We start from the raw sequence: 55,643 nt of genomic DNA, 5'->3' as shown, positions 1-55,643 counted from the left end.
TGCTCGACGGATTTGTCAGGACAAGAATGGCAGCGCTGGGCCCGGTGTGTCATCGTGCCGCGCCCGCCCCGTGCCGGCACGTCCCGCGACGGCGGGCCCGGGACGGCGTGTCCCGTCCGGCGCCGCGCCGTGCGGCGTACCCGGGGACGATCGGCGGGCCGCCGCACGACCGGGGGACGGCCGGACCGCGCAACGGCCCGGCCGCCACAACGGCCCGCGGCGCGTACGCGGGCGGGCGGAATCGTCCGGCCGGAGGAGATCACCGCCCGCGTCCTCGCCGTGCGGCCGGACCGGGACGGCCCGGCCGCCGGCCGGGTGATGGACTGGGGCGGGCGTGTCCCGGCGGTCCCGGTGCGACGCCCCTGGAGAACCGTCCGCACCCGCGCGTCCAAGGAGCAGCATGCGTATCGGAATCCTCGGCCTCGGCCGGATCGGCGCCTTCCACGCCGCCACCCTCGCCAGGCTCGAAGCCGTCGAGTCGCTCGTCGTCACGGACCCGCTCACCGACGCGGCCAGGGCCGCGGGCGAGCGCTTCGGTGCCGAGGTCGTGGACACGCCCGGGGCCCTGCTGGCGTCCGGTGTGGACGGCATCGTCGTGGCCGCGGCGACCGATGCGCACCCGGCGCTGATCCGGGCGGGCGTCGACGCGGGCGTGCCCGTGTTCTGCGAGAAGCCCGTGGCCCGCACCATGGCCGGGGGCGCGGAGCTGCTGAAGGCCGTCCAGGATCGCGGGGTGGCGGTCCAGATCGGCTACAACCGCCGCTTCGACGCCGGGTTCCGCGCCGCCCGCGCCGCCGTGCGCGCCGGTGAACTGGGCACGCTGCACACCGTGCGGTCCACGACGCTCGATCCGGCGCCACCGCCCGCGGCGTACATCGCCGCGTCCGGCGGGATCTTCCGCGACTGCGCTGTGCACGACTTCGACAGCATCCGCTGGGTGACCGGGCGCGAGGTCGCCGAGGTGTACGCCGTCGGCGGCAACCGGGGCGCCGGCTACATCGCCGAGGCGGGCGACGCCGACACCACCGGCGCGCTCCTCACCCTGGACGACGGCACCCTCGCGGTGGTGTCCAACTCGCGGCACAACGGGCGTGGTTACGACGTCCGCTTGGAGCTGCACGGGTTCGCCGACTCCCTCGCCGTCGGCCTCGACGACGGGCTGCCGCTGCGCTCGGCCGAAGCGGGTACCTCGTTCCCGGCCGGCCCGCCGCACGCGTACTTCCTGGACCGCTTCGCCGCCGCCTACCGTGCCGAACTCGCCGTCTTCACCGAGGTCGTCGCCGGCACCCGCCCCTCCCCGTGCACCGTGGAGGACGCCCTGGAGGCGGGCTGGATCGCCGAGGCCTGCACGCGGTCGCTGCACGAGCACCGGCCGGTGACACCGGCGGAGGTGCGGTCGCGCTGACTACCGCGCGGGGGCGGTGCGGGCGTGCAGGTGGCCGTCGAGGGGGTGGGCGGGCGGCACGGCGGGCAGCACCGTGACGAGGTCGTACCCGCAGGCGCGGGCGACCCGGCAGGAGGCCGCGTTGTCCACCTGGTGCACCAGTTCCAGGCGGGCCGGCCCCTCGGCGCCGAAGGCGTCGAAGGCCCACACGGTGAGCGCCCGCAGCGCCCGGGAGGCGACGTGCCGGCCGCGTGCGGGGGCGGCCGTCCAGTAGCCGACCTCGGCGACGGGCAGACCGGGGGTGCCGTACTTGAGGACGACGTGCCCGACCAGGTGGCCGCGCGCGCCGCCGGTGGGAGGCTCCGTCACGGCGAACGCGAACCGGTGGCCCGTCTCCCGGCCGTGGATCTGCTCTTGCAGCCAGCGCTCCGCGCTCGTCCCGTCCTCCACGGGGAAGCCGGTCCAGCGGCGCAGGGCGTCGTCCCGGCCGAGCGCGGCCAGGTCTGCGGCGTCCGCGAGGCACCAGGGGCGCAGGAGGAGAGCGGGAGCGGTGGAGGTGGCGGGCGCCTCCAGGCGTACGGCGGGCAGGTCCATGGCAGGAGCGTACGCGGCTCCGGGGCCGGTGCCGTGCCCGGGAAGGACCGCCCGGTAGGTCGCGGCTTCCGGTGGGGGTGCGCCGCGGGGCGGAGCGCGACGCACCTCCCGGTGGGCCCCGGGGCGGGCGGTGCCTCGGCGGGGTGCCGGGTCCGGCGGCGCGGGCCGGCGGGCCCGCCCGGGTGTCCGCGGTCCGTCCGGTGACCGCACGGGGTCACTGGAAGACCGCCAGCGGGCGCTCCACGATCGTCTCCCTGGTGTCCGGGTCCCAACTCGTCACCTTCCCCAGGCAGTGGGCGCGGAAGACGCCCTTGGGGAGCTGCTTGTCGGGGCGGCGCAGGCCGTCGCGGCGCAGGACCACCAGCACGTGGGCGCGCGGCGGGCCGCCGCCGTACGGGGCCCGCATCACCAGCGTCTCGCCATCGCCGTCCTCCGCCTTGAACTGCCCCTCGATCATGACGAAGGCGCCGAGGTCGGTGAGAGCGACGTCGACGGCTTCGCCGGCCTGGATGCGTCCGGCGAAGCGGCTGATCAGCCGCCTGTTGGGGACGAGGGTGCCTTCGCCCATGTCCACCTCCACGAGGGCGTCCGCCCGTTTGAAGGCGGACATGAGCATGCCGATGACGGAGATCGGCTCCTTCTCCTCGACGTACTTGACGAACATGTCCTGACCGCTCTTGCCGTGCGCGCCGCTCCCGGACAGGAACGGCAGCCAGGCCAGCCAGCCGAAGGTGCGGCTGCGCCGCTCCTCCACCTCCTGCCTCAGCGCCGCCCGCTGGCTGCCCAGCTTGTACTGGTCGATGACGGCCTCGTTGTCCAGGTACAGCGGGCTGTACCGGTCCACCGCCCAGTCACCCTCCGGCGCTGACCGGCCCACCAGCCGCCACGTCGCGAGCCCGGCGAGCGTCAGCAGACCGGCGGCTCCCAGCAGCCACCACACCATCCAGCCCCAGTGCGCACTCCACCACGCGCCCTCAGTGACAGCCACGGATCTCCTTGAACGCAGCGGACAGGGACGTCGCGTGCCCGTCGACCATGCGCCCACCGGTCAGCGACGCGACCTGGCGCAGCTCGGCGGCGTCGGCCCCGCCGAACCGGACCGGGTAGGTGGGCACGGCTCGGGCGGCGGCCGGGCGGGCGCGGTACCGCTCGGCGAACGCGGCGGGGCCGAGGCCCGCGTTGTTCTCGCCGTCGGTCATCAGCACGATGGACACGGTGCGCGCCGGGTCGTCCCGCACCGCCTGCTGGGCTCGGCGGTACCCGTGGTCGAGAGCGGACCAGATCGCGGTCGAGCCGTCGTATCCGCCCCCGGCGACGTACTCCTCCAGCGCCTCCAGGTCCCGCGGGCCGCGTACGGTGACCGTCCGCTCGTCGAGAGGACGGCCGCCGAAGCGCACGACGGTGAGGCGCTCCCCCAGGTGGAAGCGGACGAACTTGGCCGTCGACGAGGTGTCCGCGCCGCTGAGGGAGGCGAAGGCCGCCCTCAGGGCGTCGGTGCGGGCTCCGCGCATGGAGCCGGAGAAGTCCAGCAGGAAGATCACCTGATCGGCGGTGCCTGCTCCCGGGTCTCCGTAGTCGGCCAGCAGCCGGTCCAGGACGGCCGGATCGTCGGGGAAGTACAGGGCGTTGCCGACGGGCGAGGCAAGCCGGTCGTCCCGCCGCACGGCTGTACTGACGGGCCTGCGCAGCGTCTCCCGCATGATCTCGCGCTGGTGGCCGGCCGCGGTGAGCCATCCGACGACCTTGTCGTAGGCGGCGCGGCGAGCGGTGTCGAGGAGCAGCAGCGGGTAGTCGGAGAGCACCATGCCGTCGGCCGGGTGGACGATCTCCAGCGGCTGGGCGAGCCGTCCCGAGGCGTTCAGCCGGAGCAGCGCGGACTCGTAGGTGATCAGCGCGTTGGTGCGGCCGGGATGTGCGGCGAAGTCGTCCAGGAGGGCGCTGGAGGTGCCGGCGGTGAGCGCCTGCCCGGAGCGGAAGCCGCGCAGCCGGTCGCAGCCGACGTCCTGCGGGCGCAGCGCGCCGCCTGTGCCGGACGCGGCGGTCGCCACGCCGACCAGGGCGGCGAGGCCGCTGTTGGTGTGCCGCGGGTCGGCCATACCGAAGCGGACGGTGCCGGTGGCGGCGGCGTCGGCGATGTCCGCCCAGGACAGACGCCTGCCGGGTACGCCGGCGTGCAGCCGCCGGGCGACATCGGGGGTGAGGCCGACGACGACCGGGGACCGCATGATCGAGGTGCTCTGCACGGCGGGGGGCGGCGAGCCCGCGCCGCCCCGGCCCTTGAGGCGGAGTCTGAGGTAGCGGTCGGACGAGAGCCAGGCCAGGTCGTAGGAGTGGCGGCCGGTGACGAGCGTGTCGGAGGCGTCGTTGGTGGGCCGGTAGTGCATCGCCAGCCGGACGCCGGTGTCCTCGCGCAGCCGCGTCAGCACCGGCTCCATGTCGGCCAATTCGTCACTGGCGAGGACGTGCAGGGTGGTGGTCCCGCCGCCGTCGCCGGAGCAGGCGGTGAGGGAGGCGAACACCGCGACGAGGACCAGGCACAGCGCGAGGGGCGGGGACCGGCGTGCGCTCACGAGGCCTCCCCGTCGGCGGTCGCCGGCCCCGGGAGCGGGTCGCAGCCACCGACGACCTCAACCATCCGTTCGAACAGGTCGAGGCGGGGCAGCACCGCCTTGGTGTCGTCGGCGGACAGCGTCGGCACCTGGACGTGCCGGGCCCTGAGATGGTCCTCCAACGTGCCGTGCCCGTCCCCGCGGCCCTGCTCGCGTACCCGGAAACCGAGTTCCCTGGCCCGTTCGCGCAGCGCGCCGTCGCCGGACATCAGCTCGCCGAGCCGCTCGCCCCGCGCGGTCAGCGCGATGAACCGCGGCTCGGTGAAGAAGCGGGTCGAGGGGTAGAGCAGGACGCGTTCGGCGTCGACCCGGCCGGTCCTGGCCGTGGCCCGGATCTGGTGGGCGAGGAACTGGTGCTCGTAGATGACCGCGACGGGGGCGATGCTCTTGCCCTCGGCGGACACGTACGTCTCGTTCTTCTCGGAGGCCGGCATGCCCTGGTCGTTCAGGAGCATCGTGATGTCGCGGCCGAACTCCTCGGCTGCGGCGGGCGTCTGCGGTATCTCGCCCTTCCCGCGGTCCTTGCCCACGGTGTGGTCGACGTAGGACACCAGGCCGAGGTAGGTGCCCGCGGAGTTGGACTCGCAGATGTCGGAGGTCTGGGCGAGCACCCGGTTGTCGTTGTGCAGGCCGTGGTCCTCGATGCCGAGGTCCTTCCAGCGCCTGCCCGCGGCGGTGGCGTCGAGGAACTTCCTCATGTCGAGCCGGTAGTACAGCGTCGGCGTGCCGGGGGAGGCGGCCGGCATCGGGGTGGCGATGCCGGCGTCCGTCAGTGTCTCGGCGTACTCACGGTAGGTGCCGAGCACGATCGGGCTGACGAAGGGCCGGTACGCCGTCGCGGGGCGTCCTTCGGCGGCACGGCGGCGGGCGATGCTGTCGGCCGCGGGCTGTCCCGAGGGGAAGACGACGTCGAAGCCGGTGTAGGTCCGGTGGGCGATGTCGCGCGAGCCCATCCGGGTGAGGTGCACCCGGATGCCGTGTCGCATCAGCAGCCGCCGGACCTCGGGATCCTCGAAGTAGTCAGACTTGGAGCCCATCGCGGCCTCGACGGTCACGACGCGCTGGAACGGCAGCGCGACACGCTCGGTGGCCACGACGGGCCCGCCGCAGACGACGACGGCCAGGGCCGCGGCCAGCGGCAGTAACCGCCGCCATGGATGCCGGGGCGGCGCGGGCGCGGGCCCGGCCATCCTCAGTCGTGGTTCCCGGCGGTGAGGGGGTCTGTGGGTCTCTGGTGTGGCCACCCGGTTCTCCTGCGGTAGCGGGGCAGGATCGTCGGATCGCCGGATGGCTGCCGGGGGAACGGCCGGCCAACGGCCACCGGAGCGGAGATGAAGGTGTGGTGGCCATTTGCGGAACGAGTTCCTCAGGCCCCGCAGGAGCGCAGGAACCTCCTGGTGCGTGCGGCGATCGGCAGCGGCCGGTCGGGGGCGCAGGGGTACATGTCCTGCTCGACGATGGCGAACAGTTCCACTCCCAGCGCCTGGGCCGCGGTCAGGACGGGTTCCAGCGCCGGCACCCCGGAGGGCGGTTCGCACATCACGCCGCGCGCCACGGCGGGCCCGAAGGCGATCCCGTTCTTCACCACGTCGGCGAGGATCTCCGGGTCGACCTGCTTGAGGTGCAGGTAGCCGATGCGCTCGCCGTAGGTCTCGATCAGCTTGACGCTGTCGCCGCCGCAGTAGGCGTAGTGCCCGGTGTCCAGGCAGAGGTTGACCAGGTCGGAGTCGGTGGAGTCGAGGAAGCGCTCGACGTGGGTCCCGGTGTCGAGGTGGGTGTCGGCGTGCGGGTGGACGACGATGTCCAGGCCGTAGGCCTCCCTGACGCGGTGGGCGAGGCGCTCGGTGCCCCGGGTGAGGTGGGCCCACTGCTCGGCCGTCAGCTCCGGTGGCTCCAGGATCCGGGCGGTCCTGTCGTCGCGCCAGAAGGAGGGGATGACGACGAGGTGCCGGGCACCCATGGCGCGGGTGAGGGCGGCGACCCGGCGCACGTGTTCCCAGGTGGACTCCCACACCGACGGTCCGCGGTGCAGGCCGGTGAAGACCGTGCCGGCGGAGACCTTCAGGCCCCGGCGGGCCACCTCGTCGGCGAGCCGGGCGGGGTCGGTGGGCAGGTAGCCGTGGGGTCCGAGTTCGATCCACTCGTAGCCGGCCTCGGCGACCTCGTCCAGGAAGCGGTCCCAGGGCACCTGCCGCGGGTCGTCGGGGAACCAGACGCCCCAGGAGTCGGGGGCGGAGCCGACCCGGATTCGGTCGAGGGCAGCGGGCATGTCAGGGCGTTCCTTCCTCGGTGCGCGTCGTCACCGGCGCTGAGAGGTCCCCCTCGGGGTGTTCCTCGGCGCCGGCGTGGTGGACCTGGGCCAGTTCGTGCTCGAGGGCGGCGAGGTCGGCTCCGCCGGCCATGTGGTGCGTCAGCTCCTGAAGGCTCACCTCGCTGCGGTCGGCGGAGAGTTCGAGGGTACCGAGACGCAGCACGCTGAAGTGATCCCCGACCAGGTGGGCGTGGTGCGGGTTGTGGGTGACGAGGACGACGCCGAGGCCGCGGTCGCGGGCGGCGGCGATGTACTTGAGCACCACGCCGGACTGCTTGACGCCGAGGGCTGCGGTGGGTTCGTCCAGGACGAGGACGCGGGCGCCGAAGTGGACGGCGCGGGCGATGGCGACGCACTGGCGCTGGCCGCCGGAGAGGGTGCCGACGGGCTGTTCGAGGTCGTCGAGGACGATGCCCATGCCGCGCAGTTCGCGGTCGGCCGTCCTCTTCATCGCCGCGATGTCCAGGCGGCGGAAGGGCCGGGGGCCCTTGGTCGTCTCGGAGCCGAGGAAGAAGTTGCGCCACACCGGCATCAGCGGGACGGTCGCCAGGTCCTGGTAGACGGCGGCAATGCCCCGGTCGAGGGCGTCGCGGGGGCTGCGGAAGCGCACCGGGGCGCCATCGACGAGGAAGGTGCCCTCGGTGTGCCGGTGCAGCCCCGAGACGATCTTGATGAGGGTGGATTTGCCGGCGCCGTTGTCGCCGAGGACGCACGTGACCCGGCCGGGGCGGACGGCGAGGTCGACGCCGTACAGGGCGCGGACGGCGCCGTAGGACTTGCCGGCGCCCCGCAGTTCGGCCAGGGGTGCCGGGCCCGGTGGGGGTGTGCTCCCGGCCGCGCCGTGCGTGCCGATGGCGTCGGTGGTCATGGCGTCACCTCCGGGTGGCCGTGCGCCGGACGTACAGGTTGACGAGGACGGCGCCCAGGAGCATCGCGCCGAGGAAGGCCTTGAACCAGTCGGGGTTCCAGCCGGCGTAGACGATGCCCTGGTTCACCAGGCCGAACATGAAGGCGCCGAAGACCGGGCCGACGGCGGAGCCCTGGCCGCCGGTGAGCAGGCAGCCGCCGATGACGGCCGCGGCGATGTAGATCAGCTCCTGGCCGACGCCCTCGCCGGACTGGACGGTGCGGAAGGAGAACAGGTTGTGCATGCCGACGAACCAGGCGCCGAAGCCGACCGCCGTGAACAGGATGATCTTGGTGCGGTCCACCGGGACGCCGACGGCGCGGGCGGACTCCCGGGCGCCGCCGACCGCGAAGACCCAGTTGCCGAACCGGGTGCGCAGCAGCACCCAGGTGGCCAGCGCCGCGAAGAGCAGCCACCACACCACGGTGATCTTCACCCGGACCCCGCCGACGGCGAACGACGAGGCGAAGATCTGCCGGGCCAGGCCGAAACCGTCCATGTCGCTGATGTCGTCGGTGGCGACGTTACCGGTGACGAGCTTGGTCACGGCGAGGTTGACGCCCTGGAGGATCAGGAAGGTGCCGAGGGTGACCAGGAAGCTGGGCAGCCCGGTCCTGACCACCATCCAGCCGTTGAGGGCACCGATCGCCAGCGACACGAGCAGGGCGGCGGCGACGCCGGTCCAGACGTTCACCGTCAGCTGGTAGCTCAGCATGCTCGCGGTGAGCGCCGAGGTGATCACGGCGACGCCGGAGGACAGGTCGAACTCGCCGCCGATCATCAGCAGGGCCACGGGCAGGGCCATGATGCCGATGGTCGACGACTGGTAGAGGATCGTGGCCATCGCGCCGGCCTGGCGGACGGCCGGGGCCGCCACGAGGAAGAAGACGAGGACCGCCACGGCTCCGAGGAGGACGCCGACCTCGGGCCGGGCCAGCAGGGCGACCGCCGTGGAGCGCTTCCGGGCCCGGCCGTCCGCGCCGTCGCCCGGTACCGGTGCGCCCTGGGCCGGCGGGGCCTGACGGGCCGTACTGCTCACCGGGTGCCCTTCGCGGCGAAGGCGTCGATCTCGTCGACGTTCCCCTTGTCGACGAAGGCCGGGCCGGTCAGCACCGGCTGCTCGCCGCCGCCCAGGTAGTTGCCGTTGGTCCGGTACAGCCAGAGGGCGTCGACCGCCAGGTAGCCCTGGAGCCAGGGCTGCTGGTCGACGGCGAATTCGATGCTGCCCCCGGCGATCGCGCCGGTCAGTTCCTTGTTCAGGTCGAAGGTCGCCACCTTCGCGCTGCTGCCCGCCTCGGAGACCGACTGGGTGGCGGTCATCGCGATCGGGGCGCCGAGCGCGATGACGTGGTCGATCGAGGGGTCCTGCTTGAGCTTGGCGGTGACGGTCGCCTTGACCGACGGCATGTCGGCGCCGTTGACGTAGAGGTTCTCGACGGATCCGGAGAACGTCCCGCGCACACCGTCGCAGCGCTGGGTGAGGCCGATGTTGCCCTGCTCCTGGATGACGCAGACGGCGTTCTTCGCGCCGGCCCGGTTCAGCCGGCTGCCGAGGGCCCGGCCGGCCACGGTCTCGTCCTGGCCGAAGAACTCCAGCAGACCGAGCTTCTTCCATTCGCTCAGCCCGGAGTTGAGGCCGACCACGGGGATGCCGGCCTTCCGGGCCGTGCCGAGGACGTCCTTCAGGGCGTCGGGCTTGGCCAGGGTGAGCGCGATGCCGTCGACCTTCTGGTCCACGGCGTTCTGGACCAGGTTCGCCTGGCCGCCCGCGTTCGGGTCGGCGGAGTAGACCAGTCTGATGTTGTCCTTGGCCGCGGCGGCCTCGGCGCCCTTGCGGACGATGTCCCAGAAGGTGTCGCCGGGCGACTGGTGCGTGACCAGGGCGACGGTCATGCGGGGCGTGGTGGCCTTGCCCGCGGAGGCGCCCGCACCGCCCTCCTCGGACTTCCTGCCACCGGAACCGCTGGAGCAGCCGGCCAGGGTCAGGACCGCCGCGGCGGCGAGGGCGAGCGCGGGGGCGAGTCCGCGGGGACGTGCGGGACGGGCAGAGCGATCCATCTCTCCGGCACCTCACTGTGCGACGGGGGCAAGGGTGGAATCGCGGCGGGTGGGGACCGCCGCGGCCGTGCTGGTGCGCTGGGACCGGATCCAAGCTCTTGGCATGCCCACTGTCAATACTTTGTCAGGACATATTTTCACCCAAAGGTCCGAATGTAAGTACAAAATATTGACAGCGTCGACCCCGGCACCTACACCTGGGAGGCGGCAGGGCCATCGCCCCGCAGCGAGGAGCGTCGCGCATGTTCGATCTGATCGCCATGAGCCGTGTCGGAGTTGATCCATACCCCCCGCGGTGCCGGGTACCCCTGACGCGGGTGGGGAGCTGCGAGGGGCCCTCGCAGCCCCACCCGGCCGGGGGCGGTGTCGCGGACGCGGTCGACACGGCCGTCGGCCTGTTGTGACCCGGAGGCACCGTATGACCTACCACCTTCCCGCGGGCACGGCGGCCGCCGGCCCCCACACCGTCGACATCACGCCCGAGAGCGCCGGCTGGGGCCACTCCCGCCTGCGGGTCCTCGACCTGCCGCCGGGTGGCGCGTACACCTTCGACACCGGCGACAGCGAGTGGATCGTCCTCCCGCTGGCCGGCGGCTGCGCGGTCACCGTCAGCGACGACTTCGGCCGGAACTCGTTCGAACTGGCCGGCCGCCGGGACGTCTTCAGCGGCGTGAGCGACTTCGCCTACGCGCCGCGCGACGCCCGGGCGACCCTCGCCTCCGCCGGTGGCGGACGCTTCGCACTGACCGGTGCCCGCTGCTCCCTCCGGCTGCCCGCCCGGTACGGCCCCGCCTCCGCCGTCCCGGTGGAACTGCGCGGGACGGGCGACTGCTCGCGCCAGGTGAACAACTTCGGCGCGGCCGGGGTGTTCGAGTGCGACAAGCTGATCGCGGTCGAGGTGGTCACGCCCGGCGGCAACTGGTCCTCGTACCCGCCGCACAAGCACGACGAGCACCGGCCGGGCGAGGAGTCGCAACTGGAGGAGATCTACTACTTCGAGTTCGCCGCCCACGGCTCGACGCCCGGCCTCGGCTACCAGCGGGTCTCCCCCTCGGGACGGGGCCGGGGGGCGGACGTGCTGGCCGAGGTCCGTGACGGGGACGTCGTCCTCGTCCCCGACGGCTGGCACGGCCCGTCCATGGCCGTGCCCGGCCACCACATGTACTACCTCAACGTCATGGCCGGCCCGGGGACCGAGCGGGCCTGGCTGATCCGCGACCACCCCGACCACGCCTGGATCCGCGACACCTGGCCCGGCCGGCCGGTCGATCCGCGGCTTCCCCTGTACACCGCGCCGGCCGGCCCCTGAGCAGGCAACACCGGACGCCCCGAACCGCCCTCTCGCACGCGGCGAGGAGGACCAGGGCCCCACCACCGGCCGACAGCGCTTGACGGGCACGCGCGGTGGGCGCACAGTCTGGATATACGGCGTAAACGTACGACGTCCTGTGCGAGGAGCCGGACCCATGAGCGCAGCGTCCACAGTCCTGGTCACCGGCGGGGCCGGCTTCCTCGGGTCCCACACGTGTGTCGAGCTGCTGGACCACGGTTACGAGGTGATCGCGGTCGACGACTACTCCACCAGCGCACCGCAGGTCCTCGCGCGCGTGGAACAGCTCGCCGGCCGCTTCGTCGGCGCCGTCCACGAACTGGACCTCCGCGACCGGCACGCGCTGGCCGTCGTCTTCGAACGGCACGCGGTGGACGCGGTGGTGCACTTCGCGGCGCGCACGTCCGGAGCCGCGTCGCTGCGCACGCCCACCGACCACTACGACGCCAACGTCGGCGGCACCACCGCCCTGCTGCGCGTGATGCACGAGCACGGCGTGCACCGGCTGGTGTTCTCCTCCGCCGGCTCCGTCTACGGCGACGCAGGACCCGGACCACTCGACGAGTCGACGCCGGCCCGCCCCCTGACCCCCTACGCGACCTCCAAACGGATGTGCGAGCAGATCCTCGCCGACGTGTGCCGGCGCCGCCCCGAGTACACCGTGCTGTGCCTGCGGCTGTTCAACACGGCCGGCGCCCATCCCAGCGGGCTGCTCGGACAGGCTCCGCACGGCGTACCGGAGCACCTGATGCCGTACGCGGCGCAGGTCGCGGCCGGCCTGCGGGAGCGGCTGCCGGTCTACGGCACCGGCCACCCCACACCGGACGGGACCGGCGTACGGGACTACGTCCACGTGATGGACGCCGCCGAGGCTCACCGGGTGGCGCTGGACCGCCTCGCCGACGCCCCGGGCATGCACGTGTACAACCTGGGCCGGGGCACGGGCAGTTCCGTCCTGGAGGTGATCGCCTCCGTCTCCCGCGCGGCGGGCAGACCGGTGCCGTACACGGTGACGCCGCACCGCTCGGGCGACGTGGCCGAACGTGTCGCCGACGCCCGGGCCGTCGCCCGGGCCTGGGGCTGGCGTCCCGGGCGGGACCTGGACGACATGTGCCGGGACGCCTGGCGCTTCCAGCACGCCAACCCGCGCGGTTACCCGGACCCACGGCGCCCCGGGGCCGAGGACCGCTGAGCCCCGCCGCACGAGATGCAGGCCGTGCCGGACCATGCCTACGATCGGTGGGAAGCCCAGGTTGACGACGCCCGTACGCAGCCCGGACTCCTCCCAGCGGAGGGGGCGTGTAGTGCCGCCGATCCACCGGCTACCGGCCGCCTACCTCGCCATGGTCGCGGCGGTCACGAGCATCTACATGGCGGTACCGGAACTGCGTGCACCGCTGTGGGCGGTCATCGGCCTGAGCGGTGCGGCGGCCGTCGTGACCGGGGTGGTCGTCCACCGGCCCGCGCACCGGTGGCCCTGGCTGGCTCTGGCGGCGGGGCTGCTGGCCTTCTCGGCGGGCGACACGTACTACAACGTGCAGGAGCAGTACTTCCAGGCGTCCAACCCGTTCCCCTCCCCCGCCGACGCCTGCTACCTGGCCGTCTACCCGCTGTTCGCCGCGGGCCTGTTCGGTCTGGTCCGCCACCGGTGGGCGGACCGGGACGTGCCCAGCCTGCTGGACGCGCTGATCATCACGGCCGGTCTGGCGCTGCCCGTGTGGGTCTACCTGGTGCATCCGCTGGCCACCCAGGACGGGCTGACGTGGCAGCAGCGGGTGATCAGTGTCGCCTACCCGCTGGGCGACGTGCTGGTGCTCGCGCTGCTGATCCGGCTGCTCGCGCCGAGCCCCGGCTCCGGCCGCAACCGCGCCGTGCAACTGCTGGTGCTGGGCACGGTGACGCTGCTGTGCTTCGACATCACCTACGGCATCCTCCAGCTGAACGGGACCTGGCAGGCGGGCACGCTGCTGGACGCCGGCTGGGTCGTCTTCTACACGGCGTGGGGGCTGGCCGCGCTCCATCCGTCCATGGCGGAGCTGACCGCGGCGGAGCCGCCGCCGCACTCCCTGCTGCCGCACTGGCAGCGGCTGGCGCTGCTGACCGCGGCCACCCTGCTCGCGCCCGCGGTCCTGCTCTTCGAGCAGCAGTCGGGCCGGGTGGCGGACGCGACGGTGCTGGCCGCGTTCTCCACCGCCCTGTTCCTGCTGGTGATCCTCCGGCTCGCGGGCATGGTCGCGGCGCACCGCAAGGCCGTCACACGGGAGCAGACACTGCGGGAGGCGACGGCCAAACTGGTCGCGGCCATGACGCCGCTGCAGATCGAGCGGGCCTGCGACCGCGCCGTGGCCGGCCTGTGCGGGCCGAACACCCGGCACCGCACCCTGCTGCTCACCGCCCGGCAGGCAGCCGAGCTGTACGGCTGGCTGCCCGCGGCCGGCACCGCGACCGCCGCCCCGCCCGGCCGCACCCGGGCCGTGCCCGTCTCGGCGCTGCCGCCGGAGCTCGTCGACCGGCTCGGCGCCCTGCCCAGTGCCCTGGTGTGCCCGATGATCCGTCCCGACCGGCCCGGCGCCGTGCTCGGGGGCGCCCTGGTGGCCGCGGGCCCCGAGCGCCGGCTCAACGAGACACGCGGCTCCCTGGAGATCCTCGCCTCACACGCGGGGCTGGCCGTGGACCGCATCGCGCTGCGCAAGGAGATCGTCCGCAGGGAGAGCGAGGCCTATTTCCGCACCCTGGTGCGCAACGCCTCGGACGTGATCCTGATCGTCGACGGTGACGGCACCGTGCGCTACGCCACTCCGTCCGCCGAGGCGGTGTTCGGCAGCTCCGCGCTCAACGGGACGCCGCTGCGGGACCTGGTGGACCCGGAAGACCGCGGCCGGGTGGACCGCACACTGAGCGTCCTCTGCCGGCACGGCCGCCAGGAGTCCCACGACCACTGGTGGGTGGCGCGCGAGGCCGACCGCATCGAGGTGGAGGTGCGCTGCCGGGACCTGCGCGAGGACCAGACCGTGGCCGGGCTGGTGGTCACCCTGCGGGACGTGACCGAGCAGCGCCAGCTGGAGCACGAGCTGACGCAGCGCGCGTTCCACGACTCGCTCACCGGCCTGCCCAACCGCACCCTGCTGCTGGAGCGGACCGGGCGCGCGCTGCTGCGGGGACGCCGGGAAGGAACCCTGAGCTGCCTGCTCTTCATCGACCTCGACGGCTTCAAGACCGTCAACGACACGTTCGGCCACTCCGTCGGCGACCGCCTGCTCAGAGCCGTCGGCGAGCGGCTGACGCAGACGCTGCGCCGCACGGACACCGCCTCCCGGCTGGGCGGCGACGAGTTCGCGGTGCTGATGGAGGACGCCCGGCAGCCCTTGGACGCCGAGCTGCTGGCCGCCCAGGTGATCCAGGCCCTCGGGCGCCCCTTCCGGCTGTCGGGCGAACTCCTCGGCGTCTCCGCCAGTGTGGGCGTGGCCACCGCCCACGACAGTGAGGACGCCGAGGAGTTGCTGGCCCTGGCCGATCTCGCGCTCTACGCGGCGAAGGCGGCGGGCAAGCAGCAGTGGTGCCGGTTCCGGCCGCAGCTGCGGACGCGGACGGCCGAGCGGCACGACCTGCTGGCGGGACTGGACAACGCCATCGCACGTGGCGAGTTCGCGGTCCGCTACCAACCCGTCGTCGACCTCGCCGGCACCGCCGCGGGCGACGTGGTCGGGTTCGAGGCGCTGGCCCGCTGGCCGTACGCCCGGCACGGGCCGGTGCCGCCCGGGCAGTTCATCCCGCTCGCCGAGGAGACCGGCCACATCAATCCGCTGGGCGCCTGGGTGCTGCGCAGCGCCACCGCCGACATCGCCCGGCTCCAGCGTGAGGCGGAGGCGTCGGCGGCACCGTACGTCAGCGTCAACGTCTCCGGCCGGCAGTGGCGCGACGCCGGCTTCCTCGGCGAGGTGCGCCGGGCACTGGACACGCCGGGGCTCGTTCCGGGATCGCTCCAGCTGGAGCTGACCGAGTCGGTGCTGCTGCGGCGCGACGGGCAGGTCGACTCCGCCATACGGGAACTGCGGGAGCGCGGGGTGCGCATCGCCGTGGACGACTTCGGTACCGGGTTCTCCTCACTGCGCTATCTGCGGGAGTTCCCGCTCGACACACTCAAGATCGACAAGTCGTTCATCGACGACATCGCGCGCGACCCCCGGCAGGTCGCACTCGTCGAGGGCATCGTGCGCATCGCCGACACGCTCGGCCTCGCGGTCATCGCCGAGGGGATCGAGGAGCAGGCCCAGCGGGAGCTGCTGACCGCCATGGGCTGCCACTTCGGCCAGGGCTATCTGTTCGCCCCGCCGATGACGCTCGACCAGGGCCGGGCCGTGCTGAGCGGCTCGCCGCCAGGCGGCACCCCCGCGCGGGGGGCGGCACCGGGTGTCGCGCCCCGCGGGACGCGGCCCGGCGGTGGTCCGGAGTCGGCCGCCGGCCCGCAGCCAGGGCCCGGCCCGGTGCGGACACCGCCGGGCATTCGTGCCGGCACACCCCCGGCCGACCGGAACGCCGCCCCCCGGGCAGCCCGGACGGGACAGAGCGTGCAGCACCCTCCGGCGGTGCCGCCCCGAGGAAGAAGGGGAGACACAGCGCCTTGACTTCCCGCGCGCGTGACGGGCGCCGGCCGCCGGCCGGCAGACGCCGAATCGGCTTGACGGCGACGCGTCGCTCCCTGCCCTGCTCCGCAGGAGTCCGTTTCCTCCCCGGCCCGGAGGCCGGGGCGTCCACGGAGGAACCCTGATGACATCAGCCGTTGCCGGCCCGCCGCAGGCCCGCTCCGACGAGCGGTGGGCAGACCTGGACCGGCTGCGCCGGACCAGCCCCATGAGCGACGCCGTCCTGGACGAGGTGCGGGGCCGTCACATCAGATGCGGACGGCACTGGCTCATCGACTTCGCCTCCTGCAACTACCTGGGCTTCGACTTCGACCCGGAGATCATGGCGGCGATCGAGCCGGCCGTACGGCGCTGGGGCACGCACCCCAGCTGGTCGCGGCTGCTGGGCAGCCCGCGGCTCTACCCGGGGATCGAGGACCGCCTCACCGCGCTGCTGGGCTGCGAGGACACGCTGCTGCTGCCGACGACCACGCTGATCCACCACTCGGTGATCCCGGTCCTCGCCGGCCGGGGACAGCTCTTCGTCGAGGCGACCGCGCACCGCACCGTGTACGAGGGGTGCGTCGGCGCGCGCGGGCAGGGCGCGACGCTGCACCGCTTCCGCGCCGACCGGCCGGAGCAGCTGGAGGCGCTGCTGCGGGACGCGCCCGCGGGCGGCCCCCGGCTGGTCTGCCTGGACGGAGTCGACAGCATGAGCGGCAGCGTGCCCGACATGCCGGTGCTGGCCGGCATCTGCCGGGAGCGGGGCGCCACGCTGTACGTCGACGACACGCACGGCTTCGGCGTCATCGGGCAGCGGTCACCGGACGACACCTGCCCGTACGGTACGCGCGGCAACGGCGTGATCCGGCACACCGGCGCGGGGTACGACGACGTGGTGCTGGTCGGCGGCTTCTCCAAGGCGTACTCGTCGCTGCTCGCCTTCCTCGCGGTGCCGACCCGGCTCAAGGACCGGCTGAAGGTCACCGCGGGACCCTACCTGTACTCCGGCCCCTCCCCGACGGCCTCCCTGGCGACCGTACTCGCGGGCCTGGCGGTCAACGACCGCCGGGGGGACGCGATCCGCGCCGATCTGCACCGCAGGACGGTCCGCGTCCTCGACCACGTCCGCGGCCTCGGGCTGGACGTGCCCGGCGCGCGGGGGTTCCCGATCGTGGAGGTCCCCCTCGCACACGGCGCGGACCTGGACGACGTCGTGCGGTTCCTGTGGGACCAGGGCATCTACGTGACGGTCGCCGCCTACCCGCTCGTCCCCCGCGACCGGGTCGGCTTCCGGATCCAGCTGACCGCTCTCAACTCCGACGAGGACATCGACCGGCTCAACGGCACGCTGAGCCGGCTCGCCGAGCGCCGCGCCCTGCGGCTTCGGAGGTGACTGTGCCGTGGCCGCTCCCCCGTCCCGCGGTCCCACGCCCGTCCGCAACGACGACGTGGACTGGAACAGCTGGCCCGTCCAGGACTACCTGGCGGAGAACTACCGCGAACTGCACCCGTCCGACAGGGCGGTCATCGTCCATCACGCCGCCTTCTACCGCAGACTGGGACCGCGGAGCATCGCGCGCTGTGTGGAGTTCGGCGCCGGGCCGAACCTCTACCCGCTGATGCTGGCCGCCGCCGCGGGCCGCGCCATCGACGCCGTGGAGGCGGGCGCGGCCAACGTCTCCTATCTGAGGCACCAGCTGCACCGGGGCCCGGACGACAGCTGGCTGCCGTTCTACGAGCTGTGCCGGCGGCTGCTCCCCGCCCTTCCACCGACCCTGCCCCGGGCGCTGTCCCGGGTACGGGTCGTGCACGGCGACGTCAGGGACGTGCCGCCCGGAACGTTCGGACTCGCGTCGATGCACTTCGTGGCCGAGGGGGTGACCGAGGACTTCCCGGAGTTCGCGGCGCTGTGCCGGACGTTCGCCCGGTCCGTCGTCCCGGGCGGGTTCCTGGTGGCCGCGTTCATGGAGAACATGCCGACGTACCGCATCGGACGTGACTCCCGCTGGCCGGGCTGCCCGGTGGACCCGGGAGTCCTGCGGGACGTGTTCAGCCCCCTGACCGAGCAGCTCAGGGTGACCAGGATCGACGCCGACCCGACGCTTCCGGACTACGGGGACTCGGGGATGGTGCTGATGACAGCGCGAACGCCGTCTCCACCAGGGCGATGTGACTGAACGCCTGCGGCGCGTCGCCCAGCTGCCGCCCGGCGTCGGGGCGTGCGCTGTGCCGTCCCCCACAGGGTACGCCGGTCGGTCGGGGCGGCCACTCGATCTCCGTGACCGGTCGCGGCTTGTGGTGAGGCCTGCTCGGCGCGCGGGGGAGGGCGAACGGCGAGGCGTCCGCGCCGACTCCGCCACGTCACCGACGGACACCGGGCCGCGTTCCCGGTCACCGCGATCCCCCAGGTACCGGCTGCTCACATGTACGTCATATGCGTACAGACTCGGCTCCTCGGGCCTAGAGTCGACCCGGCACGGCACGGCGGCAGGGCCGACAGGAGGTGGGACATGACCCGGGAGAGGCCCGCACGACCCGCGGAGAGCGGCGCGGCGGCTCCCGCGCGGCGCGCCAGCGATCGTGGGCGCTACGGCCGGCTCAGCCGGCAACGGGTGCTGGCCACGGCACTGGAGCTGGTGGACCGGGAGGGCCTGTCGGCGCTGAGCATGCGCCGTCTCGGCGCCGAACTCGGCGTCGAGGCGATGGCCCTGTACCGCTACGCCGAGGGCAAGGACGCCCTGCTCGACGGCCTGGTCGAGGCGCTCTACCTGGAGCTGGCGGAGCGGTTGGCGGCCGAGGCCCCGGACCCGGGGACGGAACCGGAGTGGCGCGCCGGCCTGCACCGGATCGCGCGGGTCACCTACGACGTGTGCCTCACCCACCCGCAGGCGGTGCCACTGCTGGCGACGCGCATGCTGGCGGTGCCGCTGGCGCGCCGGCCGCTCGCCGTCCTCCAGGACCACGAACGGGTCCTGGGTCTGCTGCGGCGGGCCGGGCTGGACGAGGCCGCCACGGCGGCCGCCTTCCGGGCGTTCACGGCGTGGCTGCTGGGGTACGTGTCGGTGGAACTGCGCCCGGTCGTGGACAACCCCGACGAGCCCGAGCCGGCCTTCCGGCTCGGGCTGCACCGGATGCCGGCGCAGGAGTTGCCCGTCCTGCGGGAGACGACGCCGGTGCTGGCCGAGCGCGGTGGGCCGGACGGCCTGGCCGCCGGTCTGGACGCCCTGCTCGACCGGTTCACGGAACCTCACCGTTCCGGCTGAGACCCTGCCGCTGCGGCGTCCCGGCGGGCGGCCGAGGGGCCCGGCCCGGTCGGCGCGCGTCACGGAGCGGCAACGGCGGCACCCCGGCGCGGCACGGCGCCGTCAGACGCCGCACGGAGGCGGTCCGGTGCGGTACCGATCGCCTCCCGCGGCGCGTCGTACCAGGGGGACCAGGACCGCCGCCCTTCAGCCACCACGCTTCGGCCGCCGCTCGCGCCGCGGTCGCTGACGCGACCGCTCCTCACCCTCTCTCCAACTCGCCCCACACGACGAGTCGGTGGGTGTAGGCGCGGGTCACCGGGTCGCGGTCCGTGCATGTCGTGAGCGTGATCCGGGCCTTGTCGGGCTCCGCGCCGGGCCTGTTCGGCACCGGCAGGACGACACCGACGTCGGTCGGCTCCACGGTCTTCGTGGCGGTGACGCGGTAGGTGTACGACCTGCCCTGCCACTGCACGACCAGCGCGTCGCCGCGCACCAGTTCGTCCAGCCGATTGAACGGCTGGCCCCATCCCGTCCGGTGTCCGGCGACGGCGAAGTTCCCCACGTCGCCCGGCAGGGCGGTGCCCGGGTAGTGCCCCGGCCCCTTCGCCAGGTCGTTCGGGGAGACGCCCTCGACGACCACGGGGTGGTATCCGGCGCCGAATCGCGGAACACGCAGGACTGCGAGGGCCGCCCCGTCCCGCGGCCCGGACGCCGGTGCCGGCGTCCCCTCGGAGACGGCCGGCGAGTCGTACCCGGTCCGCGGCTGGGAGAGCTGTGCGCGCAGGTCGTGCTGGGCCTGCCCGTAGTCCCGGTTCGCCTGGTCCTGCTGCCAGTTCCGGTACACGGCGAAGGCCCCCAGCAGCAGGCCCGCCAGGATCAGCCCCACGCCGACCGGGCGGATCAGGTTCCGCATGGTGCGACATCCTCGGTGTTCCGGTGGGGCCGCTCGCCGCGCGGCCCCACCTCGGACGTGGTGGACAGTGCGTCAGGTGTCGTCGCCGCCCGTCCTGCGGGGGACCAGCCGCAGCAGGGCGAATCCCGCCGAGACGAGAACGAACATCACGACCCAGAACCAGATGCTGTCCACGCCGCCGGTGACGGGCAGCACGCCCGCACCGGCCCCGGCCGAAGCCGCCGTACCGGCACCCGTGTAGTCCGCCATGAGGTTCTCCTTTCGAACGCCGCAAGCACGACGGAATGACCGGAGTACATGCGCGCTCCCAGGACCCACCCTGCCGTACATCGCACGTTTACTACGTATACGTACACTTTTCACCCGTCGGGCGGTGAGGTCAAACGGAGGGCGGCCGCCCGGCCCCCGACCCGGCATCCGCCCGCGTTGACGACTCACCACACCGGCCGGATAGTGGAAGTGTGTGTACGTTTACGCCGTAAACGCAGAAGGAGGAGAACCGCACGGCTCGACCGAAGGGCGGACACCATGCCTCCTGCCGAGGCCCCCACCCCTGTCCTCGACGAACGGCTCCCGGCCACCGGGACGGCTCCCCGCGCCCGGCCCGGGCCGGGCGGACCGCGGGCGACGAACGGGCCGGGAAGGGTGGTGGCCCTCGTCCCCGCGTACAAGGAGGTGGGCTCGCTCCAGCACGTCCTCGACGCGCTCAACGCCCAGACGCGGCCACCCGATCGCATCGTCGTGACCCTCGACCCGCACAAGGATCCGGCGAGGACCGCCGAGTTGGAACGGATCGGCCGCCGGTCCGGCGCCGAGGTGCGGCACTCGGTCGGCAACCGGCACAAGAAGGCGGGCAACCTCAACGGGGCACTGGCCGAACTCCTGCCGTCCCTCTCCGGGGACGACGCCGTCCTGGTGCAGGACGCCGACACCTACCTCGACCCCCGCTTCGTCGAGGTGACCTACGCGAAGCTGCGCCGGGGCCACGGTGCCGCGGGCGGCAACTTCCGCGGCCGCGGGGGCGGTGGGCTCTGCGGCGCGTTCCAGCGCAACGAGTTCGCCCGGTACGCCCGGGACACGGCCCGCAAACACGGAAAGGTCCTGTGCCTGACGGGCACCGCCTGCCTGTTCCGGGCGGAGGCGCTCAAGGACGTGCTGGCGGCGCGCCGGAACGGGGAGCTACCGGCCGCGGACGGCGTGTACGACACCAAGGTGCTGACCGAGGACAACGAACTCACCCTGGCCCTGAAGCACCGCGGCTGGCGCGTCGCGGCACCGGCCGGGGCCACCATGACGACCGAGGTCATGCCGACGTGGCGGGACCTGGCACGGCAGCGGCTCCGCTGGAAACGCGGAGCCCTGGAGAACCTCTTCGACTACGGTCTGACGCGCCACACCCTCGAAGGATGGGCCAGGCAGCTGGTCTCGCTGCTGGGCACCGCCGTGTCCGCCCTCTACCTGGGCGGCCTGGTGTGGTTCCTGTGCAGCGGATCCGGCCTGCGCATCGCACCGTTCTGGCTGCTCCTCACCGCGTTCTACGCGATCGAGCGGGCGATCACCGTGAAGGCCAGGGGGTGGCGGGCGGCGGCGGCCTCGATGCTGGTATTCCCCGAATGGTGCTACGACCTGTTCCTCCAGGGAGTGCACCTGCGGGCCCTGGCCGACACGGCGCTGCGCAGGGAGCGCGCCTGGTAGGGCGGGCCGGGTTGCCCGCGCCCGCCGAAACGCCCGCGCCGCGCTCACCCGGCCCGGGGCACGGTCCTTCGGCTTCACCGGACGCCCGATGCTCGGCTGGGTCGTCGTCGGCGCGTCCGCCCGCGCCGGGGACGAGGGCCTCGCCGGGTGGATCGGCCAGGGCACGGCTTCGCGTCCGGGCGGCGCCGCCGCGCGGGCGACGGTGCCCTCCGCTGGGGGCAGGACAAGGCCGTCGGGCCGAGCTACCGCACGAAGGTGATCGGGTACCGGGACGCACCGCCGTCCAGCAGGTGGTCGTCGCAGCCCTTCAGGAACCGCTCGAAGAACGAGGCCACCAGCGCCCGGTTCGCCGCCACCGCCCGGTGCGAGTCGACCGTCCCGACCGCCGCGGCCAGCGTCGCGTCCGGCACCCGGCCGGCCAGCTGCGGCAGCAGCGCCTCGGCATCGGTGAACGACGCGTGCGCGGAGTCGTCCAGCGTGACGTCGGCCTTCCAGCCACGCTGGTGCCGCCAGAACGACGCCCAGGACGGCTCGCGGTGCACGTCGCTCCCGTCGGCCGCGGAGCTGCTGCCCATCAGCAGAAACGGCCGGTCCAGCCCGTGCAGCGCGACCTCGCTCAGGTTGGTGCCGTCGGGCTCGGCCGTGTACTCCATGGTGCCGTCCATGTTGACGCCGGCCCTGATCCGCGGGTCGCCGTACATCGTGTTCGCCGCCGTGAACCCGCCGGCGGAGTGGCCGAACATGCCGATCCGGTTCAGGTCCATGCCGTTGGTCAGCCGGTCCGGCAGGCCCGTCAACCGGTCCAGCACCAGCTCGGTGTCGGCCACGCGCACGTCCGTCAGCTTCGTGAGGAACGCCGGAGTCGTGCCGTCCTGGAACGCCTGGGCCCACGCTTCCATCAGCGGCCCGTTGCCGACCACGTGGCCGTCCGGGAACTGCACCGCCGGCGCCTCCCCGGTGTGGTCGACGGTGACCACCACGAAGCCGCGCGAGGCGAGGTCCTCGACCAGCGACACGTTCCAGTCCCGCGGGTCCCCGGCGCCGGGCGAGTACAGGACGACCGGGAATCGGCCCGGCGCCATCGCTGCGTCCTGCACCGAGTGCGTCCTGGTCGCGGCCCAATCCACCAGACCGGCGGGCAGGTTGACGTTCGTCTCGACCGCCGGACCGACCTTTGCGGCCACCGCCGCCGGGAACTGGTTCGTGAACGGCCGGCCGCGGGTGTGCGCCGCCGGGTAGAAGACGCTGATCATCAGCTCGCGTTGGCGCCGGCTGGGCACCCACGGGTCCGCGCGCCCGCCGTCGGCGAGCCGGAACACCGACTCGCCGGTGCGGTAGCGGCCGCGTGGTGCGGGAAGCGTGAGTGTCAGGCCCTTCGCGGGGGCCGGTGACACGGACAGCGCCGGCGCGGAGTGCGAGGTGGACACGGCCGATGCCGGGACCGTGGTCGAGACGGCAGGACCGGAAACGACGACCCCGGCCAGAGAAGCGGCAACGAGACGTGAGCTGCGCATGGGGGGTTCCTTCAGATGCGGCGTTGCGGTGTTCGGGCACATCGATCCTCGCAACGCGCCTCCCCCGTGAACCACCGTGCCACCAGGCGTTCCACCACTCGGGAAAGCCATACCGCCGCAGGGCGGACAACCGCCGTACGACGGTGTCCGTACCACCGGGCCAGCAGGGGACGCAGGCCTTCGTCCTGCCGGAGCCGTCCCGTACGCCGAGGGTGCCGCTCGACGGGCTCTCGCAGGCGTCCAGGTTGACGCACCCGTCACCGAGCCCGGCACCGCTCGCCTCGGCCCGGTCCGCCCCGCGCCGCGGCCCAGGTGCCGCGGTCGTCACGGAACTCCTCTCGCAGGTGCGGTCGCGTCGGCCTACGGACGTCGCCGTCCCAGGTCTCCTCCCCCGGCGGCGGCCGATTGCCTCACGTCGCCGACGCGCGGCGCTCGGCCTCCTGCCGCACGGCGGCCAGGGTCGCGGCGACAGCCGCCTCCCACCGGGGGGCGACCAGCTCTCCCCACCACTGCCCGGCACCCCACAGATCGGTGGCCAGCTCGCCCGCGTACACCAACCGCGTCCCGGGGCCGTACTCGGTGAGGGTGAACGTCTCGGTGACCGCGGGCACCGGGCCACGCACGAGCCGGAAGTCGATCCGGTCCGGGCGGGTGAACCGCACCGTCTCCACCGTCGTCGCCGTCAGCCTCCCCCCGGCGACCGGGGTCCGGTGGGCTGCGAGCACCATGTCGGTTCCCCGCTCCAGCACGGTCACCTTCTCCCGCATCGCCCGCGTGGCCCGCCCCACGTACGGCTGGGCGACGACGTCGAACACGACCGTGCGCGGTGCCGCGATGTCCACGGTCCGCGGCCCGAGCCGCCTGCTTCTCCGACCGGCCCGCACGTCCAGCGGCAGCGCCCCCGTCACCAGTCCCAGATATCCGGCCGCGGCAGCTCCACCCGCCACCACCGCCCCCGCCACCAGAGCGCCGATCCGCACCACTGCCCGACCTCCACGCGTGTCCGCCCGTTCCGCACACCGATGCCAGGGCCTGCCGCGAGAGTGACGTCTGCCGCGCCACACCCGGCACGCGCTGTCCGCGCATCGCCCGGGGAGAGCCCGGGTCCGCCCCGTACGAGGGGTTTCGCGCGGCACACCGAGAGCACCCGCCGGACGCCGCGCAGCCGCCCTTCGGACGACGGCGCCGCTCTCGCCACCGACCCTAGTACCGCACGGTCCGGCAACGGGTGAGCGCGTGAACCGGCGTCAGGGCGCGTCGCGCCCTACGGTGAACACCATCACCGTGTGCGGAGGGCGACGAGACGTGGACTCCCTGCTCGATCAGACGGACAGCAGAGCGGCCACGAACGCGCTCCTGGCCGAAGTACGCGGCGGGCGCTTCCGCCCGGCGGCCGTCGGGAGCTTCCTCGCGCTGGCCGTGCGCCGCTCGCTGCGCCAGGCCGCCCGCCGGCCGCGCGCCCTGGCCGAACTCACGCTCCTGCACGGCGCCCTGTACGTGCCGGCGTACGGCAGGCGGCCCGGACGGCGCTGGGTGACCACCAGCTGGGCGCTCGCGGTGCTGCACCTGGGGCTGCTGGAGCACCGCACGCGCCTGACCCTCCCGGACGCCCTGACGCTGGTGCGCGCCAATCTCCCGGCCCTGCCCGGCAGTGCCCACCGCGCCTGCGGGATGCTGGCGATCGGCCTGGACGTGGCCGACGGGCGCCTCGCCCGCCGCCGGGGCACCGTCTCGCCCTTCGGCGCCTACGCCGACACCTTCGCCGACGCCGCCTTCTGGATGTGGCTCACCCTGCGTCACGAACCCGACCGTGCCGTACGGGCGGCGGCAGTGGCCGCCTGGGCGTTTCCGGTCACCGCCGTCACCGGCCTCGCGCTCTACCGCGGTGCCATGCCCGAACAGCCCCGTCCCGTTCTGCTCCGGCCTGCCGCCGCCCTGCAGATCGTCGTCGCGCTGCGGCGGCTCGCCCGCCGCTGACGCCCCGCTTGCCCCTTCCTGCCCCACCGCCGGTCCGGTGCGTGTCCCGCCCCGGCACGCGGACCCGGCATGCCCCCGTCGGGGGTCGGAGGGCCGTCCCCGAACGGTCCGCGCCGCGCCCTGACCGGCGATCACCACGGCCTGCTCGCTGGGGCATCGTCACGGCCCGAGCGGTGGGCGCCCGGCGCTCAGGCCGGGAGGGCGTTCACCAGCCGGTCGCGCCGCCGTTTCCCCCTCCGGTCCCCGCCGGGCGCGCCGTCTGCTCCTGCCGGCTCCGGGTCGTCGGGGCGGCGCCGCCCTGCACCGGGCGCCGACCGGGCTCGCCCAGGGTCTGCCGCACCGCGGGACCGAGGTGACGGACGATCTCCTCGTGGGTCATCGAGGCCATCGGCTCCACCCGCAGCAGGTAGCGCGTGGTGATGAGCCCGGCGACCTGTGTGCAGAAGGCCATGGCGCGCCGACGGGCGGCGGTGCCGCCGAGCGAGGCGGCGACACGGTCCACGATCTCGCGTTCGACGAGTTCCCGGAGGAGCGCCGCGAAGGCGTCGTCCTGGATGGCGTTGCGGACCAGCGCGAGCAGAACCGGGCCGGACTCGGGGTCGTCCCACGCGGCGAGCACGCTCCGCAGCGCCCGCTGGGGAAGGGTCGCGGGATCGCCCTCCAGCACCTCGGCCACGACGTCCGCCGGATTGACGGACAGCGCCAGGGCGGCACCGAACAGGCCCTTCTTGGAGCCGTAGAAGTAGCTGATGAGGGCCAGGTCCACGCCCGCTTCGGCCGCGATGGAGCGCAGGGTCACGGCGTGGTAGCCGTCCTGGAGGAAACGGCGGCGGGCGACGTCGAGGATCTCGGCCCTGGTGTCCGGGCTGCCGGGTCGCCGGCCGCGGCGCCGGGTTTTATTCATCATCATTGAAATCTTACCCCGAGGAACCGCCGGTCACCCGCCGGCGTGCGCCACGGCCCGCGGGCCGGCCGCCGGACGCCGCCCCCACGTCATCGGGCGGGCCCCCGTCCCGCGCCGCGGACGTCCGGAGCTCCGCAGGTCCCGACTGCGCCCCCGCCTTATTCATCGCGGTGGAATTCATGCCCGGGGCGCCGTCACCGTGGGCTGCGGTCAGCCGGCCGGCTGACCGCGTCCGCAGGCTCCGTGCACCCCGGCACCCCGCCGGGAATCCAGGAAGAACACCACATGAGCGTCGTGCAGCCTCTCGATACCGCCCGCCCCGCAGCACCCCCCGTCCGCCGGCCCCTCGTCCTCGTCATCACCTGCCTGGCCCTGGGCGCTGTGGTCGCGGCGATGGCGTCGCTCAACGTGGCACTGCCCAACATCGCCAGGGAGACCCACGGCAGCCAGACGCAGCTCTCGTGGATCATCGACGCCTACAGCCTGGCGTTCGCCTCGCTGCTCCTGCCGGCAGGTGCGCTGGGTGACCGGTTCGGCCGCCGCCGGGCCCTGCTCGCCGGTCTCGCGATCTTCGGAGCGGGTTCGGGAGCGGCTGCGCTCACGACCGACCCCACCACCCTGATCGCCCTGCGCGCCGTGCTCGGGGCGGGCGCCGCCCTGGTCATGCCGGCCACCCTGTCCACGATCACCAGCACGTTCTCCGGCGCGCAGCGGACCCGCGCGGTCAGTGTGTGGGCCGCGGTCGCGGGGGCCAGCGCGGTGGTGGGGATCCTGGCCTCGGGGCTCCTGCTGGAGTTGTGGTCCTGGCCCTCCGTCTTCGTCCTCAACGTCGCCCTCTCCCTGGCCGCCCTGGTCGGCACGCTGCTGTACGTGCCGGAGTCGGCCGAGCCGGACACCGCGCGGATCGACGTGGTCGGCGTGCTGCTGTCGGTGGTGTGCCTGGCGCTGGTCGTGTACTCGGTGATCGAGGCCCCGACCCGCGGCTGGCACGACGCGTCGACCCTCGGCGGCATCGGCCTGGGGCTGGCGTTCCTGGCCGTCTTCGTCGTCTGGGAACTGCGGCGGCCAAGCCCGCTGCTGGACCCGCGCCTGTTCCGCAACCGGCGCTTCACGGCCGGCTCGCTGTCGATGACGCTCGTCTTCTTCGGCTTCTTCGGCTTCATCTTCGTGATCATGCAGTACCTGCAGATGGTGCGTGGTGACAGCGCCCTGGTCGCCGCGGTGAGCATGCTGCCGCTGTCCGTGGGCATGGTGCCGTCCTCACGGCTGAGCCCGCGCCTGACCGCCCGCTTCGGAGCGAGGGGCCCCTGGGTCGCGGGACTGCTCGCCGTCGCGCTCGGCATGGGCACCCTCGCCCAGATCGACGCCCGGAGTTCCTACTGGCTGATCGCCACCGCGCTCTTCTCCAACGGCCTCGGGATGGGACTGGCGATGACTCCGGCGACCACCGCCATCACCGGCGCCCTGCCCCGGGCGCTGCAGAACGTCGGCTCGGCGATGAACGACCTCACGCGGGAGCTCGGCGGCGCGCTGGGCATCGCGGTCCTCGGCAGCATCCTGAGCGCCACCTACCGCGACGGGCTGGACCTGACCGGCGTGCCCCCGCACGTCGCCGCGGCGGCCCGGTCCTCACTGGCCGCCGCGAACGCCGTCGGAGGCCCGGTGGCCGACCAGGCCCGGACGGCCTTCCTCGACGGCATGCGGTTCGCCCTGCTGGGCAGCAGCGCGGTCGCCCTGCTCGCCGTGGTCGCCGTGTCCGTGCTGCTCCGGCGCCCGGAGCGGGCACCGAAGTAGTCCGCGTCCCGGGCCCTGTACGCAGCCGGAACCGGGGGCAGCGGGCCGGGGCCCGGGCACCGGAGCACGGGGAACCGGGGAGCACGCGCTGTGAACGGCCGCCGCGGCGCAGGTGGCATGAACCGTGCGCCGGGCCGGGCAGCCGTGCGGACCCGGTAAGCCGAGCAGGCCGGAAGGCACAACGGCAGGAGGCAGGACGGTGGGAGCCAGGACGGCAGGAGCCGGGACCGGAGGCTCACCAGGCCGGTGCTTCACGCCGACGACGTGGCGCGCCCCCGTCCACCGGCGGCCGTGGCACGCCGTGCGAGCCGGCGCAGCGCGGTCTCGCCCCAGCGGATGTTCTCCCGCTCGAACATCATGCCGCGCATCAGCGTCAGGTACGGGCCGATCCGCTCGGCCTGCTCGAAGTACTCGTCCTCCGTGCGCCCCTTCAGCAGGCGGTCGCGGAGGCGTTCGTACCGCGCGAGCTTGGCCGCGGCCCACTCCGTGTGCTCGCTGACCGCCGCGCGGACGGCCTCGATGTCACCGACGTCCGCGCACTGCACCTTGACCAGGAGCTCGTCCCGGATCGCCGTCGGCCGGGCGGGCGGTTCGGCGACGTAGGCACGCACGGCCCTTCTCCCTGCCGCGGTGAGGGAGAAGAGCCGCTTGTTCGGGCGGCGTTCCTGCTCGACGACCCGGGCGGTGATGAGCCCCTCGCCCGCCATGCGCTCCAGTTCGCGGTAGAGCTGCTGGGGGGTGGCCATCCAGAAGTTCGCCACGGAGGCGTCGAACTGCTTGGCGAGGTCGTAGCCGGAGGCCTCGCCTTCGAGGAGGGCCGCCATCACCGCGTTCCGCAGGGCCATGCGGGCACGCTAGCAGCATTGGCCGTTCGCGGATTCGGCCGGGCAGCGGGGACGGCAGGGGCTGGACAAGTCCCGGAGTACCTCCATAGCCTCCGATGCACTTAGTCAACTAATTGATTAGAGGTGATCCCGTGCACCCCTTCCGCAAGGCCGTCGAGACCCAGGACCACGCGGCCGTCGAGGCGCTGCTCGCCGAGGACGTCGTCTTCACGAGTCCCGTCGCCTTCAAGCCGTACCCGGGCAAGGCGATCACCGCCGCGATCCTGCGCGGCGTCTCCCGGGTCTTCGAGGACTTCACCTACGTGCGCGAGATCGCCAACCCGGACGGCCGGGACCACGCGTTCGTCTTCACCGCGACCGTCGGCGGCAAGCAGATCCAGGGCTGCGACTTCCTCCACTTCGACGAGGACGGCAAGATCGACGACTTCCTGGTCATGGTCCGGCCGCTCTCCGCGGCGATGGCGCTGTCCGACGCCATGGGCGCGCAGTTCGAGCGGATCGCCCGAGAGGCGGCGGACGGCTGACGGACTCCGGTGGCGGGGGCCGTGCCGGACCGGCCGCGGCCGTCCCGCTCGGACACACCGCCCGCTCGGACACACCGCCCGCGCGTACCGGGCGAACGGCCGGACCCCGGGCAGCTCCACCTCTGCCGCGTTCGCCGGTCCGCCCCGCCACGGCTTGCCCGGCCGGAGGGCCACGGACGGCACGGGAGGCGGCCCCGGGCATAACCGAGAGGCCGTCTCGGATCTCTCCGACACGGCCTCTGATCTGCGACTCTCACGAGTCGGGACGACAGGATTTGAACCTGCGACCCCTTGACCCCCAGTCAAGTGCGCTACCAAGCTGCGCCACGTCCCGGTCTGCGTCCCCCGCGGTACTCCGCGTGATCGCGACGGACAGAACTCTACCCCACAGCGGGGGCCACCCCGAAGTGGGCCTTGCCGCGGGAGGGGACAATCGAGGAATGAGCGACACGGGTCGGACGGACGCTGCCGCCACCGCACGGCCGGGCGGTGCGAGGGACCGGGACGACGCGGGCCGCGCCCGCAACGCACGGCCGCGGGACGGGCTCGGGCGGCCCCTGCCCTACGGCTCACCCGGGGTGCCGCGACAGCCCGAGGGGGTGGTGCGCACGCCCGACGAGACCGTCGCGCAGGCGCAGGCCCTGCTGGACGCGGGCCGCCCGTTCCACGCCCACGAGGTGTTCGAGGACGCGTGGAAGGCCGGGCCGCCGGGCGAGCGGACCCTGTGGCGCGGACTGGCCCAGCTCTCGGTGGGCCTCACGCATGCCGCCCGCGGGAACGCCACCGGCGGGGCCCGGCTGCTGCGGCGCGGGGCGACGGCCGTGGCGGAGTGGACCACCGGATCCGGCGAGGCGCGGCCGTACGGGCTGGACCTCGCGGGTCTGGTCGCCTGGGCCGGTGATCTGGCCGCGCGGGTGGAGACGGCCGGGGCCGCCGTCGACGCGCGGCAACGGGCACCCCGGCTGCGCTGACCGGCGGGCGGTGCCGTCACCGTCCGTGGCGTACGGCAGACTCGGGGCGTGCGAACCATTCATGTCATCGGCATCGGTGCGGGCGACCCCGACCAGCTCACCCTGCAGGCGGTCAGGGCGCTGCGGAGCACGGACGTGTTCTTCGTCCTGGACAAGGGCGAGGTGAAGAGCGATCTGACGCAGCTGCGCCGGGACATGCTGCGGACACACTGTCCGGACGGCGGCTACCGCGTGATCCAGGCACGGGATCCCGAGCGGGACCGCGGGGCGGACGGGGCGTCGTACTCACCGGCCGTGGGCGACTGGCGCAGTGCCCGCGCCGACATCTACGCGCGGCTGATCACCGGGGAACTCGGCGAGGACGAGACCGGCGCGTTCCTGGTCTGGGGGGACCCGGCGCTGTACGACAGCACGATCGGGATCCTGGACGAGGTGCGGGAGCGGGGGGAGGTCGCCTTCGTGTACGATGTCGTGCCCGGGATCAGCAGCGTCTCCGCCCTGGTCGCCCGGCACCGCACCGGGCTGAACCGGGTGGCGCGGCCGGTGCAGATCACCACCGGCCGACGGCTCGCGGAGGGCTTTCCCGAGGGCGTGGACGACGTGGTGGTGATGCTCGACGCCCACCAGGCCTTCCGGCAGTACGCCGACCAGGACATCCACATCTACTGGGGTGCCTATGTCGGTACCCCGGACGAGATCCTGGAATCCGGCCCGATCGCCGAGGCCGCGCCCCGGATCGAGCGGCTGCGCGCGGAGGCCCGGGAGCGCAAGGGCTGGATCATGGACACCTACCTGCTGCGCCGCGGCTCCGGGGGCGGCGGGGCGTAGGCCCTCGCGCCGGGTTCGCCCCGGGGCGTGGCGCAGGCCCGGTGCGGGCCCCGGCGCACGGGCCGCCGCCTGTCCGCCCGGACCGCGGCTCGGCGCGGGACGCCCACTCGGCCCGGCTCCGGCAGGACAGGTCGGGCGGACGGCGAGGGGGGTGTCGCGCGCCGTCGGCGGGCCGTGTGCCGGGTCAGGGCCGGCCGAGACCGAGTCGGCCGAGCACGCCCGCCATGTCGGGCACGGCCGTCACCCCGTCCGGCAGCGCGGGCCGGCGGACGACGACCACGGGCAAGCCCAGGCTCCGCGCGGCGCCCAGCTTCGCGGCCGTCGCCTCTCCCCCACTGTCCTTCGTCACGATCACGTCGATGCGGTGCTCCCGCAGCAGCGCCGTCTCGTGGACCCCGGTGAACGGGCCGCGGGCCAGCAGGACCTCGGTGTGCGGCGGCATCGGGGGCTCGGGCGGCTCCACGGACCGTACGACGAAGTGCAGCTGCGCCAGGTGGGCGAAGGCGGCCAGCCCCAGCCGGCCGGTCGTCAGCAGCACCCGGTGCCCGAGGCGCGGGAGCAGCGTGGCCGCCTCGTCCAGGGACGCCGCCCCGTGCCATCGGTCCCCGGGTCCGGGGCGCCAGCCGGGCCTGCGCAGTACGACGGCCGGCACACCGGCGGCGGCTGCCGCACGGGCGGCGTTCGCCGTGATCGTCGCGGCGAACGGGTGGGTGGCGTCCACGACCGCGTCCACCGCGTGCTCCCGCAGCCACGTGGCCATCCCGTCCGGGCCGCCGAAGCCACCGACGCGGACCTCTCCCGCCAGGGCGCCGGGCCTGGCGACCCGCCCGGCGAGGGACGTGGTGACGCGCACCCCCGGGCGCGCCGTCAGCTCGGCGGCCAGCAGGCGCGCCTCGGTGGTTCCGCCGAGGACCAGGACGTGCGGGGACATGGGGACGAGCGTACGGGGACCTCGCGGGCGGACGGCCGCCGGGACCGGGGTCGCCAGTGGCGCAACAGGCGACGTTCGCCCGTCAAGGGCGAACGTCGCCTGCCGCGGCACCAGCCAGCCCGGCCACCGCACCGGCGGCTAGCGCAGCAGCAGCTGAAGGCCTCCGGCCACCGTGGCCACGATCACCAGCTGCTCGAACAGACGCTGGTTGATCCTGCTCACGGCCCATGTGCCGAGCAGCGCCCCCGGCACCACGAACACCACGAGCGCCGCGTCCAGCAGCAGCGAACGGCCGTCGATCAGTCCGAGTCCGGCGCTGAAGGGCACCTTGGAGACGTTCACGATCAGGAAGAAGAAGGCCGACGTGCCGAGGAAGCCCAACTTCCGGAATCCGGCCGACAGCAGGTACATCGACATCACCGGGCCGCCCGCGTTGGCGACCATGGTGGTGAACCCGCCGAGGACGCCGTAGGAGCGGGCCCTGGCGCGGCCGGCCCGCGTGGTGACGGCGTCCGGCGCGTCCCCCGTCCCGGCCGTGCGGCGGCGCCACAGCGTCACCGCGGCCATCAGCAGCAGGATCGCTCCGATCGACGTCCGGACGACCGCGTCGTCCGCCCGCATCAGGAAGAGCGTGCCGAGGACCACGCCCGCCGCCACCGCCGGGAACAGCCGCCACAGCGTGGGCCAGTGGGCGTGGCGCCGGTAGGTGAGCACGGCCAGCACGTCCCCGGCGATCAGCACCGGCAGCAGTACCCCGGTCGAGGCGCGGGCGGGCAGCACCGCCGCGAAGACCGCCAGGCTGACCGTGTTGGCACCGCTGACCGCGGTCTTGGAGAAGCCCACGAGGAGGGCCGCGAGGGCGAGGGCGGCGAACTCCGGGCCGGTCAGGTGCCACAGCGTCATCGTGTTCATGCGGAGACCGATGCTATGTCCCGCCGTCCGGCCGGCGTGACATCCGCCCGCGGCGGGCGGCCGGCTCGGGGCCGCCGCCCGCCCCGTCGCGAAACGTTCCGGCCACCGGCGTACCGCGCCCGCAGCCGCCGCTTGAGGACCTTCAGGCCGGCCCGAGCGGCAGGCTGTCGGTCACCTCGACGCGGCGGGGGTACGGGCACCGGCGCCCCGCGCTCAGTGCCGTTCGACGAGGACGGCGCTGCCCTGCCCCACGCCCACGCACATGGTCGCGAGCCCGCGTTCCGCGCCCGTGCGGCGCATACGGTGCAGCAACGTGGTGAGGATGCGGGCGCCGGAGCAGCCGAGCGGGTGACCGAGCGCGATGGCGCCGCCGCTGGGGTTGACCAGGTCGGGGTCGATGCCGAGCTGGTCGACGCAGGCGAGGGCCTGCGCCGCGAACGCCTCGTTGAACTCGGCCTCCCGGATGTCGTCGATGCTCCAGCCGGCACGGCCGAGCACCTTGCGGGTGGCGGGGACCGGGCCGATGCCCATCACGTCGGGGTGCACTCCGGCGGAGCCCCCCGCCACGTACCGGCCCATGGACTCCAGGCCCAGGTCGTTCAGGGCCTCCTCGCTGACCAGGATCAGGCCCGCGGCACCGTCGTTCATCGGGGAGGCGTTGCCCGCGGTGACCGTGCCGCCGGCGCGGAAGACGGGCTTCAGCTTCGCCAGCTTCTCGGGGGAGGTGTCCTCGCGGATGCACTCGTCCGCGTCGACGACGACGCCGTCCGGACGCTCGACCGGCAGGAGTTCGTCGTCGAAGTGGCCGTTCTTGCGGGCCAGGGCGGCCAGCCGGTGGCTGCGCAGGGCGAACTCGTCCTGCCGCTCGCGCGTGACGCCGTGGCGTGCGGCGACCTCCTCGGCGGTCTCCCCCATGGACAGCAGGCCGTGCAGCTCCTTCATCGCCGGGTTGACCAGCCGCCAGCCGAGCCGGGTGTCGGCGGTCTCCATGCGGTGCGGCAGGGCCTCGTCGGGGCGCGGCAGCACGAACGGGGCGCGGCTCATCGACTCCGAGCCGCCGGCCACGACGATGTCGGCCTCGCCCGCGGCGATGGTGCGGGCGGCGGCGGTGACCGCTTCGAGGCCGGAGGCGCACAGGCGGTTCACGGTGGCACCCGGCACGGTCTCCGGCAGCCCGGCGAGCAGCACGGCCATGCGGGCGACGTTGCGGTTGTCCTCGCCGGCCTGGTTGGCCGCGCCCCAGTACACGTCGTCGATGCGCGCGGGGTCGAGCGCGGGCAGGTCGGCGACCAGGCCGCGGACGACGGCGGCGGCGAGGTCGTCGGGACGTACGGCGGACAGGGCTCCGCGCAGCTTGCCGATGGGCGTGCGGCGGGCAGCCGCGAAGTGGACGGGACGCACGAAGGGGACTCCTGACCGACGACGCTGTGGACCAGCAAGCTCTTAATTAGCACTGCTAGTTTTGGACTATAGACCGCCCGGCTGCTCCCTGGGAAGATCCTCCGGGAAGCTTCACCGACCCAGCCGGAGGAGACGAGGAGACATGGCCGACACCCGTGAGCACGTGCTGGAGGGAACCCGCGGCAGACTCGTCGTGCGGGAGTGGCCGCACGAGCGGCCCCGGTACGTCGCCCTGGTGGTGCACGGCTACGGCGAGCACGCCGGACGGTACGGGGAGCTCGCGGACGTCCTGGTGGCGAACGGCGCGGCCGTCTACGGACCCGATCACACCGGGCACGGCGGATCGGCGGGCGAACGGGTGGTGATCGAGGACTTCGAGGACGTCGTCACCGACGTGCAGGCGGTGGCCGCCCTGGCGCGGACCGCGCATCCGGGCCGCCCGGTCGTGGTGATCGGCCACTCCATGGGCGGTCTGATCGCCGCCCGGCACGCCCAACGGTACGGAGACGGGCTCGCCGCACTGGTGCTGTCCGGTCCGGTGATCGGCGCGTGGGAGACGCCGGGGCGGCTGCTCGCCGAGGCCGAGGCGCACGGGGAGGTCCCCGACATCCCCATCAACCCCGCCGCACTGTCCCGTGACCCCGAGGTGGGGGCGGCGTACGCGGCCGATCCGCTGGTGTGGCACGGCCCGATGAAGCGCCCCACGCTGGAGGCGTTCGTGCGCACGCTGGAGACGGTCGCCAAGGGCGGCGACGTGGGCGGGCTGCCGCTGCTGTGGCTGCACGGGGACGACGACCGGCTGGTCCCGCTCGCCGGGAGCCGGCCCGGTGTGGAGCAGCTGAGCGGAGGCGTGCTGACCGAGCACATCCATGCCGGCGCCCGGCACGAGGTGTTCCACGAGACGGACAGGGACGTGGTCTTCGGCGAGCTGATCCGGTTCCTGGACGGCGTGCTCGCCCCCTGAGTCCCGGGCCCACCGGGGTGCCCGGGGCCGCGTGGAGCGGCCGCGGCACGTCGCGTGCGAGGAGGGGCTGCTCCCCCGGCCCGGTCACCGGCGCCGGGTCGGGCCGCGTCAGGTCCGGTCGGCTGCCGGCCGGTTCCGGTCGGTCCGGCTCAGGTCAGCCGGCTCAGCGCCGCCGCGACGAGGGTCCCCACGCCCGGTAGGACCACCGACGGATCGGGGGCGAACAGCGGACTGTGGTTGCCGGGTACGCCGTCGATCTTCTCGGCCAGGTCCTCGCCGGGCGCCGCCTCCCACACGGCCGCCGGGGTGGACGTGACGTACCAGTAGTCGTACGGCACCCCCTCCGGCGCGAGCAGGGAGAAGTCCTCGCTGCCCATGGCCGGGCCGAAGTCGAAGACGGTGTGCTCGCCGAAGAGGGCACGGTGGACGGCGGCGGTCCCGGTGGCGAGCGCGGCGTCGTTGACGGTGCTGGGGTACCCCGGCAGCACCGTCACCTCGGGCGGTACGGGGCAGCCGGCGGCCCGGCACTCCCCCTCGACGATGCGCCGGACCGCGGCGAGGATCCGCTCCCGCGTCCGGGTGTCCTGGGTGCGCAGATTCAGCCCGAGCCGCGCCCGGTCGGGGATGACGTTGTGGCGCGTCCCGGCGTGGAGCTGCCCGACGGTCAGCACGGCCTGCTCCTTCGCCGCGACCTCCCGGGAGACCACGGTCTGCAGCCGGGTGACGATGTACGCGGCCGTCACGACCGGGTCGACGGTCGACTCGGGGCGGGAGCCGTGGCCGCCGACGCCGAACACGACCACGTCGATGTCGTCGGAGGCCGACAGGGTCAGACCGGGGGTGTGCGGGTAGAAACCGGCGAGCCCCGGGGCCACGTGCTGGCCGAACAGGACGTCGGGGCGGGGGAACCGCACGTGCAGGCCGTCGGCCACCATCGCCGCCGCTCCGCCACCCGACTCCTCGGCGGGCTGCCCGACCACGACCAGCGTGCCCGACCAGGCCGCCCGGGCCCCCGCGAGCGCCGCCGCCGCGCCCACCAGCCAGGTGACGTGCAGATCGTGCCCGCAGGCGTGCATCACGCCGGGCACGGTGGAGGCGTACGGCAGCCCCGTCCCCTCCTGCAACGGCAGCGCGTCCATGTCGCCACGCAGCCACACCACCGGGCCCGGGCCGTTCTCCAGCACCGCGACGACGCCGGTGCCGGCGACGCCCTCGGTCACCTCGTAGCCGGCCTGCCCGAGCCGTTGGGCGAGCCGGGCCGCGGTGCGGTGCTCACGGAACGACAGTTCGGGGTGGCGGTGCAGGTCCTCGTAGAACTCCGTCAGCTCCCCCGCCTCCAGCCGTGCGGTCAGTTCCCGCGTCAGACGGGCCACGGCGGCCGGGTCGGCCATGCTGTCCCCCTCGTCTCGCACCCTTCGGACGTGCCGTCACCGATCCTCGCACCTGCGGGCCGGGGGCACCGGCCCGCAGGTGCGGCGATCCCGCCGTCAGAGCCCCCGCGGCAGGTCACCGCCACGCGCACGAAGGTGCGCAGCACGCCGCTGCCGGAGGGGGCGGGACGGCGGGCCCGGCGCACGACCTCGGGGTGGACGCTGGCCATGGCGAGGGACCAGTCGGCGGTGTCCAGCATTCCCAGGTCGTCGAGGTGGTCGCCGAAGCCCCTGGCCGCGAGGCGCATCGAGCGGGCGCGGGCGGTCCGGGCGGCGTGTACCCCTGGTTCGCCGGGAAGAGCGTCGGTGAACCCGTCGAGTGCCGCGGCGCACGACTCGGCGGCGAACCAGGCCCCGGTTCTGCCGGACACGCCGATCACCGGGCGGCACAATGGGGCGGGCCGGCCCAGCCCGTCGAGGAGGACGTAGGAGGACGTATGACCACCCTTGCCGACCCCGTGCCCGGCGGACGCCCCGGGGACGTGGCCCGGGCCACCGCCCTCGGTGGCGAACTCGCCGGGCGGGGGGTGCACGGGATCGTGCTGTCCTACGTCGACACCGCGGGCATCTGCCGGGTGAAGACGATCCCGACGGCGAAACTGGCCTCGGCCGCGGCCTGGGGCGTCGGCATGTCCCCGGTGTTCGACACCTTCCTCGCCCACGACGCCGTCGTCTCCACCGGCGAACTCGGTTCCCCCGACGGTGACCTGCGCCTGTACCCGGACCTGGACGCCCTGGTGGCCCTGTCGGCGCAGCCGGGCTGGGCGTGGGCGCCGGTCGACCGGATCACCCAGGACGGCCGCCGGCATCCGGGGTGCAGCCGCACCGTGCTGCGCAGGATCGTCTCCGAGGCCGCCGAGCACCACGGCCTCGCCTTCAAGGCGGGCATCGAGATCGAGTGGGCCTACGGGCGCGGCGACGTGCCGGACGACGTGTTCGTGCCCGCGACCAGGGGTCCGGCCTACGGCGCCGTCCGGCAGGTCGAGGTGAGCGAGTGCACCGCCGACCTGCTGGCCGCGCTCGCCAGCCAGGGCGTGGAGGTCGACCAGCTCCATCCCGAGTACGCGGCCGGGCAGTTCGAACTGTCCGTGGGCGCCCTGGACCCGGTGGCGGCGGCCGACCGCAGCGTGCTGGTGCGGCAGACGGTCCGCGCGGTGGCCCGGCGGCACGGGCTGCGTGTCTCCTTCGCCCCGGCCGTCACCGCCGACGGCGTCGGAAACGGCGGCCACGTCCATCTGTCCGCCTGGCGCGACGGCGCCAACCTGCACTCCGGCGGCACCCGGCGGTACGGCATGACGGGCGAGGCGGAGTCGTTCACGGCCGGGCTCCTGGCCCGCCTGCCGGCCCTCACCGCGGTGACCGCGCCGAGCCCGTCCAGCTATCTGCGCCTCAGGCCCTCCCGATGGGCCGGCGTGTTCACCGCGTGGGGCCTGGAGACCCGCGAGTGCGCGGTACGGGTGATCGCCGGGACCGCGGGCCACCGGGACCAGCAGGCCAACGTGGAGGTGAAGCCGGTCGACCTGGCCGCCAACCCCTACCTCGCGCTGGCCTGCCTCCTCGCCTCCGGACTGGACGGTCTGGCCCGCGGCGCCGCGCTGCCCGAGGAGGTGACCGGTGACCCGGCCCGGTTCACCGAACAGGAGGCCGCGGCCCTGGGTGCCCGGCGGCTGCCGGCCTCGCTGGCCGAGTCCGTCGCGGCCTTCCGCGGCGACGAGGTGCTGCGCACGGCGCTCGGGCCGGTCCTGGCGGACGCCGTGACAGCGGTGCGGGAGGGCGAGATCACCGCCGTCGAGGGCCTGGACGACGATCAGGTGGCGGCGGCCTACCGGTGGACCTACTGACATGGGTGGCGCCGTCCACGAGGAGCTGGCCGCTCTGCCGCTGGTGGACCACCACTGCCACGGCGTGACGACGGCCGCCCTGGACCGCCCCGGATTCGAGGCCCTGCTCGGCGAGGGCGGCCGATGGCCCGGCAGCGGTCTGTCCCCGTTCGACACACCCCTCGGCCTCGCCGTCCGCAGGCACTGCGCGCCCCTGCTGGACCTGCCACGGCACGCGCCCGCCGAGGAGTACCTGGCCCGGCGCGCGGACCTGGGCGCGGCGGAGGTCAACCGCCGTTTCCTGCGGGCCGCGCACACCGCCGTCCTGTGCGTCGACACCGGTTACGCCCCGGCGGGCGCCACGCCACCCGGGCAGCTGGCGGAGGCGGCGGGCGCGGTGGCCTACGAGGTCGTACGGCTGGAGACCGTCGCCGAGGCCGTCGCCGCGCGGCGTGTCGAGCCGGACGCCTACCCGGAGGCCTTCCGCGCGGCGGCCGAGGCGGCCGTACGTCGGCCCGGTGTGGTGGCGGTGAAGTCGGTGGCCGCCTACCGCACCGGCTTCGCCCTCGACCCGGCCCGCCCCACGGACGCGGAGGTGACCGCGGCGGCCCGGCGCTGGCTCGCGCACGGCGGCGCGCGGCTGGCCGATCCGGTGCTGGAGCGGCATCTGCTGTGGACGGCCGTCGACCTCGGGCTGCCGCTCCAGTTGCACGCCGGCTTCGGCGACGCCGACCTCCGCCTGCACCGGGCGGACCCGGCGCTGCTGACCGACTGGCTGCGCCTGACCGCCGGAACGATTGCCGTACTGCTGCTGCACTGCTGGCCCTACCAGCGGCAGGCGGCCTACCTCGCGGCGGTGTTCGAGCAGGTCCATCTGGACGTCGGGCTGACGCTCCATCACGTCGGCCCGGCCCGGGCGCGGGCCGTCCTGGCCGAGGCACTGGAGATCGCCCCGTTCCGCAAGCTGCTCTACAGCTCGGACGCCTGCGGACCGGCCGAGTTCCACGCGCTCGGCGCCCTGGCATTCCGTCGGGGGCTGGCGGGGCTGCTGCAGGACCTGGTCGACGCCGACGAGATGGCCTTGCGGGACGCGCTGCAGATCGCCCGGTGGGCGGGAGCGGAGAACGCCCGCCGGGTCTACCGGTTCTCCGCCGTCTCCTGAAAGTATGATCAAGCAATGTCTGACATGACCGAAACCACGCCCGGTTGGCTGTCGTCCGACGACCTGGAGCTGGCGCGTGCGCGGATGCCGATCCTGTACGTCGAGGCCGTTCCCGTACGGGTCGACGACAGCGGCGAAGTCACCAGCATCGGCCTGCTGCTGCGTATGGGGCCGGAGGGAACGGTCAGCCGGACGCTGGTCTCCGGCCGGGTCCTGCACCACGAGCGGGTCCGTGACGCTCTGCTGCGCCACCTGGAGAAGGACCTCGGCCCGGTGGCACTGCCCCGCATCCCGGCGTCGCTCCAGCCGTTCACCGTGGCGGAGTACTTCCCCACGGCGGGGATCACTCCGTACCACGACCCGCGCCAGCACGCGGTGTCCCTCGCCTACGTCGTGCCCGTGACCGGGGACTGCCGGCCCCGGCAGGACGCCCTGGACCTGGTCTGGTTCAGCCCGCAGGAGGCCGCCTCGGCGGCGGTGCAGGGCGAGATGCCGGGCGGCCACGGTTTCCTGCTCAGGCAGGCCCTGGCCCACCTGGGTCTGCCGCACTGACCCCCTGCGCCGCGGGGCCGCGGCGCACGACGAGGGCCGCCCGCTCGTGGACGAACGGGCGGCCTCCCCGCCGGGGTCCCGCGCACGGGGTGCACGGGACGGCCGGGATCAGGCCAGGTCGAACCGGTCGAGGTTCATGACCTTGTCCCAGGCCGCGACGAAGTCCTCGACGAACTTCTCCTTCGCGTCGTCGGCGGCGTAGACCTCGGCGAGGGCACGCAGCTCGGAGTTGGAGCCGAAGACGAGGTCGGCACGGGTGCCGGTCCACTTCAGCTCGCCCGTGGCGGCGTCCCGGCCCTCGAACGCGGTCTGGTCCTCGCTCGTCGCCTTCCACGTCGTGCCCAGGTCGAGCAGGTTGACGAAGAAGTCGTTGGTGAGGGTCCCCGGCGTGCCGGTGAGGACGCCGGACTGCGACTGCTGGTGGTTGGCGCCCAGTGCGCGCAGGCCGCCGACGAGGACCGTCATCTCGGGCGCGCTCAGGGTGAGCAGGTTGGCCCGGTCGAGCAGCAGGTACTCGGCCGGCAGGCGGTTGCCCTTGCCCTGGTAGTTGCGGAAGCCGTCCGCGTTCGGCTCCAGCGCGGCGAAGGACTCCGCGTCGGTGTGCTCCTGGGTGGCGTCCACGCGGCCCGGGGTGAAGGGCACCTCGATGTCGAAGCCGGCGTCCTTGGCGGCCTTCTCGACGGCGGCGCAGCCGCCGAGCACGATCAGGTCGGCCAGGGAGACCTTCTTGGCGCCGGTGTCGAACTCCGCCTTGACGCCTTCCAGGGTGCGCAGCACCTGGGCGAGCCGCTCGGGGTCGTTGACCTCCCAGGTGCGCTGGGGCTCCAGGCGGATGCGGGCGCCGTTGGCGCCGCCCCGCTTGTCGCTGCCGCGGAAGGTGGAGGCCGACGCCCAGGCGGTGGAGACCAGTTCGGCGACGGTCAGCCCCGAGTCGAGGAGCCTGGCCTTCAGGGCCGCGATGTCCGCGGCGCCGATGACCTCACCCTCGCGCTCCGGCAGCGGGTCCTGCCACAGGAGGGTCTCCTCCGGCACCTCCGGGCCGAGGAACAGCGACTTCGGGCCCATGTCGCGGTGGGTCAGCTTGTACCAGGCGCGGGCGAAGGCGTCCGCGAACTCCTCCGGGTTCTCGTAGAACCGGCGGGAGATCGGCTCGTAGATCGGATCGAAGCGGAGCGACAGGTCGGTGGTGAGCATCGTCGGGAGGTGCTTCCTCGACGGGTCGTGCGCGTCGGGGACGACGGCCTCGGCGTCCTTGGCCACCCACTGCTTGGCACCGGCCGGGGAGTCGGTCAGCTCCCACTCGTAACCGAACAGGTTCTCGAAGAAGTTGTTGCTCCACCGGGTGGGCGTGGTGGTCCAGGTGACCTCCAGGCCGGAGGTGATGGCGTCGCCGCCCTTGCCGGTGCCGTAGGTGGACTTCCAGCCGAGGCCCTGCTCCTCCATGGAGGCCGCCTCGGGGTCGTCGCCCACCTGGTCGGCGGGACCGGCCCCGTGGGTCTTGCCGAAGGTGTGGCCACCGGCGATCAGGGCGACGGTCTCCTCGTCGTTCATCGCCATGCGGCGGAACGTCTCACGGATGTCGCGGGCCGCGGCGATCGGGTCCGGGTTGCCGTTGGGGCCTTCCGGGTTGACGTAGATCAGGCCCATCTGGACGGCACCGAGCGGGTTCTCCAGCTCGCGGTCGCCGGTGTAGCGCCGGTCGTCGAGCCAGGTGGTCTCGGGTCCCCAGTAGACGTCCTCCTCCGGCTCCCAGACGTCCTCGCGTCCGCCGCCGAAGCCGAAGGTCTCGAAGCCCATCGTCTCCAGCGCCACGTTGCCGGCGAGGATCATCAGGTCGGCCCAGGACAGGCTCCGGCCGTACTTCTGCTTCACCGGCCACAGCAGGCGGCGTGCCTTGTCCAGGTTGGCGTTGTCCGGCCAGCTGTTCAGCGGGGCGAACCGCTGCTGGCCGGCACCGGCGCCGCCGCGGCCGTCGCTGATGCGGTAGGTGCCGGCGCTGTGCCAGGCCATGCGGATGATCAGCGGACCGTAGTGGCCGAAGTCGGCGGGCCACCAGTCCTGCGAGGTGGTCAGCGCCTCGGCGATGTCCCGTTTCACGGCCGGAAGGTCGAGGCTGCTGAACGCCTCGGCGTAGTCGAACTGCTCACCGAGCGGGTTGGCCGCAGGCGGGTTCTTCGCCAGGATCTTCAGGTTGAGCCGTTCGGGCCACCACTGGCGGTTGCCGCCGCCCTGAGTGGGGTGCAGGGCACGCCCGTGCGCGACCGGGCAGCCGCCCTCACCCTCGCTCTTGGCGTCGGTGACGATCGCATCGGGGTTCTCAGCCATGGGATTCCTTCCGGACTAGGTGGATCTAGGTACTCAGGAAGTGCTGGCAGTGGAACAGTCGGGGCACACACCCCAGTAGATGACCTCGGCCTCGTCGATCGCGAAGCCCCGGTCGTCGGACGCGGTCAGGCACGGTGCGTGCCCGACCGCACAGTCGACGTCGACGACGGCACCGCACGACCTGCACACGAGGTGGTGGTGGTTGTCGCCGACGCGTCCCTCGAACCGCGCGGGACTGCCGGGCGGCTCGATGCGGCGCACGAGCCCCGCCGCGGCGAGGGCGTGGAGGGCGTCGTACACCGCTTGCAGGGAGATGTGGCCGACACGCGTGCGCACCCCGGAGGCGATCGCCTCGACGCCGAGGTGGTCGCCCTCCCGGACGGTTTCGAGCAGCGCGACACGGGCGGCCGTGACCCGCAGGCCGGCACCGCGCAGCTGCTCGGCCGTGGTCGCAGGCTGGGATGCGGTCATACCGCTGAACCTACCCTCAAAAACACGAATGATTCAAGGAAACAAACGATACAAGTTTGATGTCGTGCCCGGGACACGCGGATGACCGGTCACGCACCGCACATGCTCCGCATACGTACCGCGAGGCGACGCCGTTGTACCGCCGACACGACGCGGGCGGCCGTCCCGGTCCGGCGGGAACGGGGGTTCCACGGCACGAGGCGGGTCGCGCGCGGAGCGCCTCCCCGTGTGCGCCCCCGCCCCGCCCGTCCACGCCGGCAGCCCTCCCCCCGGCCCCACCACCTCCCCTCACCCACGCCGGGAGGCGCCGCGGCGCCTCCCGCCCGCACCGCCGATCGGGTGAAGCAGCCGCACGCTGCCGGGACACGCCGGTCCCGGCCCGGTACATCAAGAGCGAACGGGGCGTACCACCGCCGCGCGCCCCGGGGCCCGCCCGGGAACGGGTAGCGCGCGGGTCGTGCCGCGGCGGGCGGGAGGACGGGCGATGGGCGGAGCGACGAAGGCCGGGAGCGGCGCCGCCGGAGACGTACGCAGCGGCTCCGTCACGACGGACGACGGGGTACGACTGCACTGTCTGGAAGCGGGCAGCGGTCCCGCCATGCTCCTGGTGCCGGGGTGGTCGCAGACGGCGGCGCAGTGGCGGCACCAGATCGCCGAGTTCTCCCGCACCCGGCACGTGATCGCACTGGACCACCGGGGACACGGCGACTCGGCCCGGCCGGAGCACGGCTACCGGATCGCCCGGCTCGCGGCGGATCTACGGCAACTGGTCCTCGCCCTCGGCCTCGACGACATCACACTGGTGTGCCACTCCATGGGGTGCGCGGTGGCGTGGTCCTACTGGGATCTGTTCGACGGCGACCGGCTGGGACGGCTGGTGCTGTTCGACGAGCCGCCGGCGCTGATCCGGCAGCCCTTCTGGCCGGAGGGTCTCGCCGACCGGCTGGGCGCGCTCTACGACCTGGACGAGATCGCCGGTGTGGTCGCCGGGCTACGGGACCCGGACGCGGACGCCACCGCGATGACCGTGGAGTTCCTCTCCGGGATGTGGAGCCCGTCCGCCCCCGCGGCGGACCGGGAGTGGGTCGCCGGCCGCAACCTGTTGCTGCCGAGGGAGTACGCGGGCCGGCTGCTGCTGGACAACGTGGTGCAGGACTGGCGGGACGTGCTGCCGCGGATCACGGTGCCGACGCTGGTGATGGGCGGCAAGGAGAGCGTCATCCCCCTCGCCGCCGCGCGGACCGTGGCCGACGCCGTCCCGGGGGCGGTGCTGCGCATCCTGGACGAGCGCGGCAGTCACTTCGCGTTCTGGGAGAATCCCGGGCAATTCAACCACGCGATCCGGGAGTTCCTCCAGGCCGCGGACGCCTGAGGCGACGGGGCAGCGCGGTCCCGGTGTCCGGCCCGCCCTCGCCGGTGGCCCAAAGCGGCCGGAACCGGCGATCTCCTGACGGCCCGCGGGGCCGGTCAGCAGTCCGGCCGGCTGTGCCGCTTGCCGTGGCACAGCAAGGCAGGGCGTCAGAGGGCCTGGAGGCTCGCGATGACCTGCTCGCACCATGCGTGGCTGATCAGGGCATCGGTGGCGTCAAGGGTCCCACCGTGCGGACGGCGTCGAGGAAGGGCGCATGGCTTCGAAGCCGCGCCGGCGGCCGTCCGGCTCCCAGGCGTCCGGACGCTGAGAGGCGGCGGGGCCGTCATGGAGGGTGACCTCGGTGAGGTCGACGACGTCGCGGCGCCCCTGGAGCGCTGCCCGGACCTGGGCCCGCCGGTTGCCCTGGACCTGGGCGCCAAGGTCGCCACCGGCGAGATGACGTGGGGCTGAGCGGTACTCACATCCGCCCGCATGTCCGCGTAGCGGGGCCCGAGGTCCTTGCCGAGCCCGATCGTGGTCGCCCACTGACCGGTCACGGCAAGCTGGTCACCAACCGGTCCCCAGGAACGATCAAGGGGCCGTCTCAGATCACTCTGAAACGGCCCCTGACCTGCGACCTTCACAAGTCGGGACGACAGGATTTGAACCTGCGACCCCTTGACCCCCAGTCAAGTGCGCTACCAAGCTGCGCCACGTCCCGTTGCCCGTCTGACCTGGGGATTCCCCGGCCGAACGTGCACGAGAACCATACCGCACTCGGGTGGGTGGCCGCGCGCGCCTTCTCCGGCACGCACGGCGGGAGGCGGGGGCGGACGGGCCGGACGGGCCGTCCGCCCCCCGTGCGCCGCCGCGGCTCCGGCCCGCACCGGTTCCGGGGGTGTCGCGTCTTCGGCGCCGGCAGCCGGAGCCCCCTCCGCTCCGGCTGCCGGCGCCGAAGTCGGATCATGCCAGAGGGCACTGGCATTCAGCTGTGTCCCCGGCTCTCCGGGATCTTCGGGGGCGCCCCGGGCGCCGGCGCCCGCCGCCACCGCTCGGGACGGTCAGTCCGCCGGGCGTCCCAGGGCCGGATGGGCCTCCTGGAGCCGGGAGGGGGCGGCCTGCCGCCAGGAGTCGGCGAGGATGTCGCGCAGCTCCTCCTCGTCCTCCAGGGCGGCAAGGCGGGCCCTGACCCAGGCGAACTGCGCCTCGTGGCCGGCGATCCAGAACTTCTCCGGCTCGGCGAGGACCAGTTCGTCGCGCTCCTCCCTGGGGCAGCGCACGGCCAGGGAGGTCTCGTCCTCGGGCAGGGTCGCGAACATCTTCCCCGCCACCCGGAACGTGGGCATGCTCCAAGCCGTCTTCTCGGTCGTGTCGGGCAGGGACAGGGCGATACGGCGTACGTCTTCGGCATCGGGCATGCTCCGCACCGTAGCCAATGCCACTGACATGCGCCCGGCCCGCCGTTCAGCGCCCCGGCCCGTCAGGCGCCGACGTACTCCGCGAGGTGCCGGCCGGTGAGCGTGGAGCGGTCGGCGACCAGGTCGGCGGGCGTCCCCTCGAAGACGATCCGGCCGCCGTCGTGGCCGGCGCCGGGGCCGAGGTCGATGATCCAGTCGGCGTGTGCCATGACCGCCTGGTGGTGCTCGACGACGATGACCGACCTGCCGGAGTCCACGAGCCGGTCCAGCAGGCCCAGCAGCTGCTCGACGTCGGCGAGGTGCAGGCCGGTGGTCGGCTCGTCGAGGACGTAGACGCCGGCGTCGTCGCCCATCCGCGTGGCCAGCTTCAGCCGCTGCCGCTCGCCGCCGGAGAGGGTGGTGAGCGGCTGGCCGAGGCTGAGATAGCCCAGGCCGACGTCGGCCATCCGCCGGAGGATCCTGTGGGCCGCGGGGACGCGGGCCTCGCCGGCGGCGAAGAACACCTCCGCCTCGGACACCGGCATGCCGAGCACCTCGCCGATGTCCCGGCCGCCGAAGCGGTACTCCAGCACCGACGCCTGGAACCGCCTGCCCTCGCAGTCCTCGCACGGGGTGGCGACGCCCGCCATCATCGCCAGGTCGGTGTAGACGACGCCGGCGCCGTTGCAGGTGGGGCAGGCGCCCTCGGAATTGGCGCTGAACAGCGCCGGCTTGACGCCGTTGGCCTTGGCGAAGGCCTTGCGGATCGGGTCGAGGAGTCCGGTGTACGTGGCCGGGTTGCTCCGCCGGGAGCCGCGGATCGGGGTCTGGTCGATCGTCACCACTCCCGCATCGGCGGGGATCGACCCGTGCACGAGGGAGCTCTTGCCGGATCCGGCGACGCCGGTGACGACGGTCAGCACCCCGAGCGGGATGTCGACGTCGACGTCGCGCAGGTTGTGGGTGTCCGCGCCGCGCACCGCCAGGGTGCCGGTGGGCTTGCGGACGGTCTTCCTGACCGCCGCCCGGTCGTCGAGGTGGCGGCCGGTGACGGTGCCGCTGGTCCGCAGACCCTCGACGGTGCCCTCGAAGCAGACGGTACCGCCCGCCGAGCCGGCGCCGGGGCCGAGGTCGACGACGTGGTCGGCGATCGCGACGACCTCCGGCTTGTGCTCCACCACGAGTACGGTGTTGCCCTTGTCCCGCAGTCGCAGCAGCAGGTCGTTCATGCGCTGGATGTCATGGGGGTGCAGGCCGGTGGTGGGCTCGTCGAAGACGTAGGTGACGTCGGTGAGGGAGGAGCCGAGATGGCGGATCATCTTCACGCGCTGCGCCTCACCGCCGGACAGCGTGCCGGAGGGCCGGTCGAGGGCCAGGTAGCCGAGGCCGATCTCCACGAACGAGTCGAGGGTCCGCTGGAGCGCGGTGAGCAGCGGCGCCACCGAGGGGCCGTCGAGGCCGCGCACCCATGCGGCCAGGTCCCTGATCTCCATGGCGCAGGCGTCGGCGATGTTGACGCCGTCGATCCGCGAGGATCGGGCCGCCTCGCTGAGCCGGGTGCCGTCGCACTCGGGGCAGGCGGTGAAGGTGACGGCCCGGTCCACGAAGGCCCGGATGTGCGGCTGCATCGCCTCCCGGTCCTTGGCCAGGAACGACTTCTGGATCTTGGGGATCAGCCCCTCGTAGGTGAGGTTGACGCCGTTGATCTTCACCTTGGTCGGCTCCCGGTGCAGGAAGTCGTGCCGTTCCTTCCTGGTGTACGCGCGGATCGGCTTGGCCGGGTCGAAGAAGCCCGACTCCCTGATGACCCGCACCACCCAGCCGTCGCCGGTGTAGCCGGGAATGGTGAACGGGTCCTCGGCGAGCGACCTGGAGTCGTCGTACAGCTGGGTGAGGTCGATGTCGGAGACCGTGCCCCGGCCCTCGCAGTGGGTGCACATGCCGCCGGTGCGGCTGAAGGCGACCCTTTCCGTGCGGGTCTTCTCGGCGCCCCGGTCGACCGTGAAACCGCCGCTGGCGCTGACGGACGCGACGTTGAAGGAGAACGCGCCGGGCGGGCCGATGCGCGGCGTGCCGAGGCGGCTGAAGAGGATCCGCAGCATGGCGTTGGCGTCGGTGGCGGTGCCGACCGTGGAGCGGGGGTCGGCCCCCATCCGCTGCTGGTCGACGATGATCGCGGTGGTGAGTCCGTCGAGGACGTCGACCTCGGGCCGGGCCAGGTTCGGCATGAAGCCCTGCACGAAGGCGCTGTAGGTCTCGTTGATGAGCCGCTGGGACTCCGCGGCGATCGTGTCGAACACCAGCGAGCTCTTGCCCGAGCCGGAGACCCCGGTGAAGACGGTCAGCCTGCGCTTGGGGATCTCGACGTCGACGTCCTTGAGGTTGTTCTCACGGGCGCCGTGCACGCGGATCAGATCGTGACCGTCGGCGGCGTGCGGTTCCGGCGCCTGTGTGTCCGGCCTCGTGGCCCTGCTCATCGTCTCTCCCTGTCGCGTCGGATCGCAGCTCGGTGACTCCTCCGGTCACGCTAGCGGCGGTGCCGCGGCCGACGCTTCTCCATTACTGACGGGCCCGCGTACCGGGGGCCTCCGGCTGCCGGCGGGCCGCTGGCACGATCGCCTTGTAGTAGAGCGTCGTGGGCCGCAGCACGCCGCCCGGGTCGGCCGCGTAGTCGGGGATCACTCCCGCACGGGTCCAGCCTGCGCCGCGGTACAGGCGCTCGGCCGGGCTGCCGGTCTCGGTGTCCAGGTGCAGCAGGGTGACTCCGGCGTCGGCCGCCGCTTCCTCGGCGGTGGCCAGCAGGGTGCGGCCCAGCCCCCGTCCGCGGGCTCCCGGACGGACCATGAGCTTCACCAGTTCGGCCCGGTGGCGGCTGTTCGGCTTGCCGGCGAAGGCGAGGCCGACGGTGCCGACGACCTCGCCGCCGTCCCGCGCCGCCCACACGGCGAGCCGGCCCGCGGCGACCGCTGCGGCACGCTCCTGCCACCACGCCAGCGCCGCGCCACGGTCGAGCGGCGCCAGGAAGCCGACCGAGGCGCCGTCGGCCACGGTGTCGGCCAGCAGGTCCGCGAGCGGTCCGGCGCACTCCCGCAGCCGTGTCCCGTCGAGCCGCTGCACGATCACGGCCGCACCACCGCCAGCAGGTACCGCGCCTCGGTGCCGGCAGCGCTGCGGAACCTCGTGGGCCCCCACACCCGCATCCGTAGGCAGTCGCCGGCCTCCAGCAGGTGCGCCGCCTGCTGCTCCGTGACCTCCAGTGCGCCCTCCAGCACCCAGATGTGCTGCTCCAGACCGGCCACGGGCGGTCGGTCGTAGGCCAGGTCGGCGCCCGCGGCGAGGCGGCCCTCCACCAGCTCGCCACGCAGCCCCGCGTGCGGCGGCGACACCGATCGCCGTACGAAACCGCCGGCGCGGTCCTGCCACACCGGCTGCTCGGCCGTCCTCACCACCGGGGTGGGCTTCGCCTCGACCTCGCTGAGCAGCTGGGACATGGTCCGGCCGTAGACGTGGCACAGCCGGTTGAGGACCGCGGCGGTGGGGCTGGTCTCGGAGCGCTCGGCCCGGGACAGCGTGGACCGGCTCACCCCGCTGCGCTCGGCCAGCTCGTCCAGGGACCAGCCGTGCCGGGTCCGCAGCTCGGCGAGTCGGGCGGCGAGGCGGGCGTCGACGGGGTCGGGCTCGCGGGCGGGGGGTCCCTGACCGGGCGGGACGGAATCGCTACTCATGTGCGGGACGATATCCCGGATATGAGACGACCGTGTTACGCCCGCCTCACGCCCGCGCGGCCTCCTCCAGGGCGTCGAGCACCGGGCGGATCAGCGGATGCTCCTCGGCGCCGCGGCGCACCGCCGCGAAGACGCGCCGGGTCGGCGCCACGCCGTCGACGGGGCGGACCACCACGCCGGACAGGTCCATGCCGCGCAGGGCGGAGCGCGGGACGAGGGCGACGCCCGCGTCGGCCGAGGCGAGGGCGACGACGGCGCGGAAGTCGTCGGAGGAGTGCTCCAGGCGGGGCTGGAAGCCGGCGTTCTCGCAGGCCAGCACGACCACCTCGTGGCAGGGGTTGCCGGGGTAGGGCCCGATCCACGGGTCCTTGGCCAGGTCGGCGATCGGGACCTCGCCCGCGTCGGCGAGCCGGTGGTGCAGCGGGACGACCGCGTCGAACGGCTCGGCGTACAGGGGGAGGTGGGTCAGGCGCGGGTCGTCGGCGGGCGGCGCCCCGCGGTACTCGACCGCGACGGCGACGTCGACCTGCCGGTCCAGCACCATCGGCAGACTGGCGTCGCCCTCGGCGTCCTGGACGCGGATGCGGATACCGGGTGCCGTGGCGGCCAGGCGCGCCAGCGCCGGGGCGACGACCAGGGCGATGCCGGTGGCGAAGGCGGCGACGGTGACGGTGCCGGCCTGGCCGGAGCCGTAGGCGGCCAGCTCCGCCTCGGCCCGCTCCAGCTGGGCGAGGACGGCGTTGGTGTGGCCGAGCAGGATCTCGCCGGCCGGGGTGAGCCGTACACCCTTGGCGCCGCGCTCGACCAGGCGGTGGCCGGTCTCCTGTTCCAGGGCGGTCAGCTGCTGGGAGACCGCCGAGGGGGTGAGGTACAGCGCGGCGGCAGCCGCGGTCACCGTGCGGTGGTCGGCCACCGCACGGAGGATGTGGAGCCGCCGCGCCTCGATCATCGGACCGATTATCTCAAGGCGCCCGAGCGCTTCAGTCCCCCAGCTCCGCCCGCGCCGCCACGAAGGCGTCCACGGCCCGGTCGACGTCGGCCGTGGAGTGCGCGGCGGACAGCTGGACGCGGATGCGGGCCTGCCCCTGCGGGACGACGGGGTAGGAGAAGCCGATCACGTACACGCCGCGTTCCAGCAGCAGTTCCGCCATGCGGCCCGCACGGGCCGCGTCGCCGATCATCACCGGGGCGATGGCGTGGTCGCCGGGGAGCACGTCGAAGCCCTCCTCGGTCATCCGGCGGCGGAACAGCGCGGTGTTCTCCGCAAGGCCCACCCTGAGGTCGTCGGCGGACTCCAGCAGGTCGAGGACCTTCAGGGAGGCGGCGGCGATCACCGGGGCGAGTGTGTTGGAGAACAGGTACGGCCTGGAGCGCTGGCGCAGCAGGGCGACGATCTCGGCGCGAGCGGCGACGTAGCCGCCCGAGGCGCCGCCGAGCGCCTTGCCGAGGGTGCCGGTGATGATGTCGACGCGGTCCATGACGCCGTGCAGCTCGGGCGTGCCGCGGCCGCTGGGGCCGACGAAACCGACGGCGTGCGAGTCGTCGACCATGACCATCGCGTCGTAGCGGTCGGCGAGGTCGCAGATCTCCCGCAGGGGTGCCACGTAGCCGTCCATGGAGAAGACACCGTCGGTGACGATCAGGCGGCGTCGCGCACCGGACGCCTCTTTCAGCTTCGCCTCCAGGTCCGCGAGGTCCCGGTTGGCGTAGCGGAAGCGGCGGGCCTTCGACAGGCGGATGCCGTCGATGATGGAGGCGTGGTTGAGGGCGTCGGAGATGACCGCGTCCTCCTCGCCGAGCAGCGTCTCGAAGACACCGCCGTTGGCGTCGAAGCAGGAGGAGTACAGGATCGTGTCCTCCTGGCCGAGGAACGCCGACAGCCGCGCCTCCAGTTCCTTGTGCACCTCCTGGGTGCCGCAGATGAAGCGCACGGACGCCATGCCGTAGCCCCAGCGGTCCAGGGCCTGGTGGGCCGCGGCGACCACCTCGGGGTGGTCGGCGAGGCCGAGGTAGTTGTTGGCGCAGAAGTTGAGGACCTCGCCGGGGCGACCGCCGGCGGTGACCTCGACGGTCGCGGACTGCGGGGTGCCGATCACCCGCTCGGGCTTGTGCAGGCCGGCGGCGCGGATCTCGTCGAGGGCGGCGCTCAGGTCGTCGCGCACGGAGTCGAACATGGGACAGCTCCTTGGAGTGCTGGTGGCGTACGCGGTGGACTCACGCGGTCCAGTCGAGGATGACCTTGCCGCCCTTGCCGCTGGCCGCGTCGGCGAACGCCGCCTCGAAGTCGCGGTAGCCGTACCGGCCGGTGATCACGGGGGCGAGGTCGAGGCCGCCTTCGAGAAGGACGGTCATCGCGTACCAGGTCTCGTACATCTCACGGCCGTAGATGCCCTTGATGGTGATCATCGAGGTGACGATCCGCGACCAGTCGACGGGGAACTCCTGGGCCGGCAGGCCGAGCATCGCGATCCGGCCACCGTGCGTCATGTTGGCGATCATGTCGCGCATCGCCTCGGGCCTGCCGGACATCTCCAGGCCGATGTCGAAGCCCTCGCGCAGGCCCAGTTCGCGCTGCCCGTGGGCGATGGGCGTGCGCGTCACGTCCAGTGCCAGGCTCACGCCGACCTTGCGGGCCAGGTCCAGCCGCTCCTCGCTGACGTCGGTGATGACGACGTTGCGGGCCCCGGCGTGCCGGGTGACGGCGGCGGCCATCAGGCCGATCGGACCGGCGCCGGTGATCAGCACGTCCTCGCCGACGAGCGGGAAGGAGAGCGCGGTGTGCACGGCGTTGCCGAACGGGTCGAAGATCGCCGCCACGTCGAGGTCCACCGGCACCCGGTGCACCCAGACGTTGGAGGAGGGCAGGGAGACGTACTCGGCGAACGCCCCGTCGCGGCCGACGCCGAGGCCGACGGTGGCCCGGCACAGGTGGCGGCGCCCGGCCAGGCAGTTGCGGCACTTGCCGCACACCAGGTGGCCCTCGCCGCTGACCAGGTCACCGGCCCTGATGTCGGTGACGTCGCGGCCGGTGCCGACGACCTCGCCGACGAACTCGTGCCCGACGACGAGGGGGGTGCGGATCGCCTGCCGGGCCCAGCCGTCCCAGGACCGGATGTGCAGGTCGGTGCCGCAGATGCCGGTGCGCAACACCTTGATGAGGACCTCGCCCGGCCCGACGGCGGGCTCCGGGACGTCCGCGAGCCACAGCCCGGGTTCCGCCTTCTGCTTGACCAGCGCCTTCAACGCTACGGCTCCTGTTGGTGCGTTCCCGGGGGCGGCATGCCGATGGGTCCCGTGCCCGGGAGGGGAAGTGGAATCGTGCAGCAATCTGCCGCACGTCGGGCGCCGCGGTCCATCGAGGTTTTCTTAAGCGCCGCCTCAGCTTTCCTTCACACCATCCGACCTGAACGGACGCGGTCGGCGCGGCCCGGTCGGGGGCGCGCCGGGCAGCAGCCCCCGGGGAAGGGCGGTCACGCCCGCGTCGTCACCCGGCGGGGCCGTTCACGGTGGCAGGCCGTCGGCCGCGCTGCGCTCCAGCCGTGCGACGAGGTCCGCGGCCGACACCTTGATCGCCTCCAGGCCCTCCCTGCCCCAGGGCCGGGGAGTGGTGTCCGCCACGCTCACCGTGCCGAGGACGGTGCCGGTGCTGTCGATCAGCGGGGCGCCGAGGTAGGAGCGGATGCCGAAGTCGTCGACGACGGGGTTGCCGGCGAAGCGGGGGTAGTCGCGGACGTCCTCCAGGGCGAGGGCCCGGCGGCGAACGACGACGTGCGGGCAGTAGCCGTGGTCCCGCGGCAGGGTGCGGCCGAGTGAGGGGCGGGGCGTCCCGCCGGGCGGCGGCGGCACCGGGGGCGGTGTCCGCAGACCCGCGAAGAACTGCCCGCTGTCGTGGGGGAAGTTGACCATGGCGTACGGCGCCCGGGTGAGGTCGGCGAGGTGATGCGCGAAGGCGTCCAGGGCCGGATCGGATCGCCGGCCCAGGCCGAGTGCGTGCAGTCGGGCCAGCCGGGCGGGGACGTCCCGGTCCTCCGGGGTGAGCAGCAGCCGACCGGCCGGGCGCGGTGGGTCGTAGCTCATGCCGGTGCTCCGGGCTGGTGGGCGTGGCGCATGTACGGGCTCCGTGACTGGTGGGCGGGCATCACATGTGGGCGCCGCGGCTGGGCGCGGGCGTGGCGGGGGCGTGGGCGATGAGGTGCCGGACAAGGGTGAGCAGGGTCTGCACCCCGGACGCGGAGATCCGGGCGTCGCAGCGCACCACGGGAATCCCCGGGTCCAGGTCGATCGCGGCGCGCACCTCCTCGGGGTCGTAGCGGTGGGACCCGTCGAACTCGTTGATCGCGACGATGAACCCGAGGCCGCGCTCCTCGAAGAAGTCGACGGCGGCGAAGCATTCCTCCAGTCGCCGGGTGTCGGCGAGGACGACGGCACCGAGCGCTCCTTCGCACAGCTCGTCCCACATGAACCAGAAGCGTTCCTGGCCGGGTGTGCCGAACAGGTACAGCACGTGCTCCGGATCGAGGGTGATGCGGCCGAAGTCCATGGCGACGGTCGTCTCGACCTTGTTCTCGATGCCGTCGAGTTTGTCGGTCGCGGCACTGACCGTGGTCAGCAGCTCCTCCGTGCTGAGCGGCGCGATCTCGCTCACGGCGCCGACGAAGGTGGTCTTGCCGACCCCGAAGCCGCCGGCCACGAGGATCTTCAGCGCGGTCGGGAAGGGGTCGCCGTCGTCGGTGTAGGCCGTCTCAGAGCTGTCGTCGTAGTCCATCGAGCACTGCCTCCAGAAGGGCCCGGTCAGTGGGGTGGTCGTGGAACGCGGGGGGCTTGGTGGTCAGGGCTCCGCAGTCGACGAGGTCCGACAGCAGCACCTTGGTCACCGCTGCCGGCAGCTCGAGATGGGCGGCCACCTCGGCCACCGGCCTCGGTACCCGGCACAGTTCCAGCGCCTGCGCGTGCTCGGGGCCGAGGTAGCCGAAGGGGGTGGCACCGGTGACCATCAGCTGCGACATCAGGTCGAGCGGGACGGTGGGCCGGGTGCGGCCGTTGCTGACGGTGAAGGGCCGCACCAGTCGCCCGGCCGCGTCGTCGAGCCAGGGTCCGTCGCCGGCCGCCGCCACGCTCAAGGCCTCATCACCGTGGGTTCCCCTGCGTGCTGCCGGGGTGCGGTGACGAGGTAGGGGCGGACGCTCTTGACCAGCATCGCCATCTCGTAGCCGAGGACCGCGGCGTCGGCCTCGCGGCCGGCGAGCACGGCGAGGCAGGTGCCGGAGCCGGCGGTGGTGACGAACAGGAGCGTCGAGTCGAGTTCGACGACGACCTGGCGCACGTCACCGCCGTCGCCGAAGCGGACTCCGGCGCTGCGGCCGAGTGAGTACAGGCCGGAGGCCAGGGCGGCCATGTGGTCGGCGCTGTCCGGGTCGAGTCCGTGGACGGACTTCACGAGCCCGTCGCTGGACAGCAGAACGGCGCTGGTGGTGTGCGGTACGCGCTGCACGAGGCCGCTCATCAGCCAGTCGAGGTCGGAGACACGGCCGGTCGGCGCGTCGCTCGCCATGGTGGATCGACTCCTTGGGATACGAAGGTCAGCGGGAGCGCTCGGGGCGGAGCTGAGCGTGGGGCGGGGGCTGGTACCGGGGGTGGGACCGGTACCCGGGGTGGTGCGGAGGGTGGTCATCCGGCCGGTGCGCTCCCGTCGTGCCCAACGGTCGGGGTCGTGTGCCCGGGGCCCGGCGCGGCGCGGTCGTACCGGGCGCGCGGCGCCTCAAACGCCCCCTCCGCGTGGCCGGCGCGCGCCTCGGCTGTGCGCGTGGGGTCCACGGGCGGAACGTCGGCGGGGTGCCGAGCCGTCGGGGACGCGGGCTCCGGGGGCGGTCCGGGGTCCGGGCGGGTGCCCGACTGGCCCTCGGCGAGACCGATTCCCCGCTGGAAGGCGGCCATCAGGCCGGGATCGTGGCCACCGGGCTGCTCGGACTCCGGTCGGGGTACGGGGCCGCCGCGCAGCTGGGGGACGAGGTGCTCCTGGGCGCGGCGCCGGGGCAGCCGGGGCGGGCTCACGGTGCCGGGGACGGGCCCGACGCGTGGGACGGCCGGTGAGCCGCCGTCGTCCTCGGCGGCGGGCCGGTCCTCGGGGCGGACGCCGGGCACCGCGGCGGCCGGGGTGACCCGGTCCTGCCGCCG

Annotated in this window: 51 protein-coding genes, 2 tRNA genes and 1 pseudogene; 19 read left to right on the top strand and 35 right to left on the bottom strand. The window is 73.6% G+C overall.

Going from position 1 to position 55,643, the window contains the following annotated elements; all coding sequences use genetic code 11:
• The first annotated feature begins 400 nt into the window (after positions 1-400).
• The gene (locus I3F54_RS22830) at positions 401-1,405 is read left to right on the top strand and encodes a Gfo/Idh/MocA family oxidoreductase (RefSeq protein WP_240120713.1); all 1,005 of its coding nucleotides are present in this window, start codon (positions 401-403) and stop codon (positions 1,403-1,405) included.
• Here the strand turns inward: I3F54_RS22830 and I3F54_RS22825 are convergent, their stop codons facing one another.
• The 8 genes from I3F54_RS22825 to I3F54_RS22790 form a co-directional block, all read right to left on the bottom strand.
• Positions 1,406-1,978 carry a GNAT family N-acetyltransferase gene (locus I3F54_RS22825; RefSeq protein ID WP_240120712.1) on the bottom strand — a complete coding sequence of 191 codons (573 nt, stop codon included), beginning with the start codon at positions 1,976-1,978 and terminating at the stop codon, positions 1,406-1,408.
• Positions 1,979-2,192: 214 nt separating this feature from the next.
• On the bottom strand, positions 2,193-2,966 hold the full coding sequence (locus I3F54_RS22820) for a hypothetical protein (protein ID WP_240120711.1): 774 nt from the start codon (positions 2,964-2,966) through the stop codon (positions 2,193-2,195).
• Complete coding sequence (locus tag I3F54_RS22815) at positions 2,953-4,548, bottom strand: VWA domain-containing protein (RefSeq protein ID WP_240120710.1); 1,596 nt, start codon at positions 4,546-4,548, stop codon at positions 2,953-2,955. The genes I3F54_RS22820 and I3F54_RS22815 overlap by 14 nt, the downstream gene beginning before the upstream one ends.
• Entirely contained in the window at positions 4,545-5,777 is a 1,233-nt protein-coding gene (locus I3F54_RS22810; protein WP_240120709.1) for a hypothetical protein, read from the bottom strand. The genes I3F54_RS22815 and I3F54_RS22810 overlap by 4 nt, the downstream gene beginning before the upstream one ends.
• Before the next feature lie 176 nt (positions 5,778-5,953).
• Complete coding sequence (locus I3F54_RS22805) at positions 5,954-6,856, bottom strand: sugar phosphate isomerase/epimerase (protein WP_240120708.1); 903 nt, start codon at positions 6,854-6,856, stop codon at positions 5,954-5,956.
• Position 6,857: 1 nt separating this feature from the next.
• The gene (locus I3F54_RS22800; RefSeq protein WP_240120707.1) at positions 6,858-7,766 is read right to left on the bottom strand and encodes an ATP-binding cassette domain-containing protein; all 909 of its coding nucleotides are present in this window, start codon (positions 7,764-7,766) and stop codon (positions 6,858-6,860) included.
• A gap of 4 nt (positions 7,767-7,770) precedes the next feature.
• A complete protein-coding gene (locus I3F54_RS22795) occupies positions 7,771-8,844 on the bottom strand; it encodes an ABC transporter permease (RefSeq protein WP_240120706.1) in 1,074 nt (357 codons plus the stop codon).
• On the bottom strand, positions 8,841-9,863 hold the full coding sequence (locus I3F54_RS22790; RefSeq protein ID WP_240120705.1) for a substrate-binding domain-containing protein: 1,023 nt from the start codon (positions 9,861-9,863) through the stop codon (positions 8,841-8,843). The genes I3F54_RS22795 and I3F54_RS22790 overlap by 4 nt, the downstream gene beginning before the upstream one ends.
• Before the next feature lie 418 nt (positions 9,864-10,281).
• On the opposite strand from I3F54_RS22790, the gene iolB reads away from it, so the two are divergent.
• The 6 genes from iolB to I3F54_RS22760 all read left to right on the top strand — a co-directional run bounded on the left by iolB (position 10,282) and on the right by I3F54_RS22760 (position 19,081).
• The gene (gene iolB / locus I3F54_RS22785) at positions 10,282-11,172 is read left to right on the top strand and encodes a 5-deoxy-glucuronate isomerase (RefSeq protein WP_240120704.1); all 891 of its coding nucleotides are present in this window, start codon (positions 10,282-10,284) and stop codon (positions 11,170-11,172) included.
• A gap of 157 nt (positions 11,173-11,329) precedes the next feature.
• A complete protein-coding gene (gene galE, locus I3F54_RS22780; RefSeq protein ID WP_240120703.1) occupies positions 11,330-12,385 on the top strand; it encodes a UDP-glucose 4-epimerase GalE in 1,056 nt (351 codons plus the stop codon).
• Between the two features lie 112 nt (positions 12,386-12,497).
• Positions 12,498-15,818: an EAL domain-containing protein gene (locus I3F54_RS22775; protein ID WP_374205953.1), complete on the top strand. Its 3,321-nt coding sequence runs from the start codon at positions 12,498-12,500 to the stop codon at positions 15,816-15,818.
• 142 nt (positions 15,819-15,960) lie between these two features.
• Positions 15,961-17,211: a pyridoxal phosphate-dependent aminotransferase family protein gene (locus I3F54_RS22770; protein ID WP_240120702.1), complete on the top strand. Its 1,251-nt coding sequence runs from the start codon at positions 15,961-15,963 to the stop codon at positions 17,209-17,211.
• A gap of 7 nt (positions 17,212-17,218) precedes the next feature.
• Entirely contained in the window at positions 17,219-17,995 is a 777-nt protein-coding gene (locus tag I3F54_RS22765; RefSeq protein WP_240120701.1) for a class I SAM-dependent methyltransferase, read from the top strand.
• 333 nt (positions 17,996-18,328) lie between these two features.
• A complete protein-coding gene (locus I3F54_RS22760; protein WP_240120700.1) occupies positions 18,329-19,081 on the top strand; it encodes a TetR/AcrR family transcriptional regulator in 753 nt (250 codons plus the stop codon).
• A gap of 241 nt (positions 19,082-19,322) precedes the next feature.
• Here the strand turns inward: I3F54_RS22760 and I3F54_RS22755 are convergent, their stop codons facing one another.
• Together I3F54_RS22755 and I3F54_RS22750 are read right to left on the bottom strand one after the other, a co-directional pair.
• Positions 19,323-19,976, bottom strand: a complete 654-nt coding sequence (locus I3F54_RS22755; RefSeq protein ID WP_240120699.1) for a class E sortase — start codon at positions 19,974-19,976, stop codon at positions 19,323-19,325.
• A 72-nt stretch (positions 19,977-20,048) separates the two neighbouring features.
• Positions 20,049-20,225 carry a hypothetical protein gene (locus I3F54_RS22750; protein ID WP_240120698.1) on the bottom strand — a complete coding sequence of 59 codons (177 nt, stop codon included), beginning with the start codon at positions 20,223-20,225 and terminating at the stop codon, positions 20,049-20,051.
• 279 nt (positions 20,226-20,504) lie between these two features.
• Here I3F54_RS22750 and I3F54_RS22745 point away from each other — a divergent pair, with 279 nt between their 5' ends.
• Entirely contained in the window at positions 20,505-21,671 is a 1,167-nt protein-coding gene (locus I3F54_RS22745; RefSeq protein WP_240120697.1) for a glycosyltransferase family 2 protein, read from the top strand.
• Between the two features lie 242 nt (positions 21,672-21,913).
• Here the strand turns inward: I3F54_RS22745 and I3F54_RS22740 are convergent, their stop codons facing one another.
• Positions 21,914-23,185, bottom strand: a complete 1,272-nt coding sequence (locus I3F54_RS22740; protein WP_240120696.1) for a hypothetical protein — start codon at positions 23,183-23,185, stop codon at positions 21,914-21,916.
• Positions 23,186-23,595: 410 nt separating this feature from the next.
• On the bottom strand, positions 23,596-24,165 hold the full coding sequence (locus I3F54_RS22735) for an SRPBCC family protein (RefSeq protein ID WP_240120695.1): 570 nt from the start codon (positions 24,163-24,165) through the stop codon (positions 23,596-23,598).
• A gap of 325 nt (positions 24,166-24,490) precedes the next feature.
• Between I3F54_RS22735 and I3F54_RS22730 the strand changes: the two genes are divergently transcribed.
• Positions 24,491-25,162 (top strand): CDP-alcohol phosphatidyltransferase family protein, encoded by a 672-nt coding sequence (locus tag I3F54_RS22730; RefSeq protein ID WP_240120694.1) that lies wholly within the window; start codon positions 24,491-24,493, stop codon positions 25,160-25,162.
• A gap of 205 nt (positions 25,163-25,367) precedes the next feature.
• On the opposite strand, the gene I3F54_RS22725 is transcribed toward I3F54_RS22730, so the two are convergent.
• A complete protein-coding gene (locus tag I3F54_RS22725) occupies positions 25,368-26,072 on the bottom strand; it encodes a TetR/AcrR family transcriptional regulator (RefSeq protein ID WP_240120693.1) in 705 nt (234 codons plus the stop codon).
• 279 nt (positions 26,073-26,351) lie between these two features.
• Here I3F54_RS22725 and I3F54_RS22720 point away from each other — a divergent pair, with 279 nt between their 5' ends.
• The gene (locus I3F54_RS22720) at positions 26,352-27,860 is read left to right on the top strand and encodes an MFS transporter (protein WP_240120692.1); all 1,509 of its coding nucleotides are present in this window, start codon (positions 26,352-26,354) and stop codon (positions 27,858-27,860) included.
• A gap of 251 nt (positions 27,861-28,111) precedes the next feature.
• Here the strand turns inward: I3F54_RS22720 and I3F54_RS22715 are convergent, their stop codons facing one another.
• Positions 28,112-28,705: a PadR family transcriptional regulator gene (locus tag I3F54_RS22715; protein WP_240120691.1), complete on the bottom strand. Its 594-nt coding sequence runs from the start codon at positions 28,703-28,705 to the stop codon at positions 28,112-28,114.
• Between the two features lie 131 nt (positions 28,706-28,836).
• Between I3F54_RS22715 and I3F54_RS22710 the strand changes: the two genes are divergently transcribed.
• A complete protein-coding gene (locus tag I3F54_RS22710; RefSeq protein ID WP_240120690.1) occupies positions 28,837-29,229 on the top strand; it encodes a nuclear transport factor 2 family protein in 393 nt (130 codons plus the stop codon).
• Positions 29,230-29,489: 260 nt separating this feature from the next.
• On the opposite strand, the gene I3F54_RS22705 is transcribed toward I3F54_RS22710, so the two are convergent.
• Positions 29,490-29,563: transfer RNA gene (locus tag I3F54_RS22705), tRNA-Pro, on the bottom strand.
• A gap of 106 nt (positions 29,564-29,669) precedes the next feature.
• Between I3F54_RS22705 and I3F54_RS22700 the strand changes: the two genes are divergently transcribed.
• Together I3F54_RS22700 and cobF are read left to right on the top strand one after the other, a co-directional pair.
• Positions 29,670-30,200: a DUF309 domain-containing protein gene (locus I3F54_RS22700; RefSeq protein WP_240120689.1), complete on the top strand. Its 531-nt coding sequence runs from the start codon at positions 29,670-29,672 to the stop codon at positions 30,198-30,200.
• A gap of 48 nt (positions 30,201-30,248) precedes the next feature.
• Entirely contained in the window at positions 30,249-31,028 is a 780-nt protein-coding gene (cobF, locus tag I3F54_RS22695; RefSeq protein ID WP_240120688.1) for a precorrin-6A synthase (deacetylating), read from the top strand.
• Positions 31,029-31,212: 184 nt separating this feature from the next.
• On the opposite strand, the gene I3F54_RS22690 is transcribed toward cobF, so the two are convergent.
• The 3 genes from I3F54_RS22690 to I3F54_RS22680 form a co-directional block, all read right to left on the bottom strand.
• Positions 31,213-31,959, bottom strand: coding sequence for a cobalt-precorrin-6A reductase (locus I3F54_RS22690; protein ID WP_240120687.1), 747 nt, complete (start codon positions 31,957-31,959; stop codon positions 31,213-31,215).
• 138 nt (positions 31,960-32,097) lie between these two features.
• Positions 32,098-32,871, bottom strand: coding sequence for a sulfite exporter TauE/SafE family protein (locus I3F54_RS22685; protein ID WP_240120686.1), 774 nt, complete (start codon positions 32,869-32,871; stop codon positions 32,098-32,100).
• Between the two features lie 213 nt (positions 32,872-33,084).
• Positions 33,085-34,272, bottom strand: coding sequence for a thiolase family protein (locus I3F54_RS22680; RefSeq protein WP_240120685.1), 1,188 nt, complete (start codon positions 34,270-34,272; stop codon positions 33,085-33,087).
• Positions 34,273-34,414: 142 nt separating this feature from the next.
• Between I3F54_RS22680 and I3F54_RS22675 the strand changes: the two genes are divergently transcribed.
• Entirely contained in the window at positions 34,415-35,236 is an 822-nt protein-coding gene (locus I3F54_RS22675) for an alpha/beta hydrolase (protein WP_240120684.1), read from the top strand.
• 149 nt (positions 35,237-35,385) lie between these two features.
• Here I3F54_RS22675 and I3F54_RS22670 read toward each other — a convergent pair whose 3' ends face one another.
• Positions 35,386-36,627, bottom strand: a complete 1,242-nt coding sequence (locus tag I3F54_RS22670) for an amidohydrolase (RefSeq protein ID WP_240120683.1) — start codon at positions 36,625-36,627, stop codon at positions 35,386-35,388.
• Complete coding sequence (locus tag I3F54_RS32560) at positions 36,597-37,037, bottom strand: hypothetical protein (RefSeq protein WP_374205952.1); 441 nt, start codon at positions 37,035-37,037, stop codon at positions 36,597-36,599. The genes I3F54_RS22670 and I3F54_RS32560 overlap by 31 nt, the downstream gene beginning before the upstream one ends.
• Positions 37,038-37,103: 66 nt before the next feature.
• Here I3F54_RS32560 and I3F54_RS22655 point away from each other — a divergent pair, with 66 nt between their 5' ends.
• From I3F54_RS22655 to I3F54_RS22645, 3 genes are read left to right on the top strand one after another with little or no spacing between them, the layout of a single operon-like run.
• A complete protein-coding gene (locus tag I3F54_RS22655) occupies positions 37,104-38,507 on the top strand; it encodes a glutamine synthetase family protein (protein WP_240120682.1) in 1,404 nt (467 codons plus the stop codon).
• 1 nt (position 38,508) lies between these two features.
• Positions 38,509-39,648: an amidohydrolase family protein gene (locus tag I3F54_RS22650; protein ID WP_240120681.1), complete on the top strand. Its 1,140-nt coding sequence runs from the start codon at positions 38,509-38,511 to the stop codon at positions 39,646-39,648.
• 24 nt (positions 39,649-39,672) lie between these two features.
• Positions 39,673-40,200, top strand: coding sequence for an NUDIX hydrolase family protein (locus I3F54_RS22645; RefSeq protein WP_240120733.1), 528 nt, complete (start codon positions 39,673-39,675; stop codon positions 40,198-40,200).
• A 108-nt stretch (positions 40,201-40,308) separates the two neighbouring features.
• Here the strand turns inward: I3F54_RS22645 and katG are convergent, their stop codons facing one another.
• Both katG and I3F54_RS22635 read right to left on the bottom strand, forming a co-directional pair.
• Entirely contained in the window at positions 40,309-42,525 is a 2,217-nt protein-coding gene (gene katG / locus I3F54_RS22640) for a catalase/peroxidase HPI (protein WP_240120680.1), read from the bottom strand.
• A gap of 33 nt (positions 42,526-42,558) precedes the next feature.
• Complete coding sequence (locus I3F54_RS22635) at positions 42,559-42,996, bottom strand: Fur family transcriptional regulator (RefSeq protein ID WP_240120679.1); 438 nt, start codon at positions 42,994-42,996, stop codon at positions 42,559-42,561.
• A 484-nt stretch (positions 42,997-43,480) separates the two neighbouring features.
• Here I3F54_RS22635 and I3F54_RS22630 point away from each other — a divergent pair, with 484 nt between their 5' ends.
• Both I3F54_RS22630 and I3F54_RS32160 read left to right on the top strand, forming a co-directional pair.
• Positions 43,481-44,368, top strand: a complete 888-nt coding sequence (locus I3F54_RS22630) for an alpha/beta fold hydrolase (RefSeq protein WP_240120678.1) — start codon at positions 43,481-43,483, stop codon at positions 44,366-44,368.
• Between the two features lie 324 nt (positions 44,369-44,692).
• Positions 44,693-44,818, top strand: a complete 126-nt coding sequence (locus I3F54_RS32160) for a hypothetical protein (RefSeq protein ID WP_275676652.1) — start codon at positions 44,693-44,695, stop codon at positions 44,816-44,818.
• A 176-nt stretch (positions 44,819-44,994) separates the two neighbouring features.
• On the opposite strand, the gene I3F54_RS22625 is transcribed toward I3F54_RS32160, so the two are convergent.
• From I3F54_RS22625 to I3F54_RS22565, 13 genes and pseudogenes are all read right to left on the bottom strand, one after another.
• Positions 44,995-45,068: transfer RNA gene (locus I3F54_RS22625), tRNA-Pro, on the bottom strand.
• Positions 45,069-45,408: 340 nt separating this feature from the next.
• Positions 45,409-45,765: an MmcQ/YjbR family DNA-binding protein gene (locus tag I3F54_RS22620; RefSeq protein ID WP_240120677.1), complete on the bottom strand. Its 357-nt coding sequence runs from the start codon at positions 45,763-45,765 to the stop codon at positions 45,409-45,411.
• Between the two features lie 62 nt (positions 45,766-45,827).
• Complete coding sequence (locus tag I3F54_RS22615; RefSeq protein ID WP_240120676.1) at positions 45,828-48,221, bottom strand: excinuclease ABC subunit UvrA; 2,394 nt, start codon at positions 48,219-48,221, stop codon at positions 45,828-45,830.
• Between the two features lie 82 nt (positions 48,222-48,303).
• Positions 48,304-48,867, bottom strand: a complete 564-nt coding sequence (locus I3F54_RS22610) for a GNAT family N-acetyltransferase (RefSeq protein WP_240120675.1) — start codon at positions 48,865-48,867, stop codon at positions 48,304-48,306.
• Positions 48,864-49,469, bottom strand: coding sequence for a helix-turn-helix domain-containing protein (locus I3F54_RS22605; protein ID WP_240120674.1), 606 nt, complete (start codon positions 49,467-49,469; stop codon positions 48,864-48,866). Before I3F54_RS22605 ends, I3F54_RS22610 begins: the two co-directional genes overlap by 4 nt.
• A gap of 46 nt (positions 49,470-49,515) precedes the next feature.
• Positions 49,516-50,418 (bottom strand): LysR family transcriptional regulator, encoded by a 903-nt coding sequence (locus tag I3F54_RS22600; RefSeq protein ID WP_240120673.1) that lies wholly within the window; start codon positions 50,416-50,418, stop codon positions 49,516-49,518.
• A 31-nt stretch (positions 50,419-50,449) separates the two neighbouring features.
• Positions 50,450-51,643 carry a glycine C-acetyltransferase gene (locus I3F54_RS22595; protein WP_240120672.1) on the bottom strand — a complete coding sequence of 398 codons (1,194 nt, stop codon included), beginning with the start codon at positions 51,641-51,643 and terminating at the stop codon, positions 50,450-50,452.
• A gap of 40 nt (positions 51,644-51,683) precedes the next feature.
• On the bottom strand, positions 51,684-52,712 hold the full coding sequence (gene tdh / locus I3F54_RS22590; protein ID WP_240120671.1) for an L-threonine 3-dehydrogenase: 1,029 nt from the start codon (positions 52,710-52,712) through the stop codon (positions 51,684-51,686).
• Positions 52,713-52,970: 258 nt separating this feature from the next.
• The gene (locus I3F54_RS22585) at positions 52,971-53,546 is read right to left on the bottom strand and encodes a GAF domain-containing protein (RefSeq protein ID WP_240120670.1); all 576 of its coding nucleotides are present in this window, start codon (positions 53,544-53,546) and stop codon (positions 52,971-52,973) included.
• A 61-nt stretch (positions 53,547-53,607) separates the two neighbouring features.
• Positions 53,608-54,234: an ATP/GTP-binding protein gene (locus I3F54_RS22580; RefSeq protein WP_240120669.1), complete on the bottom strand. Its 627-nt coding sequence runs from the start codon at positions 54,232-54,234 to the stop codon at positions 53,608-53,610.
• The gene (locus tag I3F54_RS22575; protein WP_240120732.1) at positions 54,212-54,583 is read right to left on the bottom strand and encodes a DUF742 domain-containing protein; all 372 of its coding nucleotides are present in this window, start codon (positions 54,581-54,583) and stop codon (positions 54,212-54,214) included. Before I3F54_RS22575 ends, I3F54_RS22580 begins: the two co-directional genes overlap by 23 nt.
• Before the next feature lie 2 nt (positions 54,584-54,585).
• Entirely contained in the window at positions 54,586-55,020 is a 435-nt protein-coding gene (locus tag I3F54_RS22570; RefSeq protein ID WP_240120668.1) for a roadblock/LC7 domain-containing protein, read from the bottom strand.
• 116 nt (positions 55,021-55,136) lie between these two features.
• Positions 55,137-55,643 (bottom strand): annotated as a pseudogene (locus I3F54_RS22565) (ATP-binding protein); the annotation flags it as partial.

The sequence above is a fragment of the Streptomyces sp. MUM 2J genome, assembly GCF_022414535.1.
Taxonomy (GTDB): domain Bacteria; phylum Actinomycetota; class Actinomycetes; order Streptomycetales; family Streptomycetaceae; genus Streptomyces.
The sequence above is the reverse complement of the archived record's forward strand: the minus strand, read 5'-3'. Positions and strand labels throughout refer to the sequence as shown.

Bases quoted from the DNA above. Each gene is read 5' to 3' on its own strand.
- I3F54_RS22580 (WP_240120669.1), bottom strand. From the start codon at position 54,234: ATGGACTACGACGACAGCTCTGAGACGGCCTACACCGACGACGGCGAC.
- I3F54_RS22600 (WP_240120673.1), bottom strand. From the start codon at position 50,418: ATGATCGAGGCGCGGCGGCTCCACATCCTCCGTGCGGTGGCCGACCAC.
- I3F54_RS22700 (WP_240120689.1), top strand. From the start codon at position 29,670: ATGAGCGACACGGGTCGGACGGACGCTGCCGCCACCGCACGGCCGGGC.
- I3F54_RS22760 (WP_240120700.1), top strand. From the start codon at position 18,329: ATGACCCGGGAGAGGCCCGCACGACCCGCGGAGAGCGGCGCGGCGGCT.
- I3F54_RS22605 (WP_240120674.1), bottom strand. From the start codon at position 49,469: ATGAGTAGCGATTCCGTCCCGCCCGGTCAGGGACCCCCCGCCCGCGAG.
- I3F54_RS22645 (WP_240120733.1), top strand. From the start codon at position 39,673: ATGACCGAAACCACGCCCGGTTGGCTGTCGTCCGACGACCTGGAGCTG.
- I3F54_RS22755 (WP_240120699.1), bottom strand. From the start codon at position 19,976: ATGCGGAACCTGATCCGCCCGGTCGGCGTGGGGCTGATCCTGGCGGGC.
- iolB (WP_240120704.1), top strand. From the start codon at position 10,282: ATGACCTACCACCTTCCCGCGGGCACGGCGGCCGCCGGCCCCCACACC.
- I3F54_RS22745 (WP_240120697.1), top strand. From the start codon at position 20,505: ATGCCTCCTGCCGAGGCCCCCACCCCTGTCCTCGACGAACGGCTCCCG.
- I3F54_RS22720 (WP_240120692.1), top strand. From the start codon at position 26,352: ATGAGCGTCGTGCAGCCTCTCGATACCGCCCGCCCCGCAGCACCCCCC.
- I3F54_RS22620 (WP_240120677.1), bottom strand. From the start codon at position 45,765: ATGCCCGATGCCGAAGACGTACGCCGTATCGCCCTGTCCCTGCCCGAC.
- I3F54_RS22615 (WP_240120676.1), bottom strand. From the start codon at position 48,221: ATGAGCAGGGCCACGAGGCCGGACACACAGGCGCCGGAACCGCACGCC.
- I3F54_RS22830 (WP_240120713.1), top strand. From the start codon at position 401: ATGCGTATCGGAATCCTCGGCCTCGGCCGGATCGGCGCCTTCCACGCC.
- I3F54_RS22750 (WP_240120698.1), bottom strand. From the start codon at position 20,225: ATGGCGGACTACACGGGTGCCGGTACGGCGGCTTCGGCCGGGGCCGGT.
- I3F54_RS22740 (WP_240120696.1), bottom strand. From the start codon at position 23,185: ATGCGCAGCTCACGTCTCGTTGCCGCTTCTCTGGCCGGGGTCGTCGTT.
- I3F54_RS32160 (WP_275676652.1), top strand. From the start codon at position 44,693: ATGGAGGGTGACCTCGGTGAGGTCGACGACGTCGCGGCGCCCCTGGAG.
- I3F54_RS22770 (WP_240120702.1), top strand. From the start codon at position 15,961: ATGACATCAGCCGTTGCCGGCCCGCCGCAGGCCCGCTCCGACGAGCGG.
- I3F54_RS22650 (WP_240120681.1), top strand. From the start codon at position 38,509: ATGGGTGGCGCCGTCCACGAGGAGCTGGCCGCTCTGCCGCTGGTGGAC.
- I3F54_RS22675 (WP_240120684.1), top strand. From the start codon at position 34,415: ATGGCCGACACCCGTGAGCACGTGCTGGAGGGAACCCGCGGCAGACTC.
- I3F54_RS22805 (WP_240120708.1), bottom strand. From the start codon at position 6,856: ATGCCCGCTGCCCTCGACCGAATCCGGGTCGGCTCCGCCCCCGACTCC.
- I3F54_RS22825 (WP_240120712.1), bottom strand. From the start codon at position 1,978: ATGGACCTGCCCGCCGTACGCCTGGAGGCGCCCGCCACCTCCACCGCT.
- I3F54_RS22630 (WP_240120678.1), top strand. From the start codon at position 43,481: ATGGGCGGAGCGACGAAGGCCGGGAGCGGCGCCGCCGGAGACGTACGC.
- I3F54_RS22685 (WP_240120686.1), bottom strand. From the start codon at position 32,871: ATGAACACGATGACGCTGTGGCACCTGACCGGCCCGGAGTTCGCCGCC.
- I3F54_RS22635 (WP_240120679.1), bottom strand. From the start codon at position 42,996: ATGACCGCATCCCAGCCTGCGACCACGGCCGAGCAGCTGCGCGGTGCC.
- katG (WP_240120680.1), bottom strand. From the start codon at position 42,525: ATGGCTGAGAACCCCGATGCGATCGTCACCGACGCCAAGAGCGAGGGT.
- I3F54_RS22585 (WP_240120670.1), bottom strand. From the start codon at position 53,546: ATGAGCTACGACCCACCGCGCCCGGCCGGTCGGCTGCTGCTCACCCCG.
- I3F54_RS22715 (WP_240120691.1), bottom strand. From the start codon at position 28,705: ATGGCCCTGCGGAACGCGGTGATGGCGGCCCTCCTCGAAGGCGAGGCC.
- I3F54_RS22790 (WP_240120705.1), bottom strand. From the start codon at position 9,863: ATGGATCGCTCTGCCCGTCCCGCACGTCCCCGCGGACTCGCCCCCGCG.
- I3F54_RS22570 (WP_240120668.1), bottom strand. From the start codon at position 55,020: ATGGCGAGCGACGCGCCGACCGGCCGTGTCTCCGACCTCGACTGGCTG.
- I3F54_RS22810 (WP_240120709.1), bottom strand. From the start codon at position 5,777: ATGGCCGGGCCCGCGCCCGCGCCGCCCCGGCATCCATGGCGGCGGTTA.
- I3F54_RS22690 (WP_240120687.1), bottom strand. From the start codon at position 31,959: ATGTCCCCGCACGTCCTGGTCCTCGGCGGAACCACCGAGGCGCGCCTG.
- galE (WP_240120703.1), top strand. From the start codon at position 11,330: ATGAGCGCAGCGTCCACAGTCCTGGTCACCGGCGGGGCCGGCTTCCTC.
- I3F54_RS22595 (WP_240120672.1), bottom strand. From the start codon at position 51,643: ATGTTCGACTCCGTGCGCGACGACCTGAGCGCCGCCCTCGACGAGATC.
- I3F54_RS22725 (WP_240120693.1), bottom strand. From the start codon at position 26,072: ATGATGATGAATAAAACCCGGCGCCGCGGCCGGCGACCCGGCAGCCCG.
- I3F54_RS22655 (WP_240120682.1), top strand. From the start codon at position 37,104: ATGACCACCCTTGCCGACCCCGTGCCCGGCGGACGCCCCGGGGACGTG.
- I3F54_RS22800 (WP_240120707.1), bottom strand. From the start codon at position 7,766: ATGACCACCGACGCCATCGGCACGCACGGCGCGGCCGGGAGCACACCC.
- I3F54_RS22670 (WP_240120683.1), bottom strand. From the start codon at position 36,627: ATGGCCGACCCGGCCGCCGTGGCCCGTCTGACGCGGGAACTGACCGCA.